54 protein-coding genes and 1 tRNA gene (2 of these 55 cut by a window edge) are annotated in these 56,531 nt (G+C 66.5%); 38 read left to right on the top strand and 17 right to left on the bottom strand.

The window, feature by feature from the left end:
• A protein-coding gene (gene thrS / locus ACODSD_RS10275; protein ID WP_488877316.1) for a threonine--tRNA ligase crosses the window boundary here: on the bottom strand, positions 1-236 show its 5' portion. Its footprint begins 1,666 nt before the window's first position; the window shows 236 of its 1,902 coding nt (coding positions 1-236); its start codon is at positions 234-236; its stop codon lies beyond the left edge, outside the window.
• A gap of 175 nt (positions 237-411) precedes the next feature.
• A tRNA-Val gene (locus ACODSD_RS10280) sits at positions 412-488 on the bottom strand.
• Between the two features lie 160 nt (positions 489-648).
• Here ACODSD_RS10280 and tgt point away from each other — a divergent pair.
• From tgt to ACODSD_RS10320, 8 genes are all read left to right on the top strand, one after another.
• A complete protein-coding gene (gene tgt, locus ACODSD_RS10285; RefSeq protein ID WP_107800248.1) occupies positions 649-1,764 on the top strand; it encodes a tRNA guanosine(34) transglycosylase Tgt in 1,116 nt (371 codons plus the stop codon).
• 131 nt (positions 1,765-1,895) lie between these two features.
• Positions 1,896-2,222: a preprotein translocase subunit YajC gene (yajC, locus tag ACODSD_RS10290; protein ID WP_043633815.1), complete on the top strand. Its 327-nt coding sequence runs from the start codon at positions 1,896-1,898 to the stop codon at positions 2,220-2,222.
• 68 nt (positions 2,223-2,290) lie between these two features.
• Entirely contained in the window at positions 2,291-4,138 is a 1,848-nt protein-coding gene (gene secD, locus ACODSD_RS10295; protein ID WP_107800249.1) for a protein translocase subunit SecD, read from the top strand.
• 9 nt (positions 4,139-4,147) lie between these two features.
• Positions 4,148-5,083: a protein translocase subunit SecF gene (gene secF, locus ACODSD_RS10300; protein ID WP_107800250.1), complete on the top strand. Its 936-nt coding sequence runs from the start codon at positions 4,148-4,150 to the stop codon at positions 5,081-5,083.
• A gap of 107 nt (positions 5,084-5,190) precedes the next feature.
• Positions 5,191-5,835, top strand: a complete 645-nt coding sequence (locus tag ACODSD_RS10305; protein ID WP_107800251.1) for a DedA family protein — start codon at positions 5,191-5,193, stop codon at positions 5,833-5,835.
• Between the two features lie 70 nt (positions 5,836-5,905).
• A complete protein-coding gene (gene mutL / locus ACODSD_RS10310) occupies positions 5,906-7,807 on the top strand; it encodes a DNA mismatch repair endonuclease MutL (RefSeq protein ID WP_488877317.1) in 1,902 nt (633 codons plus the stop codon).
• 3 nt (positions 7,808-7,810) lie between these two features.
• Entirely contained in the window at positions 7,811-8,632 is an 822-nt protein-coding gene (locus tag ACODSD_RS10315; RefSeq protein ID WP_488877318.1) for an MBL fold metallo-hydrolase, read from the top strand.
• Between the two features lie 365 nt (positions 8,633-8,997).
• Positions 8,998-11,379, top strand: a complete 2,382-nt coding sequence (locus ACODSD_RS10320) for a chitinase C-terminal domain-containing protein (protein WP_488877319.1) — start codon at positions 8,998-9,000, stop codon at positions 11,377-11,379.
• An 8-nt stretch (positions 11,380-11,387) separates the two neighbouring features.
• Here ACODSD_RS10320 and ACODSD_RS10325 read toward each other — a convergent pair whose 3' ends face one another.
• On the bottom strand, positions 11,388-11,693 hold the full coding sequence (locus ACODSD_RS10325) for a hypothetical protein (RefSeq protein ID WP_146176695.1): 306 nt from the start codon (positions 11,691-11,693) through the stop codon (positions 11,388-11,390).
• 17 nt (positions 11,694-11,710) lie between these two features.
• Between ACODSD_RS10325 and sgrR the strand changes: the two genes are divergently transcribed.
• From sgrR to ACODSD_RS10345, 4 genes are all read left to right on the top strand, one after another.
• Positions 11,711-13,393 (top strand): HTH-type transcriptional regulator SgrR, encoded by a 1,683-nt coding sequence (gene sgrR / locus ACODSD_RS10330; RefSeq protein ID WP_488877320.1) that lies wholly within the window; start codon positions 11,711-11,713, stop codon positions 13,391-13,393.
• 108 nt (positions 13,394-13,501) lie between these two features.
• Positions 13,502-14,047: a MarR family winged helix-turn-helix transcriptional regulator gene (locus tag ACODSD_RS10335; protein ID WP_107800256.1), complete on the top strand. Its 546-nt coding sequence runs from the start codon at positions 13,502-13,504 to the stop codon at positions 14,045-14,047.
• Entirely contained in the window at positions 14,044-15,258 is a 1,215-nt protein-coding gene (locus ACODSD_RS10340) for a cyanate transporter (protein ID WP_253314119.1), read from the top strand. The genes ACODSD_RS10335 and ACODSD_RS10340 overlap by 4 nt, the downstream gene beginning before the upstream one ends.
• Before the next feature lie 34 nt (positions 15,259-15,292).
• Positions 15,293-15,709, top strand: coding sequence for a RidA family protein (locus tag ACODSD_RS10345; RefSeq protein ID WP_235089431.1), 417 nt, complete (start codon positions 15,293-15,295; stop codon positions 15,707-15,709).
• A 69-nt stretch (positions 15,710-15,778) separates the two neighbouring features.
• Here ACODSD_RS10345 and ACODSD_RS10350 read toward each other — a convergent pair whose 3' ends face one another.
• The 7 genes from ACODSD_RS10350 to ACODSD_RS10380 all read right to left on the bottom strand — a co-directional run bounded on the left by ACODSD_RS10350 (position 15,779) and on the right by ACODSD_RS10380 (position 21,259).
• Positions 15,779-16,975: a flagella assembly protein FlgT middle domain-containing protein gene (locus ACODSD_RS10350; RefSeq protein ID WP_488877321.1), complete on the bottom strand. Its 1,197-nt coding sequence runs from the start codon at positions 16,973-16,975 to the stop codon at positions 15,779-15,781.
• 74 nt (positions 16,976-17,049) lie between these two features.
• Positions 17,050-17,691 carry an LPP20 family lipoprotein gene (locus tag ACODSD_RS10355; RefSeq protein ID WP_227107597.1) on the bottom strand — a complete coding sequence of 214 codons (642 nt, stop codon included), beginning with the start codon at positions 17,689-17,691 and terminating at the stop codon, positions 17,050-17,052.
• A 109-nt stretch (positions 17,692-17,800) separates the two neighbouring features.
• Positions 17,801-18,718, bottom strand: coding sequence for a GlxA family transcriptional regulator (locus tag ACODSD_RS10360; RefSeq protein WP_474456067.1), 918 nt, complete (start codon positions 18,716-18,718; stop codon positions 17,801-17,803).
• Positions 18,708-19,616 (bottom strand): EamA family transporter, encoded by a 909-nt coding sequence (locus ACODSD_RS10365; protein WP_488877322.1) that lies wholly within the window; start codon positions 19,614-19,616, stop codon positions 18,708-18,710. The genes ACODSD_RS10360 and ACODSD_RS10365 overlap by 11 nt, the downstream gene beginning before the upstream one ends.
• Entirely contained in the window at positions 19,603-19,821 is a 219-nt protein-coding gene (locus ACODSD_RS10370) for a DUF1737 domain-containing protein (RefSeq protein WP_449727709.1), read from the bottom strand. The genes ACODSD_RS10365 and ACODSD_RS10370 overlap by 14 nt, the downstream gene beginning before the upstream one ends.
• A 108-nt stretch (positions 19,822-19,929) precedes the next feature.
• A complete protein-coding gene (locus tag ACODSD_RS10375; RefSeq protein WP_107800263.1) occupies positions 19,930-20,481 on the bottom strand; it encodes an isochorismatase family protein in 552 nt (183 codons plus the stop codon).
• A 70-nt stretch (positions 20,482-20,551) separates the two neighbouring features.
• Positions 20,552-21,259, bottom strand: a complete 708-nt coding sequence (locus ACODSD_RS10380; protein ID WP_107800264.1) for a LysE family translocator — start codon at positions 21,257-21,259, stop codon at positions 20,552-20,554.
• A 230-nt stretch (positions 21,260-21,489) separates the two neighbouring features.
• On the opposite strand from ACODSD_RS10380, the gene ACODSD_RS10385 reads away from it, so the two are divergent.
• From ACODSD_RS10385 to ACODSD_RS10440, 12 genes are all read left to right on the top strand, one after another.
• Positions 21,490-22,938: an aminotransferase-like domain-containing protein gene (locus tag ACODSD_RS10385; protein ID WP_107800265.1), complete on the top strand. Its 1,449-nt coding sequence runs from the start codon at positions 21,490-21,492 to the stop codon at positions 22,936-22,938.
• 202 nt (positions 22,939-23,140) lie between these two features.
• On the top strand, positions 23,141-26,419 hold the full coding sequence (locus tag ACODSD_RS10390; protein ID WP_488877323.1) for a sensor domain-containing protein: 3,279 nt from the start codon (positions 23,141-23,143) through the stop codon (positions 26,417-26,419).
• A 413-nt stretch (positions 26,420-26,832) separates the two neighbouring features.
• Positions 26,833-27,102, top strand: coding sequence for a translation initiation factor IF-1 (infA, locus tag ACODSD_RS10395; RefSeq protein ID WP_019104365.1), 270 nt, complete (start codon positions 26,833-26,835; stop codon positions 27,100-27,102).
• 9 nt (positions 27,103-27,111) lie between these two features.
• Positions 27,112-27,333, top strand: a complete 222-nt coding sequence (locus tag ACODSD_RS10400) for a hypothetical protein (RefSeq protein WP_048409173.1) — start codon at positions 27,112-27,114, stop codon at positions 27,331-27,333.
• Between the two features lie 439 nt (positions 27,334-27,772).
• On the top strand, positions 27,773-29,095 hold the full coding sequence (locus ACODSD_RS10405; protein ID WP_488877324.1) for a glycoside hydrolase family 19 protein: 1,323 nt from the start codon (positions 27,773-27,775) through the stop codon (positions 29,093-29,095).
• 330 nt (positions 29,096-29,425) lie between these two features.
• On the top strand, positions 29,426-30,016 hold the full coding sequence (locus ACODSD_RS10410; protein WP_488877325.1) for an ANTAR domain-containing response regulator: 591 nt from the start codon (positions 29,426-29,428) through the stop codon (positions 30,014-30,016).
• A gap of 16 nt (positions 30,017-30,032) precedes the next feature.
• Entirely contained in the window at positions 30,033-31,130 is a 1,098-nt protein-coding gene (locus tag ACODSD_RS10415) for a CmpA/NrtA family ABC transporter substrate-binding protein (protein ID WP_227107586.1), read from the top strand.
• Positions 31,131-31,432: 302 nt separating this feature from the next.
• Positions 31,433-32,635 carry an MFS transporter gene (locus tag ACODSD_RS10420; RefSeq protein WP_488877326.1) on the top strand — a complete coding sequence of 401 codons (1,203 nt, stop codon included), beginning with the start codon at positions 31,433-31,435 and terminating at the stop codon, positions 32,633-32,635.
• A 19-nt stretch (positions 32,636-32,654) separates the two neighbouring features.
• A complete protein-coding gene (gene nirB, locus ACODSD_RS10425; protein ID WP_488877327.1) occupies positions 32,655-35,087 on the top strand; it encodes a nitrite reductase large subunit NirB in 2,433 nt (810 codons plus the stop codon).
• Positions 35,088-35,094: 7 nt separating this feature from the next.
• On the top strand, positions 35,095-35,424 hold the full coding sequence (gene nirD / locus ACODSD_RS10430) for a nitrite reductase small subunit NirD (RefSeq protein ID WP_048409167.1): 330 nt from the start codon (positions 35,095-35,097) through the stop codon (positions 35,422-35,424).
• A gap of 16 nt (positions 35,425-35,440) precedes the next feature.
• Positions 35,441-38,134, top strand: a complete 2,694-nt coding sequence (locus ACODSD_RS10435) for a nitrate reductase (RefSeq protein WP_488877328.1) — start codon at positions 35,441-35,443, stop codon at positions 38,132-38,134.
• Between the two features lie 84 nt (positions 38,135-38,218).
• Complete coding sequence (locus tag ACODSD_RS10440) at positions 38,219-38,986, top strand: type 2 periplasmic-binding domain-containing protein (protein WP_227107578.1); 768 nt, start codon at positions 38,219-38,221, stop codon at positions 38,984-38,986.
• Between the two features lie 136 nt (positions 38,987-39,122).
• Here ACODSD_RS10440 and ACODSD_RS10445 read toward each other — a convergent pair whose 3' ends face one another.
• A complete protein-coding gene (locus tag ACODSD_RS10445) occupies positions 39,123-39,911 on the bottom strand; it encodes a DinB family protein (RefSeq protein ID WP_107800274.1) in 789 nt (262 codons plus the stop codon).
• 220 nt (positions 39,912-40,131) lie between these two features.
• Between ACODSD_RS10445 and ACODSD_RS10450 the strand changes: the two genes are divergently transcribed.
• The gene (locus ACODSD_RS10450; protein ID WP_305883544.1) at positions 40,132-41,241 is read left to right on the top strand and encodes a methyl-accepting chemotaxis protein; all 1,110 of its coding nucleotides are present in this window, start codon (positions 40,132-40,134) and stop codon (positions 41,239-41,241) included.
• Complete coding sequence (locus tag ACODSD_RS10455) at positions 41,234-41,698, top strand: GNAT family N-acetyltransferase (protein ID WP_488877329.1); 465 nt, start codon at positions 41,234-41,236, stop codon at positions 41,696-41,698. Before ACODSD_RS10450 ends, ACODSD_RS10455 begins: the two co-directional genes overlap by 8 nt.
• Before the next feature lie 10 nt (positions 41,699-41,708).
• Here ACODSD_RS10455 and ACODSD_RS10460 read toward each other — a convergent pair whose 3' ends face one another.
• The gene (locus ACODSD_RS10460) at positions 41,709-42,149 is read right to left on the bottom strand and encodes an anti-virulence regulator CigR family protein (RefSeq protein ID WP_227107573.1); all 441 of its coding nucleotides are present in this window, start codon (positions 42,147-42,149) and stop codon (positions 41,709-41,711) included.
• Positions 42,150-42,291: 142 nt separating this feature from the next.
• On the opposite strand from ACODSD_RS10460, the gene ACODSD_RS10465 reads away from it, so the two are divergent.
• From ACODSD_RS10465 to ACODSD_RS10495, 7 genes are all read left to right on the top strand, one after another.
• Positions 42,292-43,221, top strand: coding sequence for a chromate resistance protein ChrB domain-containing protein (locus ACODSD_RS10465; RefSeq protein ID WP_488877330.1), 930 nt, complete (start codon positions 42,292-42,294; stop codon positions 43,219-43,221).
• 2 nt (positions 43,222-43,223) lie between these two features.
• On the top strand, positions 43,224-44,570 hold the full coding sequence (gene chrA, locus ACODSD_RS10470; RefSeq protein WP_488877331.1) for a chromate efflux transporter: 1,347 nt from the start codon (positions 43,224-43,226) through the stop codon (positions 44,568-44,570).
• A 31-nt stretch (positions 44,571-44,601) separates the two neighbouring features.
• Positions 44,602-45,792: an MFS transporter gene (locus ACODSD_RS10475; protein ID WP_488877332.1), complete on the top strand. Its 1,191-nt coding sequence runs from the start codon at positions 44,602-44,604 to the stop codon at positions 45,790-45,792.
• Positions 45,793-45,877: 85 nt separating this feature from the next.
• Positions 45,878-46,441 carry a putative glycolipid-binding domain-containing protein gene (locus ACODSD_RS10480; RefSeq protein WP_107800280.1) on the top strand — a complete coding sequence of 188 codons (564 nt, stop codon included), beginning with the start codon at positions 45,878-45,880 and terminating at the stop codon, positions 46,439-46,441.
• A 1-nt stretch (position 46,442) separates the two neighbouring features.
• Positions 46,443-46,952 (top strand): GNAT family N-acetyltransferase, encoded by a 510-nt coding sequence (locus ACODSD_RS10485; RefSeq protein WP_488877333.1) that lies wholly within the window; start codon positions 46,443-46,445, stop codon positions 46,950-46,952.
• Positions 46,953-47,031: 79 nt separating this feature from the next.
• Positions 47,032-47,943: an AraC family transcriptional regulator gene (locus ACODSD_RS10490; protein ID WP_488877334.1), complete on the top strand. Its 912-nt coding sequence runs from the start codon at positions 47,032-47,034 to the stop codon at positions 47,941-47,943.
• A 91-nt stretch (positions 47,944-48,034) separates the two neighbouring features.
• Positions 48,035-48,577: a hypothetical protein gene (locus ACODSD_RS10495; RefSeq protein ID WP_158274321.1), complete on the top strand. Its 543-nt coding sequence runs from the start codon at positions 48,035-48,037 to the stop codon at positions 48,575-48,577.
• 52 nt (positions 48,578-48,629) lie between these two features.
• Here the strand turns inward: ACODSD_RS10495 and ACODSD_RS10500 are convergent, their stop codons facing one another.
• From ACODSD_RS10500 to ACODSD_RS10510, 3 genes are read right to left on the bottom strand one after another with little or no spacing between them, the layout of a single operon-like run.
• Positions 48,630-49,376, bottom strand: coding sequence for a metallophosphoesterase (locus ACODSD_RS10500; RefSeq protein ID WP_488877335.1), 747 nt, complete (start codon positions 49,374-49,376; stop codon positions 48,630-48,632).
• Positions 49,373-50,092, bottom strand: a complete 720-nt coding sequence (locus ACODSD_RS10505; RefSeq protein ID WP_199225913.1) for a VUT family protein — start codon at positions 50,090-50,092, stop codon at positions 49,373-49,375. The genes ACODSD_RS10500 and ACODSD_RS10505 overlap by 4 nt, the downstream gene beginning before the upstream one ends.
• A 4-nt stretch (positions 50,093-50,096) precedes the next feature.
• Positions 50,097-50,756: a helix-turn-helix domain-containing protein gene (locus ACODSD_RS10510; protein WP_107800285.1), complete on the bottom strand. Its 660-nt coding sequence runs from the start codon at positions 50,754-50,756 to the stop codon at positions 50,097-50,099.
• Between the two features lie 314 nt (positions 50,757-51,070).
• Between ACODSD_RS10510 and ACODSD_RS10515 the strand changes: the two genes are divergently transcribed.
• The 3 genes from ACODSD_RS10515 (at position 51,071) to ACODSD_RS10525 (ending at position 52,574) form a co-directional block, all read left to right on the top strand.
• The gene (locus ACODSD_RS10515; protein ID WP_107800286.1) at positions 51,071-51,289 is read left to right on the top strand and encodes a hypothetical protein; all 219 of its coding nucleotides are present in this window, start codon (positions 51,071-51,073) and stop codon (positions 51,287-51,289) included.
• A gap of 155 nt (positions 51,290-51,444) precedes the next feature.
• Positions 51,445-51,807 (top strand): 5-carboxymethyl-2-hydroxymuconate Delta-isomerase, encoded by a 363-nt coding sequence (locus tag ACODSD_RS10520; RefSeq protein ID WP_235089461.1) that lies wholly within the window; start codon positions 51,445-51,447, stop codon positions 51,805-51,807.
• Positions 51,808-51,821: 14 nt separating this feature from the next.
• Positions 51,822-52,574 carry a hypothetical protein gene (locus tag ACODSD_RS10525; RefSeq protein ID WP_486636849.1) on the top strand — a complete coding sequence of 251 codons (753 nt, stop codon included), beginning with the start codon at positions 51,822-51,824 and terminating at the stop codon, positions 52,572-52,574.
• A 62-nt stretch (positions 52,575-52,636) separates the two neighbouring features.
• On the opposite strand, the gene ACODSD_RS10530 is transcribed toward ACODSD_RS10525, so the two are convergent.
• Entirely contained in the window at positions 52,637-53,368 is a 732-nt protein-coding gene (locus ACODSD_RS10530) for an aspartate/glutamate racemase family protein (RefSeq protein WP_488877336.1), read from the bottom strand.
• A gap of 26 nt (positions 53,369-53,394) precedes the next feature.
• Positions 53,395-54,180: a GntR family transcriptional regulator gene (locus tag ACODSD_RS10535; RefSeq protein WP_488877337.1), complete on the bottom strand. Its 786-nt coding sequence runs from the start codon at positions 54,178-54,180 to the stop codon at positions 53,395-53,397.
• Positions 54,181-54,442: 262 nt separating this feature from the next.
• Between ACODSD_RS10535 and ACODSD_RS10540 the strand changes: the two genes are divergently transcribed.
• The gene (locus ACODSD_RS10540) at positions 54,443-55,900 is read left to right on the top strand and encodes an NCS1 family nucleobase:cation symporter-1 (RefSeq protein WP_235089462.1); all 1,458 of its coding nucleotides are present in this window, start codon (positions 54,443-54,445) and stop codon (positions 55,898-55,900) included.
• A gap of 346 nt (positions 55,901-56,246) precedes the next feature.
• Positions 56,247-56,531: the start of a DUF3422 family protein gene (locus ACODSD_RS10545; RefSeq protein WP_253314101.1), read on the top strand. 1,050 nt of this gene lie beyond the right edge of the window; 285 of the gene's 1,335 nt are visible here — the first part of the coding sequence; the start codon lies at positions 56,247-56,249; its stop codon lies off the right edge, out of view.

Here is a 56,531-nt window from a genome sequence, read left to right on the forward strand (position 1 = left end):
AGCAAGTGGGCGGTGGAGTGGCGGATGATGGACAGGCCGTCCGCGTCCTTGTCGGTGATGATGGCCAGGTCGGCATTGCGGTCGATGGCGTAAGAGGTGTCCACCAGCGCGCCGTCCACGCGGCCGGCGAGCGCCGCGCGAGCCAAGCCTGCGCCGATGGATGCGGCCACTTCATGAACCGTTACCGGTTTATCGAACGAACGGATCGAGCCGTCCGGCAAGCGAATGTCTGGCATGTCAACTCCAACAAGGCGAGAGAGAAATTTTTAGAAAGCTTAGGATAAAAAAAAAGTGCGGCCTGAGCCGCACTTTTTTTGCATGGAACAACCCGCAAGGCTCAGCTAGCGTGAGTATGTCGGGTTGTGGTAGTTCGCAAGTTGGACACTTGTAACGCTCCATGCGTTTGAATTTTGGTAGGCACGATTGGACTCGAACCAACGACCCCCACCATGTCAAGGTGGTGCTCTAACCAGCTGAGCTACGTGCCTGTCGTCGAGCTGCGAATACTAAACAAGCCCGCTACGCTTGGCAAGCGTTTTTTTCATCCGCCGCGAGGAAGAAACCGCGACAAAACCCCAGCGGGCGCGGCTTACGGTATACTAGCCGGCTGATTTTGCTAAACAAACATACCAGAGCAATCCCCGAATCATGCTGAAGTTTACCGTACATAAAACCTCCGGCGGCGCGCGGCGCGGCACGCTGGAGCTGAACCACGGCACCGTGGAGACGCCGGTGTTCCAGCCGGTGGGCACTTACGGCTCGGTCAAGGCGATGAGCCCGGTCGAGCTGAACGACATCGGCGCCCAGATCATTCTGGGCAACACTTTCCACCTGTGGCTGCGCCCGGGCCTGGAGATCGTCGAACAGTTCGGCGGCCTGCACGAGTTCATCGGCTGGGACAAACCCATCCTCACCGATTCCGGCGGCTTCCAGGTGTTCAGCCTGTCCGATATGCGCAAGCTGACCGAGGAAGGCTGCACCTTCCAAAGCCCGATCAACGGCGACAAGCTGTTCCTGAGCCCGGAAATCTCGATGAAGATCCAGACCGTGCTCAACTCCGACATCGTGATGCAGCTGGACGAGTGCACGCCGGGCCAGGTGGATCACGCCACCGCGCAGAAGTCGCTGCAGATGAGTTTGCGCTGGGCCGAGCGTTCGCGCCGCGCCTTCGACGATCTGAAAAACCCCAATGCGCTGTTCGGCATCGTCCAGGGCAACCTTTATACCGATTTGCGCCAGGAATCGCTGGAAGGCCTGATGCAGGTCGGCTTCGACGGCATCGCCATCGGCGGCCTGTCGGTGGGCGAGCCCAAGCCTGAGATGTACCGGATGCTGACCGAGTTGAAGGACATGCTGCCGGCTGAGAAGCCGCATTATCTGATGGGCGTGGGCACGCCGGAGGATTTGGTGCACGGCGTGGCCAACGGCGTGGACATGTTCGATTGCGTGATGCCGACGCGCAACGCGCGCAACGGCTGGATCTTCACCCAGTGGGGCGACGTCAAGATCAAGAACGCGCGCTATAAGGACGACAAGAAGCCGCTGGACGAGGAATGCGAGTGCTACGCCTGCCGCAACTTCAGCCGCGCTTACCTGCATCATCTGCACCGCGTCGGCGAGATTCTGGGCGCCCGCCTCAACACCATACACAATCTGCATTATTACCAGGAGCTGATGCGCCAGATGCGCCGCGCCATCGAGGAAGACCGTTTCGAGGACTTCCGCCTGGAGTTCGCCGCCAAGCGCGCCCGCGGCGTCAACTGAGGAACCACCTGCGCGATCGGCCTGTCACAGGCCTGACCGTCGCAAGCATTGGAAAAAGCGGACCAGCATGGCTACAATGGTCCGTTTATTTCGACCAGCCATAACAATACATAATCTAAGGGAGTAGTTTGATGTCCTTTATCAGCCCCGCCTTCGCCAACACCGGCGCCGCAGTAGGAGGTTTCGACCTGATGGGCTTCCTGCCCATGATCGCCATCTTCGTGCTGTTCTGGTTCCTGATGGTGCGCCCGCAGCAGAAGCGCATGAAAGAGCATCAGAAGATGCTGTCGGAAATCCAGAAGGGCGATGAAGTCGCCACCCAGGGCGGCATCGTCGGCCGCGTGGCCAAGATCGGCGAACAGTTCCTGACTCTGGAAATCGCCAACGGCGTGGAAATCACCGTTCAGCGCGGCTCGGTTTCCGCCAAGCTGGAAAAAGGCACGCTGAAGTCGCTGTAAGGATTCAGCCGACGGCCACCGCAGCGCGCTGCCGGTGGCCGGTTCATTTTCTTTTCCCGAACTAAAACATGAACCGCTACCCTCTTTGGAAATACCTCGTCATTGCGGTGGCCCTGATCCTTTCCGCGATCTACACGCTGCCCAATTTCTACGGCGAGACTCCCGCGGTCCAGGTCTCCAGCTCGCGCCAATCCATTCCGGTGGACACCGCCGTGATGACGCGCGTGGAAGAGGCGCTGAAAGCGCAGAACATCTCTCCCGACGGCCTGTTCCTCGACGGAACCAGCCTGCGAGTCCGCTTCAAGGACGCCGACACCCAGCTCAAGGCGCGCGACGCCATCCAGCACGCGCTGGGCGACAACTACATCATCGCGCTTAATCTGCTGTCCGCCTCCCCCGCCTGGCTGACCAGCCTGAAGGCGCATCCGATGTTCCTCGGCCTCGACCTGCGCGGCGGCGTGCACTTCCTGCTGGAAGTGGACATGAAGGCCGCCATCGACAAGACGATGGAACGCTACGCCGGCGACTTGCGCCGCGAGCTGAAGAACAAGAAAGTCCGCTACGGCGCGATCAAGCGCAACGGCAATACGCTGGAAGTGCAGCTGCGCGACGCCGATACGCTCAAGGCCACTCAAGACGTGGTCTACCGCAGCCTGCCCTCGCTCACCGTCAAGAGCGACGACGGCAACTACCGGCTGACGCTGACCCTGAAGCCGGAAGAGATCACCAAGATCCAGGGCGACGCGGTCAAACAGAACATCACCACCCTGCATAACCGCGTCAATGAGCTGGGCACCTCCGAGCCCATCATTCAGCAGAACGGCCCCAACCGCATCGTGGTGCAGCTGCCCGGCATCCAGGACACCGCCCGCGCCAAGGACATCATCGGCCGCACCGCCACGCTGGAAGTGCGCATGGTGGAAGACGACCCGAGCAAGATGGCCGACGCGATGGCCGGCAACGTGCCGGCCGGCTACGAGCTGCTGGACGAAGCCTCTTCCCGCGGCGTGCAGAAGATTCTGGTGCGCAAGGACGTTGAACTGACCGGCGACAATATCAACGACGCCCAGGCCGGCTTCGACGAAAACGGCGCGCCCGCCGTCCACATCAATCTGGACTCCGCCGGTGCCTCCATCTTCCGTCAGGTGACCGCCGAGAACATCGGCCGCCGCATGGCGATGGTGCTGGTGGAAAAAGGCCGCGCCGAAGTGGTGACCGCCCCGGTGATCCGCTCCGAAATCGGCGGCGGCCGCGTACAGATCTCCGGCAGCATGAACCCGGCCGAAGCCAATGACACCGCCCTGCTCTTGCGCGCCGGTTCGCTGGCCGCGCCGATGAACATCGTCGAAGAACGCACCGTAGGCCCGAGCCTGGGTCAGGAAAACATCGAGAAAGGCTTCCACGCCACGCTGTGGGGCTTTGCCGCCATCGCCACCTTCATGGTCCTGTACTACGGCATGTTCGGCGTGTTCTCCGCGCTGTCGCTGGCGATCAACGTCTTCCTGCTGCTGGCGCTCTTGTCCATGATCCAGGCCACGCTGACCCTGCCCGGCATCGCCGCCATCGCGCTGGCGCTGGGCATGGCCATCGACGCCAACGTGCTGATCAACGAGCGCATCCGCGAGGAGCTGCGCAACGGCGTGCCGCCGCATTCGGCGATCCAGGCCGGTTACACCCACGCCTGGCACACCATTCTGGACTCCAACGTCACCACGCTGATCGCCGGCCTCGCGCTGCTGATCTTCGGCTCCGGCGCGGTGCGCGGCTTCGCCGTGGTGCACAGCCTGGGCATCCTGACCTCGATGTTCTCCGCGGTGGTGATTTCCCGCGGCCTGGTCAACCTGTGGTACGGCCGCCGCCGCAAACTGACCACGCTGGCCATCGGCCAGGTGTGGAAACCGGAAAACAAAGGATAAGGACCGGATATGGAGCTTTTCCGCATCAAACGGGACATCCCGTTCATGAGCTACGGCCGGCTCACCACGACCATCTCGCTGGTGACCTTCATCCTGGCCATCTTCTTCCTGGCCACCCGCGGCCTGAACTACAGCGTGGAATTCACCGGCGGCACCGTGCTGGAAGTGCAGTACCAGCAGTCCGCCGACCTGGGCGCCATCCGCGACAAGGTGGACGAGCTCAAGCTGGGCGAATCCACGGTGCAGAGCCTGGGCAGCAGCCGCGACGTGATGATACGCCTGCCCAACAAGCCGGGCGTCACCTCCGCCCAGTTGTCGGAAAAAGTGATGGCCATGCTCAAGGCCGGCGATCCTCAAGTGCAACTGCGCAAAGTGGACTTCGTCGGCCCCAGCGTGGGCGAGGAACTGGTGACCCACGGTCTGACCGCCACCATCCTGGTGTGCGTGGGCATCATGATCTACCTGGCCATCCGCTTTGAATGGCGTTTCGCTATCGCGGCCATCATCGCCAACATGCACGACGTGGTGATCATCCTGGGCTGCTTCGCCTTCTTCCGCTGGGAGTTTTCGCTGACCGTGCTGGCCGGCATCCTGGCGGTGCTGGGCTACTCGGTCAACGAATCGGTGGTGGTGTTCGACCGGATTCGCGAGAACTTCCGCAAGCCGGGCATGAAGGGCCACAGCGTGGCCGAAGTCATCGACAACGCCATCACCGCCACGATGAGCCGCACCATCATCACCCACTTCTCCACCGAGATGATGGTGGTGTCCATGCTGCTGTTCGGCGGCCCGGCGCTGCACGGCTTCGCAATGGCGCTGACCATCGGCATCGTGTTCGGCATTTACTCCTCGGTGCTGGTCGCCAGCCCGATCGCCCTGTGGCTGGGCGTGAAGCGCGAACATATGATCAAGCCGGTGAAACCAAAAGAAGAAGCGGTCGTCTGACCACTTCCCTCATGAGCCTCATTTAAAAAGGTTCTGATTGCTGGCCGGCTTGTCCGGCCAGTTGTACTTTCAACCCGAGCAGCACCCTTACCGAGCGCAACGACATCATGGAAGCCATCACTTTTCTGATCGACTTCATCCTGCACATCGACACTCATCTGTCCCAGCTGGTGGCCGCCTACGGCCCCTGGATCTACGCCATTCTGTTTCTGATCGTATTCTGCGAAACCGGACTGGTGGTCACCCCCTTCCTGCCCGGCGACTCGCTGCTCTTCGTCGCCGGCGCGCTGGCGGCCATGGGCCAGATGAACCCGCACTTGCTGGTGCTGCTCCTGATCGTCGCCGCCATCCTCGGCGACGCAACCAATTACGCCATCGGCCGCAACGTCGGCATGAAGCTGTTCGACAAGTTTCCGCGCATCCTGAAGCCGCAATACCTGGACCGCACCCACGCCTTCTACGAACGCCATGGCGGCAAAACCATCATCTTCGCCCGCTTCGTGCCCATCGTGCGCACCTTCGCGCCCTTCGTCGCCGGCATCGGCAAGATGCACTACCCGCAGTTCCTGCGCTACAACGTGGTGGGCGCCATCGCCTGGGTGGTCGGCTTCACTTACGCCGGCTATTTCTTCGGCAACCTGCCCTTCGTGCGCAAGAACCTGGAATTGCTGATCTTCGGCATCATCCTGGTCTCCTTCCTGCCGGGGTTGATTGAAATCTGGCGCCACAAGCGCGCGGCCGCCCGCGGCTGATCCGTAGTAGAATCGACAAGGCCGCCGTAGCGCGGCCTTTTTGCTTTGACATCACGCCCCAATGCCGCCCATGAAACGCATCCAACGCCTGCCCGACCACCTCGTCAACCAGATCGCCGCCGGCGAAGTGGTGGAACGCCCCGCCTCCGCGCTCAAGGAAATACTGGAAAACAGCCTGGACGCCGGCGCGTCCAAGATCACGGTGGACCTGGCCCAGGGCGGCATCAAGCTGCTGCGCGTCACCGACAACGGCGGCGGCATCGCGGCGGAAGACCTGGCGCTGGCGCTGGATCGCCACGCCACCAGCAAGATCGCCTCGCTGGACGATCTGGAAAACGTCGCCACCCTGGGTTTCCGCGGCGAGGGCCTCGCCAGCATCGCCTCGGTGTCGCGGCTGACCCTGGTCAGCCGGCCGCCGGACGCCGAACACGCCCACCAGCTCATCGCCATCGACGGCGCGCTGCACCCGGTGGAGCCGGCCGCCCACTCGCCCGGCACCAGCGTGGAAGTGGTGGACATCTATTTCAACACCCCGGCGCGGCGCAAATTCCTGAAAAGCGAGAACACCGAATACGCGCACTGCGAGGCCGTTTTCGAGCGCATCGCGCTGGCCCACCCCCATGTGGAGTTCATGCTGCGCCACAATGGCAAGGTGATCTGGCGCCTGCCGGCGCAAAGCCTGGCCGAACGCGTGGCCGCGATGCTGGGCAAGGATTTCGTCGCCGCCGCCATCGAGATCGACACCGCCGCCGGCCCGCTGACGCTCAGCGGCTTCGTCGCCTCCCCCACTTACTCCAAGGCCAGCCGCGACGCCCAGTACTTCTACGTCAACGGCCGCTTCGTCCGCGACAAGACCGCGCTGCACGCGCTGCGCCAGGCCTACCGCGACGTCCTGCACCACGATCGCCATCCGGCCTATGCGCTGTTCCTGACCATGGAGCCGTCCGGCGTCGACGTCAATGTGCACCCGACCAAGATCGAAGTGCGCTTCCGCGAATCGCAGGCCATCCACCAATTCCTGTTCCACAGCGTGCACAAGGCTTTGGCCAGCACCACCGCCGGCGCCGCGCCTACCGTTCAGATCGCCGGCGCCGACTCGGCGGCCGAGCCCGCGCTGGCCCAGGGCGAATCCGCGCCCTTGTTCGACAAGCCGTTCAATCGGCCCGCCGCGCCCTCCTCCGGCCCGGCCGGGGGACAGCCCGCCTTCCGCTACCAGCAGCAGGCGATGCCGCTGCACGTGGCCAGGGAAGCCACCGGCATCTACGACAAGCTGTTCGGCGGCCTGCGCGAGGAAGAACGCGCCCAGCCCGCCGCGCCGGCGCCAGCGCCGGTGGAATACAGCCTGCCGCCGCAGCGCGTGGCCGCGCTGCCGCAAAGCGCGGACGGCGTTCCGCCGCTGGGCTTCGCGCTGGCGCAGCTGCACGGCGTCTACATCCTCAGCCAGTGCGAAGACGGGCTGATCCTGGTGGACATGCACGCCGCCCACGAACGCATCGTCTACGAACAGCTGAAAACCGCGCTGGAGGCCGACACCATCCCGATGCAGCCCTTGCTGCTGCCGGTGTCCTTCGCCGCCGATCGCATGGAGGTGGCCACCGCCCACGAGCACGGCGAGGAGATGAAGCGGCTGGGCATGGAACTGGCGCCGCTGTCCCCCACCCAGATCGCCGTGCGCGGTGTGCCGGTGTGGCTGAAGGACGGCAATCCGGTGGACCTGGCGCGCGCGGTGCTGAAGGATGTGCGCGAGTTCGGCCTCAGCCAGGTGCTGACCGAGCGCCGCAACGAGCTCCTGGCCACCATGGCCTGCCACGGCGCGGTGCGCGCCAACCGCCAGCTGACGCTGCCGGAAATGAACGCCTTGCTGCGCGATATGGAAGCCACCGAACGCTCCGGCCAATGCAACCACGGCCGCCCCACCTGGACCCGGTTGTCCATGCGCGAGCTGGACAAGCTGTTCATGCGCGGTCAATAAGCGATGCGCGTCACCGTACTGGCGGAAAACCACAGCCTGCGGCCGGACTTGATCGCCGAGCCCGGCCTCGCGCTGCTGATCGAGGACGGCCCGCACCGCATCCTGTTCGACACCGGCCGCAGCGACGCGCTGCTGCGCAACGCCAGTCAGCTGGGCGTCGATCTCGCCGCGCTCAGCCAGGTGGTGTTGTCGCACGGCCATTACGACCACAGCGGCGGCCTGCCTGCGCTCAGCCGGCTCTTGCGCCAGCGCGCGGCGGCGCCGCTGCCGCTGCTGGCCCATCCCGAGGCCTTCCGAGCGCGCGAAGCGCGGCTGGGGCCGATCACGCTGCGCAAGCTGGGCTCGCCGCTCGCCGAAGCCGATCTGCAAGCCAGCTTCGAGCTGCAATTGCACGCCCGGCCCCACGCCTTCGCCGACCGCTACGTCTTCCTCGGCCAGATTCCACGACGGCGCCACGCCGAAGGCCGCGGCACCCTGGGCCGCCTCGTCGACGCGAGCGGCCACCGGCCGGACCCGGTGGCCGACGATTCGGCCCTGGTCTACCGCGGCGAGCAAGGCCTGATCGTCTTCAGCGGCTGCGCCCATTCCGGCATCCGCCACATCGTCGACTACGCGCGCGAAGTTTGCGCCGAGCCGCGCGTCCACGCGGTGATAGGCGGTTTCCACCTGCGCAGCGCGACGCCGTGGCGCGTCTGGCGGACCCGCCGCTACTTCCAGCAATTGGCGCCGGAGGGCCTGTACGCCTGTCACTGCACCGGCTACGCCCGTCACGCGCTGGCGCGCCAGCACGCCATCGCCGCCGGCAGTCAACTGAGCTTCGACTAAACCGGTTTCGACAGTTCCTGCCGCGGAAAAACGACAGTTCGCTCTTTCCGCCATTATTCACGGTCGGCGTGCCGCATTGCAGCATTCCGACCGCCGCTCCGTCTCCTTCTCCCGCCTCCAAACCGCATAAACGCCGCCGCTGCGGGCTTTGACCGCCCCGCCGCGCTCAGCGTGTCCGTCTTCGTCCGGGCCCTAGCAAAAAACGGCGCGAATACACCTGAAAAAAAGAACAGGTGTGTGCTTAGTCCTTCCCTGCACATGCTTAGGTCCAATACCACTTACATACAACTTTAATACAACTTAAATACAAGTCGGCGCGCCGCGCCGGCCTTTCGCCCCGCCTTTTTCCAAGAAGGAGATGGACTGTGAGCAAAGCCTTACTGCTGCTGAAAACCGGCCTGGCCGGCACCGCCGTGGCCGGCGCCGCGCTGCTGGCCGCCCAGCATGCCCCCACCGCCGCCAAGGCGCCGGCATCCGCCGCCCGCGACGGCCTGATCAAAACCGCGGCCGCCAGCTGCGCCGACCCGGCCTGGAGCGCCGGCTCGATCTACACCGGCGGCCAGCGCGTCAGCTACCAGGGCCAGACCTGGGAGGCCAAATGGTGGACCCAGGGCAATACGCCTTCCGCCAGCGACGCCAGTCCATGGAAATTGATCGGCCAGTGCGACGGCGGCGGCGGCAACCCGACCGAACCGCCGCTGGTGCAAGTGCCGCCGCCCACCGGCAACGCGCTGTGCCGGCCGGAAGGGCTGGCGCGCACCGACGGCGTGGACGTGCCGTATTGCGCGGCCTACCAGAAAGGCGGCGCCGAGCAGTTGGCCAACGGCAGCCGCAAGCGGCTGATCGGCTACTTCACCAGCTGGCGCACCGGCAAGAACGGCCAGCCGGCCTACCTCGCCAGCGACATCCCCTGGGGCAAGCTCACCCACATCAACTACGCCTTCGCCCACGTGGACGGCAACAACCGGCTGTCGGTAGGCGAAAACAATCCCGGCAACCCGGCCACCGACATGAGCTGGCCGGGCGTGCCCGGCGCGGAAATGGACGCCAGCCTGCCCTATAAAGGCCACTTCAACCTGCTGACCCAGTACAAGCGCAAATACCCGGGCGTCAAAACCCTGGTCTCGGTGGGCGGCTGGGCCGAGACCGGCGGCTATTTCGGCGCGGACGGCAAGCGCGTCAACAGCGGCGGCTTCTACAGCATGACCATCAACGCCGACGGCAGCGTCAACCAGGCCGGCATCGACGCCTTCGCCGACTCCGCCGTCGCCTTCCTGCGCAAATACGGCTTCGACGGCGTGGACATCGACTTCGAATACCCGACCTCGATGAACGACGCCGGCAATCCGCTGGACTGGAGCGTCGCCAACGCCCGCCGCGGTTCGCTAAACAAGGGCTTCAACGCGCTGACGCGGACATTGCGCGAAAGGCTGGACCGCGCCGCCTCCCAGGACGGCCGCTACTACCAGCTCACCGCCGCGGTGCCGGCCTCCGGCTATCTGCTGCGCGGCATGGAAGCCTTCCAGAGCCTGCGCAACTTCGACTTCGTCAACGTGATGTCCTATGACCTGCACGGCGCCTGGAACGAGTTCGTCGGCCCCAACGCCGCGCTCTACGACGACGGCAAGGACGCCGAACTGGCGCGCTGGAGCGTGTACACCACCGCGCAATACGGCGGCATCGGCTATCTGAACACCGACTGGTCCTACCACTACTACCGCGGCGGCCTGCCGGCGGCGCGCGTCAATATCGGCGTGCCCTACTACACCCGCGGCTGGAAAAACGTCAACGGCGGCAGCAACGGCCTGTGGGGCACTTCGGTGGGCGGCAACTGCCCGACCGGCCTGAAAACCTGCGGCGACGGCGCGGTGGGCATAGACAATCTGTGGCACGACCTGGACGAACAAGGCCGTGAAGTGGGCGCCGGCTCCAACCCAATGTGGCACGCCAAGAACCTGGAGAAAAACCAGGGCGGCAGCTATCTGTCCGCCTACCTGGACCCGAGCAAGCCGGAAAACCAGCTCAGCGGCAGCTATCAGCGTTTCTACAACGACACCCTGAGCGCGCCGTGGCTGTGGAACGCCGGCAAGAAAGTGTTCCTGTCCACCGAGGATGAGCAGTCCATCGCCAAGAAAGCCGCCTGGGTCGACGCCAACAACGTCGGCGGCGTGATGTTCTGGGAACTGGCCGGCGACTACGACTGGAAACAGGAGCGCAACGGCGGCAAGGGCGAGTACTTCATCGGCACCACGCTGACCAGCCTGCTGTACAACGCTTTCAGCAAACCGGCCGCCGTCAGCGTCAAGCCCGCCGCCGCCGCACCGGCCGCCACCGCCGCCATCGACGTCGGCTTCTCGCTGGACGGCTACGCGCTGGGCGACAGCAATTATCCGATCAACCCCAAGCTGACCATCACCAACAGTTCCGGCAGCACCCTGCCCGGCGGCACCGAGTTCCAGTTCGACGTGCCCACCTCGGCGCCGTCCAACTTCGCCGACCAGTCCGGCTTCGGACTCAAGGTGATCAGCGTCGGCCATAGCGGCAACAATATCGGCGGCCTGAAGGGCGACGCCCATCGCGTCTCGGTCAAGCTGCCGTCGTGGCAGTCGCTGGCGCCGGGCCAGAGCGTCAGCCTGGCCGTGGTCTACTATCTGCCAATCTCCGGCCCGCGCAACTTCAGCGTGACCTTGGGCGGCAAGACTTACGCCATCCGCGAGGAGGCGCCCTACCTGCCTTACCTACGCTGAGATCCGCTTCAATGTCTGGCGCTGGCTCGCCAGACTTTGAACGGGTTCTGAATTCCCTCGTTCTCCTCAGTACCTTCCAAGCCGGGTTCGCCCGGCTTTTTTTCTGCGCCGCCGTCCGCCGGCGGCCGCCATTGCATCAACTCGTTCAAACGCTCCAGCGCCGCCTGCGGCGTCAAGCCGAACACCGGCTTTTTGCCGTCGAGAAAACGCTGGTAAAACAAGAAGGTCGGATCGGTTTTCATCGCTGTGGACTCCCGCTGTGGATGCGAGTATTGTCGGCGCAATATGAGGCAATAAAAATTGCTGACTTTCAATCAGGAAACTTCCTCTTATGTCCGCGCGGCTCGCCCAGCAATACCAGAAGCTCCATCATCACTTCGCCGGCCAGACCGAGGCCGTCTCGCTGCAACAGCTGGCCGACCTGCTGTTTTGCACGCGTCGCCACATGCGCAGCCTGCTGCAACAGATGCAGGCGCAAGGCTGGATAGCGTGGCAGGCGCAAGCCGGGCGCGGCATGCGCTCGCAACTGCGCTTTCTGCAAGCCCCGGAGCAATTACAGCGGGAGCGCGCCGCGCAATTGCTGGAACAGGGCCGGGTGGAGCAGGCGGTGGACTTGCTGGGTGACGACCGCGGCGAGCTGGCGCCCTTGCTGTTGGCGCGGCTGGGCAAACGCTGGAGCCAGGACCGCCAGGTATTGGGCGTGCCTTATTACCGGCCCTTGCCCAACCTCTACCCCGGCACGCCCTTGCGCCGTTCCGAGCGGCATCTGGTCGGCCAGATCTTCAACGGACTGAGCCGGATAAATGAGGAAAAAGGGGAAGTGGAAGGCGATCTCGCCCATCACTGGAGCCAGCAGGGCCCGCTGGAATGGCACTTCCACCTGCGACCGGCGGTGCGCTGGCACGACGGCCGCGAGCTGAGCGTCGCCGATGTCCAGGCCTCGCTGCTGCGCTTGCGCACGCAGCCGCTGTTCTCCCATCTGCAAGCCGTGCGGCCCTTGTCGCCGCGCAGCCTGGCGCTGGAATTGAGCGAGCCCGACCAATGGCTGCCCTGGCTGCTGGCCGACAGCGCCGCGCTGATCCTGCCGGCCGACCACGCCGCCCGCGCCGACTTCGCCTCGCGCCCGGTGGGCACCGGCCCTTACCGCGTCGCCGCCAACACCCGCCACCGGCTGTGCTTGCAGGCCTTCGACGATTACTTCGGCTACCGCGCGCTGCTGGACCAGGTGGACATCTGGATGATGCCGGAACTGGGCGAACAACTGGAGCACGGCAACGGCCAGGTCTGCGGCCTGGAAGTGCGCATCAATCCGCGCGAGCCCAGCGTGCAGACCGAAATGGCGCTGGAGTCCGGCGTCTACTTCCTGCTCGCCGACGGCCGCTCCCCGCGTCTGCACGACGCCGCGCTGCGCGACTGGCTGGCCCAGGCCCTGGCGCCGCTGGCCGTGATCCATGAAACCGCGCCGGCGGTGCGTCAGTACTGGGCGCCGGCCGCCGGCCTGCTGCCCAATTGGCACCACGCCCAGCCGGCCTTGAACCTGAAGCCGCCGGACGGTCTGAGCGCGCTGCGTCTGGCGTATTACGAGCAGCATCCGGAGTACCAATTGATCGCCGCCGCGATGGCGCGCTGCCTGCGGCCCCACGGCGTGACGCTGGAATGCCTCGCCCTGCCCTACGCCGACTGGGAGCAGGGCCGGGCCGACGCCGATGTGTGGCTGGGCTCGGTCAACTTCGCCACCCGGCCGGAATACTCGGTGGCCGCCTGGGTGCTGGGCACCCCGCTGCTGCGCTGCTGCCTGGAGCCGGCGCTGCCGCTGGCGCAGTGGCATCAGAGCTGGCGCCAGGGCCTGTTCCGCGCCCAGGATCTGTCCGCCGCCGTGGTCCAGCAACGCTGGATGCTGCCGCTGTTTCACAACTGGCTGCGGCTGCAAGGGCCGGCCCAGATGCAGGGCGTGCGCCTCAACAGCCTGGGCTGGTTTGATTTCAAGTCCGCCTGGCTGCAAGCGGACGGCTGAAGCGGTTCAAACGCGGGGTCGCCTGATGCCGCGCGAATAATTTCACATAAAGATACTTTAAGTAAAATATCTTCCCAGGAATACATATCCATGACATAATCGCCCCCCATGGACAAGATAGACACCATCATCTCCCAGTGGCGGCGCGAGCGGCCCGATCTGGACAGCGCCAGCATCGGCGTCATCGGCCGGCTGGCGCGGCTGGTCACCCACGTGGAGCGCGCGCTGGCCGACAACTTCGCCCGCTTCGGACTCAAGGACGGCGAGTTCGACGTGCTGGCCACGCTGCGCCGCGCCGGCGCGCCCTACCAGCTATCGCCCACCATGCTCTACACCACGCTGCTGCTGACCTCGGGCGCGGTCAGCAAGCGCCTGGACCGGCTGGAAAGCGCCGGCTGGGTGGAGCGCCTGCCCGACCCCAAGGACCGCCGCGGCATGCTGATCCGTCTGAGCCCGGCCGGACTGGAGCTGATTGAGCGCGCGATGAGCGCCCACATCGCCACCCAGGACACCGCGCTGGCCGCGCTGGCCGCGCCGCAACGCGAACAACTGGCCGCGCTGCTGAGCCAGTGGCTGCAAAGCTTCCCCGGAGAAGCGCAAGCCGAAGCGACGCCCCAAGCTCGCCCCCTCCCCACCGAAAGCAAAACTTCATGAAGCAAGACACCTCCGTTCAGCGCCCGCTGTGGCTGGCGCTGTCCATCATCCTGGTGGGCCTAAACCTGCGCCCCGCCCTCGCCGCCATCGGCCCGCTGCTGGACCAGCTGCGCCACGCCACCGGCATGAGTTTTAGCGACGCCTCGCTGTTGACCACGCTGCCGGTGGCCACCATGGGCGCCGGCGCCTTTCTGGGCAGCTGGCTGGAACGCCGCGCCGGCGCGCGGCTGGGCGTGGTCATCGCCCTGCTGCTGATTTTCTTGTCCAGCGCGCTGCGCTGGCTGCCGGCGAGCTTCGGCGCGCTGCTGGCCACCGCGCTGATGGCCGGCATCGGCATCGCGCTGGCCCAGGCCCTGATTCCCGGCTTCATCAAGCAGTATTTCCCGCACAAGGTCTCGGCGCTGATGGGCTTCTACATCACCGCCATCATGGGCGGAGCCTCCCTGGCCGCCGCCGGCGCGCCGTGGCTGGCCGCGCATAGCGCGCATTGGCAAAACGGCCTGGCCGCCTGGGCCGCTCTGGCGGCGCTGGCGCTGCCCTGCTGGCTGCTGAGCGCGCCGCGCCGCGCTCCCGGCGGCGGCTCCGCCGCGCGCGCTCCGCAATTCAGCCGGATTCCGCGCGCCTGGCTGCTGGCCTTTTATTTCGGCATCGGCACCGCGGTCTACGCCAGCTCGCTGGCCTGGCTGCCGGCCTTGTTCGTGCAGCTGGGCTGGAGCCAGCAGCAAGGCGGCCTGATGCTCAGCTTCATGACCGGCATGGAAGTGGTGTCCGGCCTGACCATCCCGCTGTTGTCGGCGCGCAGTCATGATATGCGCGGCTGGCTGACCCTGGTGTTGCTGGCGGTGCTGGCCGGCTTGCTGGGCATGGTGCTGGCGCCGCACGGCGGCCTGCTGCTGCTGTGGGTGGCGCTGCTGGGCCTGGGCGTGGGCGGCCTGTTCCCGCTGACCATGATTCTGACGCTGCACCACTACGAGGACGCGCGCAACGCCGGCCAGTTGTCGGCCTTCGTGCAGGGCATAGGCTATCTGATCGCCGCGGTGGCGCCCTTCGCCGCCGGCTGGATCCGCGACGCCACTTCCAGCTTCAATCTGGCCTGGCTGTGCCTGGCGCTACTGATCGCCAGCCTGCTGGTGCTGACCCGCCGCTTCGCGCCCCAGGGCTACGCCGAAGCGATGCAAAACCCGGCCGTCGTCGCCGCGCAGCCCCGTTGATCCCGGGACGGCGGCACACCACAGGAGAAAGTCGATGAGCACAACCGTTCCCTTCCGCCTGAGCAATCCCGCCGGTCTGTACGACCCGGCGCCCAACGGCTATTCCCATCTGGCCATCGTCGACGCCGGCAGCCGCATGCTGCTGGTGGCCGGTCAGGGCGGTGAAAACGCCGCCGGCGAACTGGCCGACGGTTTCGAGGCGCAAGTGCGCCAGGCCTTGGTCAATCTGCGCACCGCCTTGGCCGCCGGCGGCGCCGATCTCGCCCATGTCGCCAAGCTGACGGTGCTGATCGTCGATCACAGCGAGGCGCGGCTGCGCGCCTTCGGCGCGGAACTGGCCGCCGCCTGGGGCGCGCTGCCCGCGCCGGCCTGCACGCTGATCCCGGTGCCACGGCTGGCGCTGGACGGCATGCTGTTCGAAATCGAGGCCACCGCCTTCCTGCCCGCTTGACTCTCCGACGCAAATCCGACGCAAAAAAGCCCGCCGTGAAGGCGGGCTTTTTTTCATTGGCGGCCGCGCTCAGCGCCGCGGCATGAAGCGCACGTAATCGCCTTCTTCCACCTTGCCCGGCGCCTGCACCGCGCCGACGGCGAAATTGGGCTGCACCTGGCTGATGACGACGTCGCCGGCCAGGGTTTCCGGCACGCCCAGCTCGCGCCCGGAGATCAGATCGCGCACCGGCTGCGCGCTCTTGCGCTGATAGACCAGGAATTTATCGCCGACGGCGACGCCGTCCAGCGAGCCGGCGTTGATGTAGACCTGGCGCGGGCCGGCCAATTTGACGATGCGGGCGGAGAACGGAATGCAGGAAATCACCTCGCCTATCCTGCTCACCGCCTGATCCAGCGCCCGGTTCACCGCCTGGCCGTAATCGCTCTGCCAGAACGCCGCCGAGGCGAAGGGCCGCGGCGGATTCGGCGTCACTTCGCCCTTGGCCAGCTCCGACACCCGCTCGCGGGCCAGCAAGGCGCCGGTCAGCGCGTCGTACACCCAGACTTCGGCGTCGAACTGGCGCTCGGTGGGCACGTATTTGACCCCGCCGCCGAACAGGCCGGCGAACGGCCCGTTGTAGAACGTCCCCTGCTGACTGGTGTTGTTGGACTCGTACAGCGATTTGCGCAGCCCCTTGGCGGTGGCGCCGGTGGCCAGCACCCGCCCCGCCACCACGAACTGGGCATCCTCGGACTGGCCGATGCGGCGGGCGATCTCCGCGCCGGCGGCCGGTTCGGCCACGCGCGCATCCGCCAGCACCGACACCGTGTTGGCGTCCAACAGGCTGTACATGCGGTTGGCGCCCAGCCGCCGCGACAGCTCGGTGGGCAGGCCGGTGGCCAGCTCCGGCATGTCGGACGCCTCCGCCGGGCGGTCCACCTGGAAATACGTGGTGACGATCTTGCGGCGCAGGCTGCGGCCCGGCGGCATCGCGCAGGCGGCCTCCTTGCCGCGCGCGGCGCCGGACGGCTTGGCGGTGTCCACCTCCACCAGCACATGGTAGAGCTTGCCCTGCTGGAACTCCTTCACCACCTTGACCGCGCCCTGCGCCGGCGCCAGCGGCGTCAGCGTGCCGGACTCGCTGCTCCTGCCGTAATCCAGCCCCTGCGAAGCCTCCACCCGCGCGCCCTGGCGCAGCGCCACCATCTTGAGCGCGTCCTGCAGCGCCTGCTCGCGCGCGGCGGCGACGCCGTTGTCCAACGAGGCCACGCCCTCGGCGCGCATGATCTCGGCGCCTGCCGGACAAACAAAAGCCGCCGCAAACGCGGCGGCCAGCAGGGTACGGAAACGAAACCGCATCATTGAGCCATGTAGTAGTTGCTGTTGTAACGCGCCGCGCCGCAATTGCCCTCGGCGCACTGCAGGCCGGACGTGGCGTTTTCCTGCGAAGCCTTCATCACGCTGCCGGTCTTGTCCAGCGCCTGGCGGAACTGCTTGTAGAAGTCCTGATCCAGCGTGATCTCGGCCACCGCCTCGCTGGTGCCGTCCGGCTTCATGCTGTTGGACACGATGTTGACCCCGCGCAGATAGGCGTCCACATAAGTGCGGAAGCTATCGCTGTTGGCGATCATGTTCGACACCGAGCTGTTGCCCACCAGCTTCATGCCCTGCACCTGTTCCGCGATGGCGCGGAAAGCGTCCAGCCGGGCGGCGCGCAAGGCCAGCAGCTTGCGCTGCGACGGCGTCAGGCTGGAGGTGTACGGCGCCGCGCCGCTGCCCACCACCCGCACCACAATGGGCTGATAGGGATTCACTTCCTTGACCACCACCTTGGGCGCTTCGGTTTCAATGCCAGGACCGACGAAACCGACGCCGCTCGGCGTCATCCCCGCGGCGGCGCGCGGCGCCTCGGCGGCCAGCGGCGGACGCTCGGCGGTGGCGCAGGCGGACAAGCCCAGCAAGACGGACAGGAAGCAGGCAACACTGGGAATCGTTTTCATGGCAAATACCGTTGGATATTGCTCGAATTATGAAGCGATCTAAGCGAACGTCAACCGCAACATCGGCATTCCTATGCAAAACTTGAATAAAAACAAAATCCCGCCCGCATCAATGGCCGCCGGCGTCGGCCCGGTTCAATTGCCGCGCCGAGGAAAATCCGGCCGCCAGCGCGGCCTTCTCCTTGGACAGGCCGGCGCCGCGCCACTGGCTGGCCAGCGCCAGGCGCAGCCCGGTGTGATAGTCGTGCACCGACACGCCGGCGTGCTCGCGGAACAAGCGCGACAAATGCCTGGCGCTGACGTGCACCTGGCCGGCCAAGTCCTCCACCCGCCAGCCGCGCGCCGGATCGGCGGCGATCAGGTCCTGCGCCTTGTGCACCGCCGGGTGCAAATGGTTGCGGTGCGTCAGCCACGGCGACAACTCCGGATCCCCGGCGGAACGGCGGAAATACACCACCATGTGGCGCGCCACGTCCCGCGCCAGCGCCGGGCCGGCCAGCTGCGCGATCAGTTGCAGCGCCAAGTCCACCCCGGCGGTGATGCCGGCGCTGCTGCTGATGGGCCCGTCCTGCACGAAGACGCGGTTCTGCTGCACCCTGGCCTGCGGCGCCAGTTGCTGCAAACGCTGCAGCAGGGTGTGGTGAGTGGTGCACTGGCGGCCGTCCAGCAGGCCGGCTTCCGCCGCCAGCAGGCTGCCTGAGCAAATGCTGGCCACGCGCTGGCGGCCGGGGTCCACCCGACGGCGCAGCCAGCGCACGATCTCGCGCGCCTCCGGCCGCGCATAGGCCTCGATCGAATGCGCGGCGCCGCTGATCACCACCAGCGCCTCGTCCGGCAGCGCTTCCGGCAAGGGCGCCGCGCCTTCAAGGCTCAGGCCCAGCGAGGTGGGCACGCCGGCCGCCGGCGCGATGTAATGCGGCCGGAACGGCGCGCCCAGTTGCGCGGCGATGCGAAAAGCGTCGGCCGGGCCGGCCAGATCCACCAGCAGCAGATTGGGCGGCAGTACGAAAAAGATATCAAGCGCCACGCGTCGCCGCTCCCGCGCGCCGGCGCGCCAGCCAGCGCGCGCCGAACACGTTCACCGCCAGCCCGGCCAGCAACAACAGGCTGCCGGCCGCCTGCAGCGCGTTCAGGCGCTCGCCCAGCAGCAGGCCCGAGGCCAGCACGCCCACCACCGGCACCAGCAGGGAAAACGGCGCCACCTTGCCAGCCGGATGGCGCGACAGCAGCCGGCTCCACAAACCATAGCCGAACAAAGTGGCGACAAAAGCCAGGTAGGCCACCGCGAACAGCGCCTGCGGCGTGAAATGCGCCAAGGCGGCGGCGATGCGCTCGCCCCCTTCCAGCCACCAGGACAGCAGGAAGAACGGAATCGGCGGCACCAGGCTGGACCACACCACCAGGCCCAGCGGCTGCACGCTGTAGCCGGCGCGGCCCATCTGCCTCACCACCACATTGGACAATGCCCAGCTGAAGGCGGCGGCGATGGTCAGACCCAGGCCCACCGCCGTCATGCTGCCGCCCTTGCTCAGGCCTATCAGCGCCAGGCCGCCCAGGGCCAGCAGCAGGCCGGCCATCTGGCTGGCCTGCCAGCGCTCGCGCAACCACAGCCCGGCCAGGATCAGGGTGAAGAAAGCCTGCGATTGCAGCACCACCGAGGCGAGGCCGGCCGGCATGCCCAGCTTGATCGCGGTGAACAGGCAGGCGAACTGGCCGACGCCCACGCTGAGGCCGTAGGCCAGCAGATAGCGCCACGGCAGCGCCGGCCGGCGGATGAAGAACAAGGCCGGCACCGCGGCCAGACAGAAGCGCAGGCCGCCCAGCAGCAAGGGCGGCACATCGGACACGCCCCATTTGATCACCACGAAGTTGACGCCCCACACCAGCACGATGGCCAGCGCCTGCAAGAGATCACTCCACGGCATCGCCGCCTCCCTGGGCTTGCGCGCCCGGCCACAGCACCGCCTGGGCGACGATGACGCGCTCGCCGTTGAAGGTGGCCGCCGGCGAGCCGTACAGCCGGTAGCCCAGGGCCAGCGCCTCGCTGACGCGGCGGCAGAAGCCGGCGTCGTCCGGGCCGGTCAGCAGACGGTAGACCGGCATGTCGTCGGGCGGAAGGGTGGGCTGCATGCAATTCTCCCATGGCTGCGCGGCGGGCCGCGCCCGCCGCATTCATTTTGGATATCGCTTTACGGTAACATCAGATAGTCGAGATGGCGATGATCAAATACCCGCCGTTCAGCGCGCCAGCTTGGCCAGCGCCTGCTCCACACTGACGACGTCGGCGAAACGGCCGGCCAGCACCAGCTCGGTCTTGGCGCGAATCTCCGCCGCGCTGAACACCTGGCCGCTATGCGGATGGCTCATGTCGAAAGTCAGCGTGGCCTCGGTGACGAAATCCACCTCGTAGCCCAAGTCCGAGGCCACCCGGGTGGTGGTTTCGCAGCATTGCTCGGTGCGGATGCCGGACACGATCAAGCGCTGGATACCGTGGCGGATGAGCCAGGGCTGCAGGCCGGAATCGGTCAGGGCGTTGTGCACGTGCTTGACGAAGGTGGCGGCCGGCCGGTGGCGCAGCCACTCCAGCGGCCGCACCAGGCCGGACTCGGCGGAAAAGGCGGCGTCGCCGTCTTCGTGCAGGATGTTGATCACCGGCGCGCCCAGTCTCTCGGCGCCGGCGATCAATTGCTGCAGCTTGTCCTGAAAGGCCGGAATCTCGTCTTCCTTCCAATACGGACGGTGGCGGAACGACTCTTGCGCGTCAATCACCAGCAAGGCGGTTTTCTTCATGGCGGTTTCTCCCTCGCGTCCGGGCCGGACGCTGTTGAACACAGCCCGAATGCTACGGACTCTCCCGCCTTTATTTAACGCTGATTACGGACAAGCCGCTGTCAAAAACGGACATCGTGCCCACCGCTCGCGGCGCCGCCGGCGCGGCCGCGACCTCGGCCGCCCGCGCCGGGCCCTGCGGCTGGAATTCGTCGTACAACAGCCACAGCGCGGTGGCCGCCATCAACACGCCCATGCTCAGATTGAAACCCAGCAAGGCGCGCGGGCTGGCCAGCCAGGCGCGCAAGCGCTCGCCGGCCCAGGCCCAGACGCCGATGCAGGGCAGGTTGACCACGGCGAACACCGCCGCCAGCATGGCGGCGCCCAGCCAGCGCTGCCCGTCCGCCGCCGGCATGAACAGGATGGCGGCGTTGATAACCATCACCCAGGCCTTGGGATTCAGCCATTGAAACAGCGCCGCGCCGACAAAGCCCAGCGGGCGCGCCGCCGCGCCCGCCTCCGGCTGGCCGGCGCGGGCGATCTTCCAGGACAGCCACAATAGATAAGCGCAGCCCAGCAGGGCCAGCGGCAGCCGCGCGGCCTGGATGCCGTCCAGCAGCAGCGACAGCAGGCTGCCCACCAGGAACACCTGGAAAGCGCAGCCCAGGCTGATGCCCAGCATGTGCGGGATGGTGCGGCGAAAGCCGAAATTGACGCCGGACGCGGTCAGCATCAGGTTATTGGGGCCGGGGGTGATGGACATCACCGCCACGTAGGACAGTAGGGCGAATTCGGGCATGACGGGCTTCACTTTCTTGCTCCGCGCCGGCCGGCGGCGCGGTATGACGATGCATGGGGCCGACGCGGCCCCGCTTTCCCAATCCATGCTACGCAGCGCCTCGCCGCGCCGACAGCCGCAGCTGTCACCTTTCGCGGTGGTGACAGCGCGGCGTTTCCTCAAACTGTCACCATCGCCTATCATGGGCACTGTGTCTGTCTACCACCGCCCAAGCGCGGCAAGCTGTGCTCATGGAACCCATTGTCGCCCCCCAAGCCCCCACGCTGTATCAGCAACTGGCCGACGATCTGTCGCTGGCCATCAAGCGCGGCACACTGCCGCCCGGCGCCAAATTGCCGTCGGTGCGGCGCACCTCGCAAAGCCGCCAGCTCAGCCTGAACACCGTGGTGGCCGCTTACCGGGTGCTGGAAGACCGCGGCCTGATCGAGGCCCGGCCGCAATCCGGCTACTACGTGCGGGCGCGGCTGCCGTCGCCGGCGCGGCCGGCGGCCACCCTCAGCAGCCCGGCGGCGCCCACCCGCCCGCAGGTGCTGGGCCTGATCGACACCGTGCTGGAAGCGCAGCAGAACGAGGACTACATCGACCTGGCGCTGGCCTGTCCGCACGGCGGCGACTTCTACCCCGGCGGCAAGCTGGGCCGGCTGATGGGACAGATACTGCGCCGCCAGCCCGGCATGATCAGCCGCTACGCGCTGCCGCCGGGCTCCTTGCGGCTGCGCACCCAGATCGCGCGCCGCGGCCTGGAACTGGGCATGACCCTGCAAGCTCAGGACATCGTGCTCACCCACGGTTGCATGGAAGCGCTGCAATTGGCGCTGCGCGCGGTGACCCGGCCCGGCGACACCGTGGGCCTGGAATCGCCCACCTATTTCAACCTGCTGCCCTTGATCGCCAGCCTGGGCCTGAAAACGGTGGAGATCCCCACCGACCCGCAAACCGGCCTGTCCATCGACGCGGTGGAGCTCTTGCTGGCGGAAAAGCGCATCAACGCGCTGGTGGCGATGCCCAATGTGCACAATCCGCTGGGCGCGACCATGCCGCTGGAGGCCAAGAAACGGCTGGCGCGGCTGATCACCCGTCACCAAGTGCCGTTGATCGAGGACGCGCTGTACGCCGAGCTGCAGTTCGGCGACACCCTGTCGCCTGCGGTCAAGGCCTTCGACGACGAAGGCTGGGTCATCGTCTGCTCCAGCTACACCAAGACCCTGGCGCCCGATTTCCGCATCGGCTGGATGGAGGGCGGACGCTTCGGCCACGCGCTGCGCCAGCTCAAATTCGCCTCCTCCGTGGCGGAGCCGGCGGTGCTGGCGGAAACCCTGGGCGCCTTTCTGGAGTCCGGCGGCTACGACCATCATCTGCGCGCGCTGAAGCGGCGCTACGCCGCCCACGTGGAAAAAGTCCGCGGCATGATCGCGCGCCACTTCCCGGCCGGCACCCACGCCACCGCGCCTTCCGGCGGTTTCCTGATCTGGGTGGAACTGCCCGAGGACATCGACGCGGTGGCGCTGTTCCACGCCGCCATCGCGGAAAAGATCAGCATCATGCCCGGCCCGCTGTACTCCCCCAGCGGCCGCTATCCCAACGCGCTGCGGCTGTCCTGCTGCTATCCGCTGGATGACCGCTATCTGGCGGCGCTGGCGCGCGTCGGCGAACTGGCCGGCCTGCTCCGGCGTTCATAAACCCCCGCCGGCAACGCCCGCCGGCGGCGGATCCCGCGCAAGCCCGCGCCCCGCCGCGCGCGAAGACATGTTCAAGACGCGCCGGCGTTTTTATGAACCACTCATATAGCTATTAAGTGGTTGGCCTTTTTGAAATCCATGCCTAACAATGAAGCAAGACCTGACCGCGTCCGCAGCGGGCGCGAGCGCAGAAAGAGACTTCATGCCGACGATCAAGAAACCAGCCGCCGCCGATAGCGGGCCCGCCGCCGGCAAACACCAACGCCGTCTGCGCGACTTGCTGAACCGCTACGACGCCGCCTTCGCCGCCGGCGCGTCGCTGGACAGCCTGTTGCGCCAGCTGGAGCAAGTGCGCGATTACGCGCTGCGCCACGCCATAGGCGAAGCGCAGATGCTGTCCGCGCTGGCCGCCCAGCCCGCGCTGCCGCAGGACAGCGCCGCCGGACGACAGGCGCGGCAGATGCTCACCGACATGACCCACAGCCTGGGGCGGCAGCTGCTGCAACCGGCGCTGAGCGCCGCCGCCAAACCCCAGCCGCCGCCGGCCCAGGCCATGCTGGAGCAATTGGACGACGGCGTGCTGCTGCTGGAGCCCAGCGGCCAGCAAGTGCTGTACGCCAACGCCGCGCTGATGGAATTGCTGGGCCTCGCCGAGCCGCCCGCCTATCCCCTCGCGCTCTCGGCGCTGGCGCCCGACAGCGGGCTGGCCGAAGCGCTGCGGCCGCTGCTGGCCCTGCCCAAGGACAAACCCAGCCAGATCGCCGCCACCCCGCTGCGCCGGCCGGACGGCGACGCCGGCCATGCCGACATCCGCGCGCGGCCGCTGCGGGCCGAAGGCCAGGACTGCCTGCTGCTGACCTTCCACGACGCCACCGACCGGCTCACCTCCGAGCAACTGCTGACCCGCCATCTGGACATCCTCGCGCAACTGGCCGGCCTGTCCGCCGAACTGGCCAGCCAACCGGCCGAACCGCTGTGGGCGCGCATGAGCGGCCTGCTGGAGCGCGTGGGACGATTCCTGGGCGCCGACCGCTGCCTGCTGGCCCTGCTCGACGCCGAAGGCAAGCAAGTGCGCATCGCCCGAGAATGGCGAAACGAGGCGCGGGCGGCCGGACCGCCGGCCGAGGCCCCGGCCATCCCCCGCTCCAAACTCTGCTGGCTGGAACAACAGCTGGGCCAGCAACGCACCTTGCAACTGAACGACAGCGCCGACGCGCCGGAAGCCGCCGCCGCGCTGCGCCAATTGCTGGGCGACAACGGCCAGAGCGCGCTGCTGGCCACGCTGCGGCCTCGCCAATGCTGGCGCGGCGTGCTGGCGGTCAGCGCGCCGACGCCGCATAGCTGGCTGTGGATAGAGCAACACATGCTGCAATCGGTGGCGGACATGCTGTCCAATTTCCTGGAGCGCAGCCAATACCACAGCGACGCTCAACGCCGTCAGAGCGAGGCGCTGGCCCAGGCGCGGATAGGCCATTGGGAATGGCGGCGCGGCGACGCCGTCCCGCATTGGTCGGAAGAGCTGTACCAATTGTGGCGGCTGGACCCGGCCCGGCCCCCTCCGCCGCTGGCGCGCTTGCCCGCCTTGCTGCCGCCCGCCGACTGGCCGCCGCTGCGCCGCTGCCTGCGCCAAGTGCTGCGCCGGCGCGAAACCGCGCAGCTTGACCACCGCATCCTGCTGCCGGACGGCGGCGACCGCCACGTGCGCCATCACATCTCGCTGGAACAGGACGGCCGCGGCCGCGTCGTCCGCCTGAGCGGCACCTTGCAGGACATCAGCGAATTCAAGCGCCGCGAACAGACCCTGCAGCAGGCCGCCGCCGTTTACGAACACACTTTGGAAGGGGTGATGATCGCCGACGCCGATCTGCGCATCCTCGACGTCAACCCGGCCTTCAGCGCGCTCACCGGCTACGCCCGCGCCGACCTCTTGGGCCAGAGCCCGCGCCTATTGCATTCCGGGCGCCACGACGCCGGCTTCTACCGCCGGCTGTGGCAGACCGTGGCGGAACACGGCCGCTGGCAAGGCGAAATCTGGAACCGGCACAAGGACGGCAGCGTGGCGCCGGCCTGGCTCACCGTCACCGCGGTGCGCGACGCCGACGGCGCGGTGCGCAACTACGTCGGCGTGTTCTCCGACATCGCCCAGATCAAGAAATCCGCCGCCGAAATGGCGCAGCTGGCGCATTACGACTCGCTGACCACCCTGCCCAACCGGCTGCTGTTCCTGTCGCGGCTGGAACACGCGATCCAGACCGCCAAACGCGAACGCCGCCGCGTGGCGGTCTTGTTCATCGATCTGGACAACTTCAAGCAGATCAACGACACCCGCGGCCACGGCGCCGGCGACCGCCTCTTGGTGGAAGTGGCCGCCCGGCTCAAGGACTGCCTGCGCGCCAACGACACCGTGGCCCGCATCGGCGGCGACGAATTCCTGATCCTGCTGGAGAACCAGAAAGCCGACAATCCGGTGATCGACATCGCCAACAAGATCGTCAAAGCCTGCGCCCGGCCGTTCCGCCTGGAAGAACAGGAGGTGGAAGTGGGCTGCAGCGTGGGCATCAGCATCTACCCGCGCGACGGCCAGGACGCGGAAACGCTGATGCGCAACGCCGACGCCGCCATGTACCAGGCCAAGAACGACGGCAAGGGCGCCTTCCGCTTTTACACCGAGGAGCTGACCCAGCGCGCGCGGCTGCGGGTGGAACAGGAACGCGAGCTGCGCCTGGCGCTGGAGCGGCGCGAGCTATTCCTGGTGTTCCAGCCCAAATATCATCTGCAAAGCGGCGCCCTGATCGGCGCCGAGGCCTTGCTGCGCTGGCAGCACCCGAGCCGGGGCCTGATCGGGCCGGACACCTTCATTCCGCTGGCCGAGGAAACCGGCCTGATCATCCCGATCGGCAGCTGGCTGATCCGCCACGCCTGCGGCATTCTGCGCCGCTGGAAGGACGCCGGCCTGTCGCCGGGCGTGCTCAGCCTCAATATCGCCGGCGCGCAAATCCAGCGCGCTCCCATTCTGCAAACCCTGAAGCAGGCGCTGCGCGACTGCCGGGTTCCGCCGCAGCAGATCGAACTGGAAATCACCGAGCGCTTCGTAATGAGCAATCCGGACGCGCATCTGTCGGTGCTGCGAGAGCTGCGCCAACTGGGCGTCGGCCTGTCCATCGACGATTTCGGCACCGGCTATTCCTCGCTCAGCTATCTGCGCCAATTGCCGGTGCAAACGCTGAAAATCGACCAATCGCTGGTGCGCGGCCTGCCGGACCGCGAGCACGAAACCAGCATCAGCCTGGCCATCATCTCGCTGGCCAAAACCCTGCACCTGGGCCTGGTGGCCGAAGGCGTGGAAAACGAAGCCCAGCGCCGCTTCCTGCTGGACGCCGGTTGCGAGCACGGCCAAGGTTTTCTCTATGCCCGGCCGATGCCGGAAAACGAATTCGCCGAACTGGTCAAGAAAGGCGGCGCGGCCCCGCTCCGCCTCTAAACTAAATGAACCGGTTTACGATCCGCCGCGCTTAGACGGGATAGCGGGACAAGGGCGCTGAAACCCGCTTGCCAATGCGATTTTCAACACAACGGCGACGGCGGCGGATAAATCCATCTCCCTGATTTTTTTGTGAAAACCGCCTCATCGCCGCGTCTGATTCGGCCATTGCCGGATAAATTCTTGTATTTTTCTGACAAATCAGTGCGTTAGATATATAATACCGTTCGCCTCAGATTTTCTGATCGTTCCGGCAGCTGCCTGTCGGACGCTCCGCCTTGCCTGAGGGCTGCCTGTGAAGCCAGCCCCTCCCTAGCTTGGTTACCGAATAGACGCGCCAATAGCACCCGCTCGCGGCAGTCCATGTGACTGCCGCTGTGGCTGTTGGCCTACCGTATTAGAAAGGAATCGTAATGTCCAAAGAAGACATGATCGAACTGGAAGGTGTTGTCATTGAAATGTTGCCCGAGTCCCGCTTCCGCGTGCGTCTGGACAACAACGTCGAAATCCTGGCCTATGGCTCGGGCAAGATGAAGATGCACCGTATTCGCGTTCTGGTAGGCGACCGCGTCACTGTAGAGATGTCGCCCTACGACTTGACCAAGGGCCGCATCAATTTCCGTCATCCGACGGCGCCGGCCGGCGGCGGCACGCCTCGCCCCCATCACAACCGACGCCGTTGATCTGCCGGCATGACCCGCTATCGCGGTCATGCCCTGGAGCAACATTTGCGAGTCAATGAACTCAAACCCGGCGATTACATCGCCGAACAACACGATAGCGCCGCAATCACATTTACCGTGATTGCGGTCAATGCAGTAGGACGTCACTGTCACGTCACTTTTTCGTCGGAACTGGGCCTGGATTCCGCCAGCTACCCGCACGACGCCTGGATCAACGCCTCTCGTCCCTGAGACGGCCGCACGGTCCGATTGACGCTCAACGCCGCACTCGTCCGGGATCTCACCCCGGCGCCCGCCGCGGCCGCTTCCGCCTTCTTCGCCCCTTCCGGCTTAGCCGCGCGCCGGCCGCATGGCCGCGTCAATCCCATTCTCCTTCAAAAAGTCGTTTGACATATCAAAAATTGGTTCCATAGTGGTATCTATGCCGTGCGTCGCGCGCGGCAGAAAACCATCTAGGGCAACCTCGAAAACCGCCGCGATCCGTTCAAGAGCAAGACGCGTCCTCTGACATCAGAACGCAAGCCCCGAGACTGCGCGCAAGGCAAAGCCAGAAGCCTGTGACTGAGCGAGGCCATCGGACCGCGCAGCGGGTGTGTCGAGGCCCCCATAAACGGCTGCGATGATTTCGCGCGGCGTCCCCCGCGCCGGCAGCCCGACAACAGGAGCCAACATGCGCAAACCCTTCACCGCCCTGCTGCTGAGCCTGGCCTGCCAGTCCGTTTTGGCCGCGCCCTGGAACGCCGGCGCCGTCTATCAGGCCGGACAGCAAGTCCAATGGCAAGGCCAGGATTGGCAGGCCAAATGGCGCACCCGCGCCGAAACGCCGGCCGCCAACCCCAGAGGCAGCTGGGCGCAGGCGGCGGCCCAGGCCACGGCTTTGGCCGAACCGGGCCAGCCTCAGCCGCCCACGCTGCAGCAAGCGCTGCAATACGAGGCCGCCCTGACCGACACCCCCTTCTTCCGCAACGTCAAAGCCTCGATCCGCACCCTGCCCAACGCCCAGGTGGAACAAGTGACCCCCGGCCGCGCCGCCAACCCGCTGAACGTGCGCCGGGTGGAGCGCCTGCTGCCTGCCACCAAGTGGGAGTATTACTTCTCCCGCCGCGACGCCAGCTACAGCTACCAGCGCTTCTTGCAGGCCATCGCCAAGTTCCCCGCCATCTGCGACGACTACGGCGACGGCCGCGACGGCGACGCCATCTGCCGCCACAGCCTGGCCACCATGTTCGCCCACTTCGCTCAGGAAACCGGCGACCACAACCGCAGCGACACGGTGCCGGAATGGCGGCAAGGCCTGAAATACCTGCGCGAAATGGGCTGCGCCGAAACCGGCCCCGGCTGCGGCTACAACACCGAATGCGCCGATCCGGTGTTCAACAAGGTGTGGACCTGCGGCAAAAACGCCGACGGCAGCTGGAAAAAGTACTTCGGCCGCGGCGCCAAGCAGCTGTCCTACAACTACAACTACGGCCCCTTCTCCCAAGCCATGCACGACGGCGACCAATCCGTGCTGCTGAAGAACCCGGACCTGGTGGCCTCCACTTGGCTCAACCTGAGCTCGGCCACCTTCTTCTTCGTCTTCCCGCAGCCGCCCAAGCCGTCGATGCTGCATGTGCTGGACGGCACTTGGATGCCCAACGCCGCGGACAAGGCCGCCGGCGCCGGCAACAACTTCGCCACCACCATCCAGATCATCAACGCCGAGTGCGGCGGCGGCACCGAGCGCCAGGCGGCGCAGAACCGCATCGATTACTACCGCCAGTTCGCCAAGGACCTGGGCTGGGACTACGGCAACGAGCAGCTGTCCTGCGCCAATATGCAGCGCTTCAGCGCCGCCAGCTCCGCCGCCTACAACATCTATTGGGAAAAGGACTGGAAATGGGGCAATGACTACAAATGCCAGCTGGTGAACTACCAGACCCCGTACAGCGCGCTGCAAGCCGGCAACTACCAGCGCTGCGTCGAGGACAACTGGAACGTCAAACTCAAATGAAATCGGCCGGCTCCGCTCGCGCGGGGCCGGCCTCGCCAACGACTGTTGTTCACCCGTGTTTCACCTCCTGTCCATTGGCCTTGTCTCCGCTCCACGATAAGAGCGGCTAACAAACCCCTGATGCTGCGTTGCGCCGACTTGTCGTACTCAAGTACTGCCTGCGTCGGCACGCCTTGCCTCAGCCGTAAAACTGATTTTTGTTAGCCACTCTAAGACATCGCGGCTAAACGCCGCGTCAATCCGGCCGCATCCTCGCTAAAAATCGCGTCAAGAATTCCCTTGGGCACGGCGCTTGCTTCAGCCAAGCCGTCCCTTCTCCCCGGTGCCGCAATGTCTACGCCTCCGCCGCTGCGCCTGCTGCTGGTCAACGACCACGCCAAAACCATCGCCTCGCTGCGCCAGGCGCTGGCGCGCGCCGGCTACGCCGTCGTCGCCGAAGTGGACGGCGCCGCCGCGCTGCTGCAGGCGGTGGAGCGGCTGCGGCCGGACGTGGTGATCGTGGACACCGAATCCCCGTCGCGCGACACCCTGGAACAACTGGCGCTGCTGGGCGAGATCGCGCCGCACCCGGTGGTGATGTTCGCCGACCAGGGCGACCTGCCCACCATAGAAGCCGCGGTCCACGCCGGCGTGGCGGCCTATGTGGTGGACCAGGCCGACGCGGCGCGGCTGGCGCCCATCATCGACCTGGCCCGCGCCCGCTTCGCCGAGGACGCCCGGCTGCGACAGCGGCTGGCGGTGGCGGAACAGCAACTGGCCGAACGCAAGCTGATCGAGCGCGCCAAGGGCATTCTGATGGACAAGCGCCGGCTCAGCGAAAACGACGCCTACCAAGCGCTGCGCCGGCAGGCGATGCGCGAGGGCCTGCGCGTCGCCGATCTCGCCCGACAACTGATCCAGGCCGCCGAACTGCTAGGCTGAGCCGCGAGGAAATCCCATGACCGTCCCCCACCGCCTGCGCCTGGGCTATCTGCCGCTGACCGACAGCGCGCCGCTGATCGTCGCGCGCCAGCTCGGCCTGGACCGCCGCCACGGCCTGGAACTGGAATTGCTGCGCCAGCCTTCGTGGAGCGCGGTGCGCGACAAGCTGCTGGACGGCCGCCTGCACGCCGCCGCGGCGCTGTACGGTCTGGCCTACGGCATGCAGCTGGGCCTCGCCGGCCCGCAAGCGGACATGGCGCTGCTGATGACGCTGAACCAGAACGGCCAGGCCATCACCCTCAGCCACCCGTTGGCCGACGCTCTGGCCGCGGCGCCGCAGCAGGCCTTGCCGCGCCGCGTCCGCCAAGGCGGCGCGCCGCTGACGCTGGCCCACACCTTTCCCGCCGGCACCCACGCGTTGTGGCTCAATTACTGGCTGGCGGCGCAAGGCCTGGACCCGCTGCGCGACGCGCGCCTGGTGGTGATTCCGCCGCCGCAGATGGGCGCGGCGCTGGAAGCCGGCCAGCTGGACGGTTTTTGCGCCGGCGAGCCCTGGCACCAGCAGGCGGCGGCGCGCCAGGCCGGCCGCATCGCCGTCGCCAGCGGCGAGATCTGGCCCGGCCACCCGGAAAAAGCCCTGCTCTGCCGCCGTGGTTTCGCGCAAGAAGAACCGGCCGCCGCCGCCGCGCTGATCATGGCGCTGCTGGAAGCCTGCCGCTGGCTGGAGCACGGCGAAAACCGCCGCCAGGCGGCGCGCTGGCTGGCGCGGCCGGAGCATATCGCCCTGCCGGAAACGCTGATCGCCGCCACCCTGCCCTCGGCCGCCGCCGGCGCGTCGGCGCTGCGCTTCTTCGACCAGGGCCGGGTCAACTATCCCTATCCGTCCGACGGCGTCTGGTTCATCGACCAGTTCCGGCGCTGGGGCTGGCTGCGCGGCGACGAGGACGCGCAGGCCGTGGCCGCCGCGGTGAGCCAGAGCCGGCTTTACCGGCAGGCGGCGGACGCGCTGGGCCTGCCCGCGCCGGCCCGGCCGCAGCGCCGCAGCCGGCTGTGCGACGGCGTGGAGTGGGACGGGCGGCCGCGCTACCCGGCGACGGAGCGTCTGCTTGATTAAGCCCCGCATGTTGCAACGCACAAACTCAGTGCGCGGCCGGCTATTTTCGCACCAGCGCGGTGCGGCTTCCCGCCGCGAATCCACGCGAAACCCGGATTTCCGGCTCGCGGAGGCTGGCACGGCGTTTGCATAAGTCAAGCCGGGCCTGGCACAAAGACGTGCCCCGCCCACCCCAAATGCTTGTCCGGCCAATGGCGGCCGGGACGGCAACGGACAACGGCGTCCGCTCCTGCTATCACCGAGGAGCGAACGCCGTTTTTATTTTGGCCGGCCCCCGGCCGCTCGCGGCACAGGAGTTTCGCATGGACCATTCTTTCTGGCACACCGGGCACAAGCCCACCTTGCTGTCCGCCTTTCTCTACTTCGACCTCAGCTTCATGGTCTGGTATCTGCTGGGCCCGCTGCAGGTGCCCATCGCCGCCGCGCTGGACCTGGACACCCAAGAACGCGCGCTGATGGTGGCCACTCCCATCCTGGCCGGCGCGCTGCTGCGGCTGGCCGTCGGCATGCTGGCGGACCGCATCGGCGCCAAGCGCACCGGGCTGATCGCCCAGATCGTCGTCATCGCCGCCTTGCTCGCCGCCTGGCGCGTCGGCCTCTCCAGCCTGGGCGGCGCGCTGCTGCTGGGCCTGTTCCTCGGCGTGGCCGGCGCCTCCTTCGCCGTGGCGCTGCCGCTAGCCTCGCGCTGGTATCCGCCGGCGCATCAGGGCACGGCGCTGGGCATCGCCGGCGCCGGCAACTCCGGCACCGTGCTGGCGGCGCTGTTCGCGCCGGCGCTGGCGCTGCAGTTCGGCTGGCAGAACGTGTTCGGCCTCGCCTGTCTGCCGCTGCTGCTGGCGCTGCTGCTGTTCGCCCGGCTGGCCAAGGACGCGCCGGGCGCGCCGCCGCCCAAGCGCTGGGCCGATTATCTGGCGGTGCTGGCTCAGCGCGACGCCTGGTGGCTGATGCTGTTCTACGCCATCACCTTCGGCGGTTTCGCCGGCTTCGCCAGCGCGCTGCCCGGCTATTTCCACGACCAGTTCGGCTTCGACGCCAAGACCGCCGGGCTCTATACCGCCGCCTGCGTGTTCGCCGGCTCGATGATGCGGCCGCTGGGCGGCGTGCTGGCGGACCGCGTCGGCGGCACCCGCTCGCTGCTGGCCGTCTACCTGGCGGTGGCGGCGCTGCTGTTCGCCGCCGGACTGGAAGCGGGCGGCGCCGGCGGCGCGCTGCTGCTGTTCGTGCTGGCCATGCTCTGCCTCGGCGCCGGCAACGGCGCGGTGTTCCAGCTGGTGCCGCAGCGCTTCGGCGGCGAGATCGGCGCGGTCACCGGCCTGATCGGCATGGCCGGCGGCGTCGGCGGCTTCCTGCTGGCGGCCGGCCTGGGCGTGATCAAGCAGGCCAGCGGCGGCTACGCCATCGGACTGTGGCTGTACGCCGCGCTGGCCTTGGCCGGCTGGGCCGGCCTGGCCGGGCTGCGCCAGCGCTGGCGCGCCGGCTGGTCTCTCGCCAGCGCCCGGCTCTGAACCCGCGAGGACATCCATCATGACCAAACCCAAACTCGTGGTGGTCGGCAACGGCATGGCCGGCATCCGCACCGTGGAAGAGCTGCTGACGCTGGCGCCGGACCTGTACGACATCACCGTGTTCGGCGCCGAGCCGCACCCCAATTACAACCGCATCCAGCTGTCGCCGGTGCTGGCCGGCGAACAGACCTTCGACGACATCGTGCTCAATCCGCGCGCCTGGTACGCCGAACGCGGCATCAGCCTTTACACCGGCAAGACCGTGGTGGAACTGGACCGCGCGCGCCGCCTGGTGCGCGCCGACGACGGCAGCGTCGCCTCTTACGACAGGCTGCTGCTCGCCACCGGCTCGCTGCCGGTGATGCTGCCGCTGCCGGGCCGCGATCTCGCCGGCGTCATCGGCTACCGCGACATCCGCGACACCGAAGCCATGCTGGCGGCCAGCGCCGGCGGCGGCCGGGCGGTGGTGATAGGCGGCGGCCTGCTCGGCCTGGAAGCCGCCTACGGCCTGAAGCAGCGCGGCATGGACGTCACCGTGGTCCACCTGGCGGACTGGCTGCTGGAAAGACAACTGGACCCCGCTGCCGCCCAGTTGCTGCAGGCCTCGCTGGAAGCGCGCGGCCTGCGCTTCCTGCTGGGCCGCCAGACCGCCGCGCTGCTGGACGACGGCCATGGCGCGGTGGCGGCGGCGCGGCTCGCCGACGGCGAAACCCTGGAGGCCAAGCTGGTGGTGATGGCGGTGGGCATACGCCCCAATATCGCGCTGGCCGCCGGCGCCGGCCTGCACTGCGAGCGCGGCGTGGTGGTCAGCGACGCGCTGCAGACCTTCGACCCGCGCATCTACGCGGTGGGCGAATGCGTCAGCCACCGCGGCGTCTGCTACGGACTGGTGGCGCCGCTGTTCGAACAGGCCAAGGTCTGCGCCAACCATCTGGCCCAACTGGGCAGCAGCCGCTACCAGGGCTCGGTGATGGCCACCAAGCTCAAGGTCACCGGCATCGATCTGTTCTCCGCCGGCGACTTCATCGGCGGCGGCGATTGCGAAGAGATCGTGCTGTCCGACCCGGCCGGCGGCCTGTACAAGAAACTGGTGCTGCGCGAGGACAAGCTGATCGGCGTCTGCCTGTACGGCGACACCGCCGACGGCGCCTGGTACTTCAAGCTGCTGCGCGAACAGCGCGCGATAGGCGATCTGCGCGAGCGGCTGATCTTCGGCGAAACCGCCATCGGCGACGTCGGCGTCCAAGGCCAGAGCCGCGCCGCCGGCATGCGGGACGGCGACGAAGTCTGCGGCTGCAACGGCGTCAGCAAGGGCGCCATCGTCAAAGCGATCAAGGAAAACGGCCTGTTCACCCTGGACGAGGTCAAGCAATGCACCAAGGCCGGCAGCTCCTGCGGCTCCTGCAGCGGCCTGGTGGAACAGATCCTGATGAACACCGTGGGCTCCAGCTTCCAGGAAGCGCCCAAGACCAAGGCCGTCTGCGGCTGCACCGATCACAGCCACGCCGAGGTGCGCAAGGCCATCCGCGACCACCGCCTGCTGGACCACGCCGCGGTCTACCACTTCCTGGAATGGCGCACCCCCAACGGCTGCGCCAGCTGCCGCCCGGCGATCAACTACTACCTGCTGTCCACCTGGCCGCGCGAGGCGGTGGACGATCCGCAAAGCCGCTTCGTCAACGAGCGGGTGCACGCCAATATCCAGAAGGACGGCACCTTCTCGGTGATCCCGCAGATGAAGGGCGGCGTCACCAACGCCGCCGAGCTGCGCCGCATCGCCGACGTGGCCGACAAATACCGGGTGCCCATGCTCAAGGTCACCGGCGGCCAGCGCATCGACCTGCTGGGCATCCGCAAGGAAGACCTGATCGATGTCTGGAGAGACCTGGGCATGCAATCCGGCCACGCCTACGGCAAATCCATCCGCACCGTGAAAACCTGCGTCGGCAGCGAATTCTGCCGCTTCGGCACCCAGAACAGCACCCAGATGGGCATAGACCTGGAAACCATGCTGGCCAATATGTGGGCGCCGCACAAGGTCAAGCTGGCGGTGTCCGGCTGCCCGCGCAACTGCGCCGAAGCCGGCATCAAGGACGTGGGCGTGATCGCGGTGGACTCCGGCTGGGAGCTGTACGTGGGCGGCAACGGCGGCATCAAGACCGAGGTGGCGCAATTCCTGTGCAAGGTGAAGACCGCCGAGGAAGTGAAGGAATACAGCGGCGCCTTCCTGCAGCTCTACCGCGAGGAAGGCTATTACCTGGACCGCACCGTCCGCTACATCGCCCGCGTCGGCCTGGATTACGTCAAAGCGCGGGTGGTGGACGACGCCGCCAACCGCCAGGCCTTGTACCAGCGGCTGCTGTTCGCGCTGGAAGGCTTGCCCGACCCCTGGGCCGCCCGCATCGCCGGCGCGCAGCGCCAGGAATACATCCCCTTGAAAGTCATCGCCTGAGGCCGCCATGGAACCCACCCCGCCCCCCTCCTCCCGCTGGCTGCGCATCTGCGCGCTGGACGACATCCCGCTGCTGGGCAGCCGCGTGCTGGCGCGCGACGACGGCGACATCGCCCTGTTCCGGCCGCAGCCGCAGCAAGTGTTCGCGCTCTTGGACCGCTGCCCGCACAAGGGCGGCCCGCTGAGCCAGGGCCTGGTGCACGGCGCGGCGGTCACCTGCCCGCTGCACGGCTGGACCCTCAATCTGGACGACGGCGAAGCCCAGGCGCCTGACCGCGGCTGCGCGCGACGCTTCCCGGTCAGCCTGCGGGACGGCGACGTCTACCTGCAACTGTGAACCCGGGGACCGCGCCATGACCACCACCCCCTCCACCTGCTGTTACTGCGGCGTCGGCTGCGGCGTGCTGATCCACAGCGACGGCGCGCGCGTCACCGGCGTGGAAGGCGATCCGGCCCACCCGGCCAACCACGGCCGGCTGTGCACCAAGGGCCTGGCGCTGGCGGACAGCTGCGCCAGCCTGTCCGGCCGCGCGCTGCACCCCGAACTGCGGCTGACCCGCGACGCCGCGCGCCGGCGCGTGGACTGGGACAGCGCGCTGGACACCGTGGCCGAGCGGCTGGCCGGCGTCATCCGCCGCCACGGGCCGGACGCGGTGGCGGTCTACGCCTCCGGCCAGCTGCTGACCGAGGACTACTATCTGTTCAACAAGCTGACCAAGGGCCTGATCGGCAGCAACAATATCGACACCAACTCCCGGCTGTGCATGTCCAGCGCCGTCAGCGGCTACAAGCTGGCGCTGGGCGCCGACGGCCCGCCCACCTGCTACCAGGACCTGGACCTGGCCGATTGCGTGCTGCTGGCCGGCAGCAATACGGCCTACGCCCACCCGGTGCTGTTCCGCCGGCTGGAGGCGGCCAAGGCGGCGCGGCCGGACCGCAAATGGATCGTGGTGGACCCGCGCCGCACCGACACCGCGGCGCTGGCGGACCTGCATCTGCAGATCCAGCCCGGCAGCGACGTGGCGCTGTTCAACGGCATGCTGCACCACCTGATCTGGGAAGGGCTGATAGACGAGAGCTACATCGCCGCCCACACCGAGGGCTTCGACGCGCTCAAGCGCCTGCTGCGCGACTATTCGCCGCGCCAGGCCGCCGGCCTGTGCGGCATCGCCGAAGCCGATCTGACCACCGCCGCCGAATGGTTCGGCCGCAGCCCGGCCAGCCTGTCGCTGTACTGCATGGGCTTGAACCAGTCCAGCCACGGCACCGCCAAAAACCTGGCGCTGATCAATCTGCACCTGGCCGCCGGCCAGATCGGCCGCCCCGGCGCCGGCCCCTTCTCGCTAACCGGCCAGCCCAACGCCATGGGCGGCCGCGAAGTGGGCGGCATGGCCACCATGCTGGCCGCCCACCGCGATATCGCCAACCCGCAACACCGCGCCGAAGTGGCCGCCCACTGGGGCGTGCCGCCGGAGCGGCTCTCCGACCGCCCCGGCCTGCCGGCCATCGCGCTGTTCGACGCGCTCAAGGCCGGCCGGGTCAAGGCGGTGTGGATAGTCTGCACCAATCCCGCCCACTCCTTGCCGGACCTGGAGCAAGCGCGCCAGGCGCTGGCCCAGGCCGAATTCGTCATCGTCCAGGACGCCTACGCCGACACCGACACCGCCGCCTGCGCCGACGCGCTGCTGCCCGCCGCCAGCTGGGGCGAAAAAGAAGGCACGGTCACCAACTCCGAACGCCGCATCAGCCGGGTGCGCGCCGCCGTGCCGCCGCCGGGCGAGGCGCGCGCCGACGGCTGGATCGCCGCCGAAGTGGGCCGCCGGCTGGAACGGCTGCTCTACCCGGACGCGCCCAGCCTGTTCGAACACAGCGAACCGGCGGCGGTGTTCGCCGAACACGCGGCGCTGACCGCCGGCCGCGATCTGGACCTCAGCGGCCTCAGCCACGCGCGGCTGGAGCGGGACGGCCCGCAGCAATGGCCGTTCCCGGCCGGCGCGGCCGCCGGCCAGGCTCGGCGTTACGAGGACGGCCGCTTTGCCACCGCCAACGGCCTCGCGCTGTTCCACGCCACGCCCTACCGGCCGCCGGCGGACGCGGTCAACGCCCATTACCCCTTCCGCCTGCTCACCGGCCGGCTGCGCGACCAATGGCACGGCATGAGCCGCAGCGGCCGGGTGGCGCGGCTGTTCTCCCACGCGCCGGAACCGACGCTGGACATGCACCCGGCCGACGCCGCCCACCGCGGCCTCCAGGCCGGCGAACTGGTCAGGGTGGAAAGCCGGCGCGGCGGTCTGGTGCTGCCGCTGGCGCTTTGCGAGGAACTGCCGGGCGGCAGCGTGTTCGCCGCCATGCACTGGAGCGGCCAGCATCTGGACAGCGGCGGCGTCAACCAGGCCTGCTCGCCGGCGGTGGACCCGCAATCGTTCCAGCCCGAACTCAAGCACGCCGCGGTGCGGGTGGAACGCGCCGAACTGCCGTGGCGGGTGCGCGCCGCCAGCCGCCACCCGGACCTGCCGGCGCTGCGCGCGCGGCTGCAGCCCTTGCTGGCCGGCTGCGGCTACGCCGCGCTCAGCCTGCGCCCGCCGGACATCCTGGTGCTGAACGCCGCCCACGCCCAGCCGCGGCCGGACTGGCTGGCCGAGCTGACTTGGCTGCTGGACCTGGACGGCGGCCCGCAGCTGCAAACCTTCAGCGACGCGCGCCGCGGCCTGGAACAACGCATCGCCTGGCGCGACGACGCGCCCTGGGCCTACGTCTTCGCCGGCGGCCAGGACGACGGCGCGCGGCTGCTGGCCGCGATGCAAAGCGGCCGGCCCTGGCCCGGCAGCCGGCTCAGCGCGCTGGTTCCCGGCGCCGCGGCCGCGCCCGCCGCCGCGCGCATCGTCTGCAACTGCCTGCAAGTGGACGCCGAGCGCATCCAGGCGGCCATCGCCGACGGCGCGGATCTGGCCGGACTCAAGACGCGGCTGGGTTGCGGCGGCGTTTGCGGCTCCTGTCTGCCGGAGCTGAAACGCATGCTGGCGCGACAGGCGGAACGGGAATATTGAAACCCCGGCGCGGAACTCTATGCTAAGGGAGTCCGGCGCTGTTACCCTCTGCGCAGGCGATAGCGATGGATGCGTGGATTGGGCTTGAAACAGATAGGACTGCTGATCGCGGCGCTGGCCGCGCAGCCGGCGGCGGCGGCGACGCTGGACATGGTTTACGGCGCGGTGGCCTCGGACCCGTATATGAGCGGCGAAGGCGATCAAATGCCGCCCCACCCCGGCGCGGTGGTGGAAATGGCGCAGGCGGCGGCCAAGGGCTGCCGGATCGCGCTTAAGCTGTCGCGGCTGCCGGGCAAGCGCCTGCTCACCGAGATGCAGCACGATCAGCACGACGCCGCCTTCATGTTCTCCCACAACAAAGAACGCGAAGCCTATTTCGATTACCCGATGCAGGGCGAGGAACCCGACCCGCGCTACCGGCTGACCACGCTGGCCTACTCCTTGTACGCGCTGAAAAACGCGCCGCCGGCCTGGAACGGCAAGAACCTGCCGGCGCTGGGCGCCATCGGCGTCAACGCCGGCTGGTCCATCGCCGACGATCTGCGCGCCAAGGGCGCCCAGGTGGAGGCCGCCAAAGACACCGAGATGAACTTCCGCAAACTGCTGGCCCGCCACATCGCCGCCTACGCCACGCAGAACCACATCGGCGACCGCTATCTGGAAGACCACCCGCAAGCCGGCATCGTCCGCCTGCAGCCGCCGCTGTCGCGCAAGGACTACTATCTGGTGTTGGGCAAGCGCTGGCACCGGGACAATCCGGCCCTGGCGCGCTGCCTGTGGCAGCAGATAGGCAAACTGCGCGAAACCCTGCTGCCCGCGCTGCTGCGCCGCCCCTGGTACCAACAACCCTGAGAGGGCGTTTACCATCTCGCGAGCCAAGGCGAGACCAGGCCTTGCGGCGGAAGCAGCGGAGTATACAAGGGCCGTTCTCAACGCCGTATCGCCGACGCGCAGCAGATCGTCAACCGACTCTGAGCCGGGCCGGCGCTCAAACCGGCTCGCCGCCCAACTCCGCCGTCAGCTCCTCCACCTCCAGCAAATGGGCGCGGTCGTGCTGCAGCATGTCCTCGGCCAAATCCTCCAGACTCATCCGCCGCTCGCCGCCAAACAGGCATAGCCGCCCGCGCTGGGCCGCTTCGGCGCCGGCCAGCGCTGTCAGCAAATGCCGCCGTCCGGCCAGGAAATCGTCCAGGGCCGCTGAGCCGTCCTGCTCCAGATAAGCCAGTTCGCGCGACATTTCAGTGCCGTCTACCGACGGAATATCCGGCATGTCCTCGGTCAATACCCTTGCCACCCTTTGGCAGAAAATCCGGTCCAGATCGCGCAGATGGCAGGCATGCTCCACCGCGGCAAAATCGATGCCGTCCGGCCGCCGCCGCCAGTCCGCGGCCGGAATCACGCGCAGCGCCGCCGCCAACTGGGCCGGCATCGCCCGCAGCGCCTCCAGCCGCTGCTCCCAGTCCAACTGTTGCGGCCGAGGCGTCCACACCACCCCATAAGTGAAATAACCGCCCGGTACCCGGCCGCGCGGCCGCAACACCTCGTGATAATGGCGACGCATCACCTCCGCCACCATCGCGCCGCAAAACTGGCGCGCGCTGGCGTCCGCCTCCACTTCCGGAAACAGCTGGCGCACATCGTGGACGATGGCCGCAATCGCCGGCACTTCGGCGCGCGACAAGGCCGCGTATTCCACATAACGCTGCGGCGTGTCGATCAAAGCCTCCAACTGGCGGCCCAACGCCTGTTCGCGAAAGACATCAAAACGGGAGTGCATAAGGGCCTCTTATATAACGTATCAAAATGATACCTTAGTAAACGGCGCAACAAGCGTCAAGTCTGATTTTTGTCATAATTAATCAAACTTAAACAAGACAAATGATTGCAGATTCATGACGGCATTCGGATAATGCTAAACGTTTATTTAAAATCACCCGGCGACATGCAAGCGCAAGCCACGCTTGCCTGTGCCGGTCCGGCTTCAAGAGGAGAATGGAATGTGGTTCCGGAACAAGGACAAGGCCGCGCGCGAGCAGGCGGAGCGCTTGCAACTCAGCCAGGAGGCGGAGCGAATGCGCCAGGAGCTGCAACACACCCGCAGCCGCGCCGATGAAGCCGAACGCCAGCTGGCCGCCAGTCAGGCCAAAGTTCAGGAACTGAACGGACTGATCGCCAACCTCTCCGCCTTCGCCCAATCGATGACCGACACCCAGCAGTCGCTGGCCACCCTCTCCAGCGTGATGAGCCGGGAAAAAGACCGCGCCGTCGCCGCTCAGGGCATTTCGCTGCGCAGCCGCCAGTCCATAGACCAGATCGCCGCCGATCTGTCCAAACTGGCCGGCGCCTCGCAGGGCGCGGCGGAAAAAGTGGGGGAACTGGACGCCCGCGCCCAGGAGGTGGGCGGCATCGTGCAATTGATCCGCGACATCGCCGACCAGACCAATCTCTTGGCCCTGAACGCCGCCATCGAAGCGGCGCGCGCCGGCGAGCAAGGCCGCGGCTTCGCCGTGGTGGCCGACGAAGTGCGCAAGCTGGCCGAACGCACCGCCACCGCCACCGCCGACATCGCCAAGCTGGTGGAGCAGATCCGCGGCGACAGCGCCGGCAGCCGCAGCCAGATGGAGCAATTGGCGGAACAAGCCGCCGGTTTCAGCCAGGACGGCGAAGCCGCCGCCGGCACCATGAAACAATTGCTGGACATGTCCACCAGCATGGAGGGCAGCATCGCCGCCTCCGCGCTGCGCGGTTTCTGCGAACTGGCCAAGATGGACCACCTGATCTACAAATTCCGCGTCTACCAGGTGATGTTCGGCCTGTCGGACGAGGACATCGGCCACTTCGGCTCGCATCAGCACTGCCGCTTCGGCAAGTGGTATTACGAAGGCGAGGGCCGCGCCGGCTTCTCCCACCTGCCCGGCTTCCGCGAAATCGAAGCGCCGCACGCCAAGGTGCACACCGCGGCGCTGGACGCCTTGCGCGCCCACGCCGACGGCGACAGCCGGGCCGCGGTGGAACATGTCGCGATGATGGAAGCCGCCAGCCTGCAAGTGCTGGCCGGCCTCGAACACATGGCCGGCGCTGGCGAGACGGAAGCGCGCCATGGCTGAGGCCGTCTTCTCCATCCGCCCGCTGCAAGCCGACGATCACGCCGGCTGGCTGCCCTTATGGCGCGACTACAACGCCTTCTACGGCCGCGTCGGCGTCAGCGCCCTGCCCGAGGAGGTGGACCGGGAAACCTGGCGCCGCCTGCTCGCGCCGGAGGAACCGGTGCGCGGGCTGGCCGCGGTCGCCGACGGCGTGCTGCTGGGCATCGCCCACCTGCTCTACCACCGCAGCACCATCCAGATCCAGGACAGCGCCTATCTGCAGGATCTATACGTTGCGCCGGCGGCGCGGGGCGGCGGCGTCGCCCGCGCGCTGCTGCTAGCCGCCGCGGAACGGGCGCGCGACGACGGCGCCGCCATGCTCTACTGGCGCACCGCCGGCGACAACCTCGTCGCGCGCCGCCTGTACGACCAGGTGGCGGAGCTGGCGGACGCGGTGATCTACCGCCAAATCTTGTAAGCCGGCCGGATCAGCGCAGCACGTCCAGCAAGATATCCGCGATCAAACCGCTGGCCGCCACCAGCACCAGGTCCGCGCCCACCGCCCGCCACTCGTAACCGGGGTGGCGCGGCAGCTGGCTCAGCAAGGGCGCCGGCAAGACCTGCTTGGCGATGCCGGGCGGCAGCGGCTTGCCGCGCGCCAGGCGCTTGCGCATGCCCGGCGGCAAGGATTTATAGCCGGTCACCCCGGAATCCAGCGCCAGGCGCCGCGCGGCGGCGACGCTGATGCCCGCCGCCACCAAATCCCGGTCCGACCGCTCCGGCGACGCCTCCCTGTCCTTGTCTTTATCCTTGTGCTTGCCCTGCCCCTGGCCATGACCCTGGCCCTTGCCTTCCGGCGGATTGGCCAGCGCCGGCGCCGCCAGCGCCGCCGCCAACAAGCACACAGACCATTGCTTCCATCGCTTCATCTTCGTCTCCCGTCTCTGTTGAGCCCGATTTAGATTATCGACCACGCGCCGGCCAAGCTTGAGTCCAACTTTATCTCGCGCCCGACAAAATATATTGATCGCTACATAATTGTAGAATACGCTACAAAAAAAGGAGCGCATCATGGACTGGCTGCTGCTGATCACTTCTTTGCCCACCGAAAACGCCACCGCGCGCATGCGCGCCTGGCGCGCCTTGAAAGCCTGCGGCTCCGCCGCGCTGCGCGACGGCGCCTACCTGTTGCCCGGCAGCAACGCCCGGCTGCAACAATTGGAGGCCATCGCCTCCGACATCCAACAACACGGCGGCGTCGCGCGGCTGCTGGCCTGCCGGCCGCTGGACGGCAGCGATTTTCCGCCGCTGTTCCAGCGCGACGCCGACTATCAGCAGCTGCGGCAGGACATCCAGGAACAACTGAGCGGGCTGGACCCCGACAACGCCGCCGAGCGGCTGAAACAATGGCGGCGGCTGAGCAAGGCCCTGGCCGGCGTCGCCGCCATCGATTTCTTCCCCGGCGCCGGCCAACAACAGGCGCAGGCCGCGCTGCAACAGCTGGAAACCGCCATCCAGCTGCAATTGTCGCCGGGCGAGCCCCATAGCCGGGACATGCAGATTCCGCGCCGCGCCGTGGCCGAGCACCAAGGCCGGACCTGGGCCACCCGCCGCCGCCCCTGGGTGGACCGGCTGGCCTCGGCCTGGCTGATCCGCCGCTTCATCGACCCGCAGGCGCGCATCCTGTGGCTGGCCGCGCCCGGCGACTGCCCGCCGGAGGCGCTGGGCTTCGATTTCGACGGCGCCGCCTTCACCCATGTCGGCGACAAGGTCAGCTTCGAGGTGCTGCTGGCCAGCTTCGGTCTGGACGCGCCCCCGCTGCGAAGGCTGGCCGAGCTGGTCCATTATCTGGACGTGGGCGGCGCGGCGCCGCCGGAAGCCAGCGGCGTGGAAACCGTGCTGGCCGGCTTGCGCGCCGCGCTGAGCGACGACGACCAATTGCTGAGCGCCGCCGCCCATATCTGGGACGGGCTCTACCAACAGTTCGCCAAGGAGAGCTGATCATGCCGCCCAGCCCCCGCAACGCCGCGCCCGCCCCCGTCGGCTTCCGGCAAGCGCTCCGTTTCTGGCTCAAGCTGGGCCTGATCAGCTTCGGCGGCCCGGCCGGCCAGATCGCCATCATGCACCAGGAGCTGGTGGAGCGCCGGCGCTGGATTTCCGAACGCCGCTTCCTGCACGCCCTGAATTACTGCATGCTGCTGCCCGGGCCGGAAGCGCAGCAACTGGCCACCTATATCGGCTGGCTGCTGCACCGCGGCTGGGGCGGCGTCGCCGCCGGCGCGCTGTTCGTGCTGCCGTCCTTCTTCCTGCTGGTGCTGCTGTCCTGGGTCTACATCGCCTACGGCCACCTGGCCTGGATCGCCGGCCTGTTCTACGGCATCAAGCCCGCGGTGGTCGCCATCGTGGCCCAGGCGGCCTGGCGCATCGGCACGCGCACGCTGAAACGGCCCTGGCTGTGGGGCGTGGCGCTGGCCTCGCTGTGCGCCATCGCGCTATGGCAAACCCCCTTCCCGCTGATCGTGCTGGCGGCGGCCTTGATCGGCGCGCTGGCCGGCCGGCTGCGGCCGCGCTGGTTCCAGGCCGGCGGCCACGGCGGCGCGGACGCGCATTACGGCCCGGCGCTGATCGACGATCACACCCCGCCGCCGGCGCACGCCCGCTTCTCCTGGCTACGGCTGGGCCGTGCGGCGCTGGCCGGCCTGCTGCTGTGGTCCTTGCCGATGGCGCTGCTGACAGCCGCCTACGGCTGGCACGGCGGCTTCACCCAGATGGGCTGGTTCTTCACCAAGGCCGCGCTGCTGACCTTCGGCGGCGCCTACGCGGTGCTGCCCTATGTCTACCAGGGCGCGGTGGCGCATTACGGCTGGCTGAGCGCCGGCCAGATGCTGGACGGCCTGGCGCTGGGCGAAACCACGCCGGGGCCGCTGATCATGGTGGTGGCCTTCGTCGGCTTCGTCGGCGGCTACGCCAAGGCCTTGCTGGGCCCGGAACACCTGTTCCTGGCCGGCGCGCTGGCCGCGGCGCTGGTCACCTGGTTCACCTTCCTGCCCTCCTTCGTCTTCATCCTGGCCGGCGGCCCGCTGATCGAACACAGCCATGGCGAGATCCGCCTGACCGCGCCGCTGACCGCCGTCACCGCCGCCGTGGTCGGGGTGATCGCCAACCTCGCCCTGTTCTTCGGCTGGCATGTGCTGTGGCCGCAAGGCTGGCGCGGCGGCGTGGACGGAGCCGCCGCCGCCATCGCCGCGCTGGCGGCCTGGGCGCTGCTGAAAAAACAAGTCAAGGCGATGCCGGTGATAGCCGGCGCGGCGCTGGCCGGCCTGCTGCTCAGCCTGTGGCGCCTGCCGTGAACGCATTCCCCCATCGAGAAAGGCCTCCCGCATGCAGCCCCGCATCCCCGCCACCATCTGGGCCCTGGGCCTGGTCAGCCTGTGCATGGACATGTCCTCCGAGATCATCCACGCGCTGCTGCCGGTCTTCCTGGTCTCCACCCTGGGCGTCAGCGCGCTGACCCTGGGCGTCATCGAAGGCCTGGCCCAGGCCACCGCGCTGATCCTGCGCGTGTTCTCCGGCGCCATCAGCGACTACTGGGGCCGCCGCAAAGGCCTGCTCTTGCTGGGCTACGGCCTGGCGGCGCTGAGCAAGCCGCTGTTCCCGCTGGCTCACAGCGCCGAAACCGTGCTGGCCGCGCGGCTGATGGACCGCGTGGGCAAGGGCATACGCGGCGCGCCGCGCGACGCGCTGGTGGCTGAAGTCGCGCCGCCGGCCATCCGCGGCGCCTGTTTCGGCCTGCGCCAGTCCATGGACACCGTCGGCGCCTTCGCCGGCCCGCTGCTGGGCATCGCGCTGATGTTCTGGCTGGCGGACGACATCCAGCAAGTGCTGTGGTGGGCCTGCCTGCCGGCCTTGCTGGCGGTGCTGCTGCTGGCGGCCGGCGTGCGCGAGCCGGACGGCGGCGAACGCAAACCCTTCCGCTCGCCGCTGCGCCTGGCGCTGCTGCGCCGCTTTTCCAGCCGCTACTGGTGGATCGTCGCCATCGGCGCGCTGTTCACCCTGGCCCGCTTCAGCGAGGCCTTCCTGGTGCTGCTGGCGCAGCGCCACGGCCTGCCGCTGAGCTGGCTGCCGCTGGTGATGGTGGTGATGAGCCTGGTCTTCGCGCTCACCGCCTACCCGGTGGGCGTGCTGGCCGACCGCTGCAGCAAGAGCGCGCTGCTGGCGACAGGCCTGCTGATCCTGATCCTGGCCGACGTCACGCTGGCGCTGTCCGGCTCCGTCGCCGTCACGCTGGCCGGCATCGCCCTGTGGGGGCTGCACCTGGGCTTCACCCAGGGCCTGCTGGCCACGCTGGTGGCGGAGGAAACGCCGGCCGACATGAAGGGCACCGCCTTCGGCCTGTTCAATCTGGTCAGCGGCCTGTGCCTGCTGCTGGCCAGCGTGCTGGCCGGCTGGATGTGGGACCGCCACGGCAGCGCCAGCACCTTCGTCGCCGGCGGCGCCTTGGCCGCGCTGGCGCTGGCGGCCACCTTGCTGTGGCATAGCCGGGAACGGCGGCTGGCCGGCCAGGCCGCATAAACACCGGATCGGGCAATGCCCGCCATGGACAAGCAACAGGACAATGCGGTGAAATACGCCATCATAAAAACAGCAAGGCCGCCGCATGTCCCACACCTTCGTCTCCTCCATCGTCTGGCAACGGCTGGACGCCTCCGGCCACGACTACGCGGCGCTTGAACAGAGCGAGCAAGGCCCGCGCCTCAAGGGCTGCGCCGTCTTCGTCGAAGACGGCGTCAACTGCCTGCTGCATTACCAGGTGGACTGCGCGCCGGACTGGAGCACCCGTCGCGTCGAGGTGAACGGCTACCGCGGCGCGGAAGCCATCGCCCTGCGGCTGGAAACCGACGCCGAAGGCCGCTGGCGGCTCAACGGCGCGGAACAGCCGCAAGTGCAAGGCTGCGTCGACATCGACCTGGCCTTCACCCCGGCCACCAATCTGCTGCCCATCCGCCGCGGCCGGCTTGAGATCGGCGCGGCGCTGGAACTGAACGCCGCCTGGCTGCAATTCCCGGCGCTGACCCTGGCGCCGCTGCCGCAGCGCTACACCCGCCTGTCCGAGATCGGCTACCGCTACGAATCGCGGCAAGGCGCGTTCCAGGCCGAACTCAGCCTCACCCCGGACGGCCTGCCGCGCGACTACCAGGGCCTGTGGCGGGAGGCGCGCTGACATGAACGCCCCGCGCATCCGTCCGGCCGCGCCGGCAGACTTTGCCCGGCTGGCCGAAATCGAACGCGCCGCCGCCGCCCGCTTCGACCCGCAAGACCTGCCGCCGGCCCTGGCCGGCGACACGCTGCCCCGCGACGAACTGGCCGCCGCCTGCGCAGCCGGCCTCCTGTGGGCGGCGGCCGACGCCGACGGCGTCCACGGCTTCCTGTTGGCGCGCCGCCACGACGACAGCCTGCACCTGCAGGAAATGGACGTCTGCCCCAAGCATCAGGGCCGGGGCCTGGGCTCGGCGCTGATCGCGCACGCGGAAACCGCCGCGCGCCGGCTGGGCCTGCGCCGGCTGACGCTGACCACCTTCGAACACCTGGCCTGGAACGCGCCCTACTACCACAAACGCGGTTTCCTGACCCTAAACCCCGCCGACAGCCCGCCCTTCCTGCTGGCCCTGTTGCGCGCCGAGGCCGAGCACGGCCTCAGGCGGCGCGTGGCGATGCAGAAACCGCTGCTTTAAGGTGTCCGACAACACCGCAAGATCGGTCAGGCGCGCGGCGGCGCGGCCGCGCTAGACTGGCGGCGCCAAGGAGGAAAGCATGCAGCACGACATCGCCAGCCCGCGCCTGGACAAGGCGCTGGCCTATATCGACGCCCATCTGGACGCCGACCTGAGCCTGGAACGGCTCAGCCGGGTGACCGCCTGCTCGCGCTTCCATTTCCACCGCCTGTTCCGCGCCCGCTTCGGCCTCAGCCTGCACCAATACGTGCGGCTTTGCCGGCTGCGCCGCGCCGGAGAGCGGCTGGCCTTCCGCCGCTGCGCCGTGCTGGACATCGCGCTGGACAGCGGCTACCGCAGCCCGGAAGCCTTTGCCCGCGCTTTCCGGCAGGCGACGGGCCAGACGCCGTCCGCCTTTAGGCGGCGGCCGCGCTGGCGGCCTTGGCATCAGCACTTCCACGCCCTATCCCAACTGAGGAGCCGTTCCATGCCATCCCGCCAAATCCCGCTCGCCGTCGACATCGTCGACTTCCCCGCCACCCCGATCGCCCTGCTGGAACACCGCGGCGACCCCGCGCTCTTGGGAGACAGCCTGCGCGACTTCATCGCCTGGCGGCGGGAACACCGCCTGCCGCCCAGCGCCGCCGCCACCTACAACCTGCTGTACGCCGATCCGGACGACTGCGCGCCGGCGGACTACCGCTTCGGCCTCTGCGCCGCTTTCGACGGCGACATCGCCGCCAACCGCCAAGGGGTGCGCGCCGCGCTGATACCCGCCGGACGCTGCGCCCGGCTGCGCCACATCGGCTCCGACGACGCGCTGGCCGCCCTCGCGCGCCGCCTGTACGCGGAATGGCTGCCCGCCAGCGGCGAAACCCCGCGCGATGACCCGCTGTTTCTCCAGCGCGTGCGTTTCTATCCGGACGTGGCGGAAAACGAAGCCGTCTGCGATTTGTTTCTGCCGCTGCAAACGCCTGCGCCGAAAATCGGATCCGCCGCGCCGTTAAAATAATAAGGATCAGGATATTCCAAAAACATTCCCTCAAGCGCCTTTTGTCGGCTTTGGGTAAACTAGAGCGCGTTAAATGCAGGGGTAATGCACGATGCGCGCTCGTTTTCTGACTCGAATAAAAAAATGGATCATCAGCGTATTCAATCCGCCCTACCAATTGGTATTGTGCGACAGAATGCTCAAGAAGAACTCCAAGGAATATCTCTACCTGTTCAAGCTTTACGGCAGCCACGACTTCGTCAAGCTGTCCCACGCGGACATCCTGGCCAGCAATCAGCTCCTGTCCGCCATCCGGCCGCGAGACCTGATAAAAATCGCGCTATTGGAAAACCATAGGAAAGAAGAAGAAAAGCGCTGCAAGGTGGAGGAAGAACTGCGCGGCAATCAATACCGGATTCATCTGCACGGCAATAGCGAAACCTTTTCCGGCGAAAGCATCTGTCGAAACATCGATTATTTCGCCGACCTGCCCCCGCAGGAAGTCTGCAAGATCGCCTACGCCACCGGTTTTCAGAAAGGCCGCGCCGTCTCCGGCCACATCAGCCGCGCGGCGGCGGAAGCCCGCCGCCAGGATACGCCGGCGGCGGACGGCTCGGGCAAGGTGCTGGCGCTCCGGCGGGCCCGGCCGCGCTAAGCGCCTGTTCATAGTCTGCTGCGCGTCGGCGATACCGCGTTGAAAACAGGCGCTAAATCATCACGGTCTGGCTGCGGAAGCCGGCCGCGTCGAACTCCAGCAGCTTGTAGCCGCGCGCGTCCACGGTGTCCAGCGCCGCCGTGCCCTTGCGCCACTGAAAACAGCTGGCCGGACAGACTTCCAGCGCCACGCCGCGCGCCTCCAGCCGGTAATCCCCATGCGCGTGGCCGCACAACAGCACTTGCAAACGCGGCGTCTCCGCCATCAATTCCCAAAACCGCTCCGTGTCCTGCAACATGCAGCTGTCCAATAGCGGCGTACCCACCGCCGCCGGATGATGATGCAACAGCACGGCGCAGCGCTTGCCGGCGGCGTCCGCCCCGGCCAGCCGTTGCCGGAAGGCGGCGGCGGCGCGCTCGTCGATATGGCCGTCGTCCGTGCCCGGCCGCACCGAATCCAGCGCCAACAACAGCCAGTCCTCCGTTTCCAGGCGCTCCAGCGGCCGCATGAAAGGGTAGCGGCCCAGCACCTCGGCCGCCAAGGACGCGGCGTCGTGATTGCCGGCCAGCCAGTACACCGGCAGGCCCGTTCTTTCCAGCCGCTGCGCGAAGCGCTCATAGGAAGCCGCGCTCTCATCCTGAGAAATGTCCCCGGTGACCAGAACGGCGTTCAGCTCCGCCGCATGCCGCCGCTCCAGCTGGCTCAGCACCCGGTCGAACTCGCGATAAGTGTCGTAGCCCATCAACTGCCCGCCGGCCTCGGCGAACAGATGCGTGTCGGATATCTGCGCGGCCCTCATCGTCCTTCCTCCATCGCGTATTTGTTTCTCTTGACGTCTTCGCCGTCCTCCTTGAACACCGCCAGGGGGTTGTAGGACACGTTCCAGTCGAAGTAATCGGTCTTTTCTATCCGCTTCACCACCCCCACCAGGTAATAGCCCACCGGCAGCAAGGCGATGGAAACGAACACCTTGTAAGACCAAGTGGTGGCGATGATGTTGAGCAATTCCTGCCCGCTATAGCGCGACGACAGGCTGATGGGATAGGCCGTGGTCAGCAGCACCGCCTGGGCCAGCATGGACGCGATCACATAGCGGATGAAAAAGAAGCGGCCGGCGAAAAAGACCTTCATCCGCGACACGACAAAGCCATTGCAAAAATAAGAGGCCGGCACCGAGATCCAGGTGCCCACCATCACCCGCCAAAATTCGTTGAACAAGAGGTAGTACTGCTTGGAAATCTCGTTATTATCCGGCTGCAGCAAGGCGAAGCCATTGATGATCAGAACGAAAAAGGTCTGGCACGCCACCAGAATCCACACCGTGCGTCCGCCCAGCTTATAGCCGTACACCTCGGTGGACACCGTGGACAATAGATAGCAAAGCGAAAACACGATGCCGCTGGCGGTGATCTTCAAGCCGTAAATATCCAGCGTCTTGTACACCAGCGAATCGCAGACCACCATGATGGTCACCGACAAACCCACAATCAATCCGTAAACTCTGAACTGTTCCACACCTTCATCCTGCGCTAAAAGTCTTAATCGCCTTGACCGCCACGCCAAGCACCTTGAAATCCCGGCACACCAAAGGCTGCAAATCGTGCATCAAGGAAATGCTTGAAAACAGACAATGCTCGCCGTCGATGAACACCCGCCGGAAACAAGGCTGCTGGCCGGCCATGCTGACCAAGACCACATCGCCGTCCGCCGGGCGCTCCTGCCGGGCCACGATGAAAACGCTGCCCTGGGAAAAACCGGGAAACAGCGAATCATTGTTCAACAACACCGCAAACGCGTCCGCGGCGTCGAAACCGGCGGCATCCACAAAATACCGTTCCGGCTCGATAATCATTCCGTCAAAAAACAGGGTCAGTTCGGTGAATTTGATCAAGGGCACCGCCATGGCCGCGGGGCTGTCGCCGGCCTCGCGCCCCAGATCGCTCTCCACGAAATCGCTGAGCCTGACATCGAAAAACCGGGCCAGCTCCATCAAGGTCAGCAAGGTGGGATTGCCCACGCCGCGCTTGATATTGTTGATCGTCGCCACGCCCAGGCCTATCGCCTCGCTTAATTGCGCGGCGTCGACGCCGGCGCGCCCCATCAGACACGTCAGGTTTTTCGACGCCTTGCTCAACAAAGCGCCATTCTCGGCCTCTTCTTTCCACACCGCCCTGCTCATTCAGCCCTCCATGCAAGTCGAATCCGTTTCGATTCCATTTTTAATTTCACGTCCAAACATGCACGCCCATTTTAAACGCAAGCGCCAAACCCGGCGCAAGCATCAAACGATATTGTTTTTATCAGACTATCTTTTGTAATTCCGTCACTACTCTTTTAAACAAAAAGACAATATAATAATTTTGCAACACTATATCATTCGGGGCAGGCGCAAGATACTCGCGAACCATAAATTTAAAAGAAGAAAAATATTAATAAGAACAATCAACGCGACGCAAAAGCCCGCCACGACGCAATGCAGAGGAAAGCGCTTAAATGAGAATTTCAGAAGATGAATTCGCGCTGGACGTGATTGACGGCGAACCCGCCATCATTACCCAGTCCAGCGTGCTTGGACAGCCGGGCAGCGAATGGGAAGGCTCCCCGGTATTCAAGAAAACCTATTTGCTGGAGCTGATCAGCCGCAGCCTGGAACACGAGATCATCCAGCCCGAAGACATCCAAAGCCTGATCCGGACCGCGAAAAAGCCCTGATCGCCCCGGGCGCGCCGCCGGCCGCGCCCCTGTTCTCCCGTCCGGGGCTTGGGTACACTGAGCCGTTGCAATACAATGGCGTATCGACCGCCGCGCAACCATTCCATCGCCCTCCCGGCGCACACGGAAGGCGGCGCAACACCACAGGCTCACACATGCCCCATCTGACACTGGAGTACAGCGGCAATCTGGCCGGCTTCGCCGCCGCGGACGCGCTGCTGGACATCAACCGCGCGCTGCTGGCCAGCGGCCACTTCGAAGAAGCCGACATCAAGAGCCGCGCCGTGGCGCTGGACGCCTGCCGCATCGGCGTCCACGATCTGCCGCGCGGCTTCGTCCACGCCAAACTGGCCATACTCAGCGGGCGCAGCCCCGAGGAAAAACAGCGTCTGTCCGAACTGAGTCTGCAGGCGCTGGCCGACAGCGCGGCGCTGCCGCCGGGCATGGAAGTGCAATTGTGCGTGGAAATCCAGGAAATAGACCGCGCCAGCTACCGCAAACGCCTCATCGCCCGTTAACGGAGAAACATCCCATGACCGCGCTCAAACTCGCATCCCGCGGCCTGATGGCCGCCGCCCTGCTCGCCGGCCTGGCCGGCGCCGCCCACGCCGCCGACGACATCGACCGCGTCAATCTGGAAGGCACGCTGGGACAGGAACGCATAGGCATGAGCCTGCTGGTGAAGGACGGCAAAACCTTCAGCGGCGGCCACTACTTCTACGGCCGCTATCTGAAGGACATCCCGCTGCGCGGCAAGCTGCAAGGCGAGATCCTGCAACTCAGCGAACCGGGCGGCGGCGTGTTCAAGCTGCGCTTCAAAGGCAACGGCAGCGCCGACGGCCAGCCGCTGAGCTTCGACAACAGCGTGGGCCTGGACGGCGACTGGACGCTGAAGGCCAAGACCCTGCCGGTGGCGCTGACCATGGGCGACATGGCGCCGGCCTCCGAAGGCCGCTGGTATCAGGACGTCACTGAAGAAAGCGACGCCGCCTTCGAAGCCAAAGTCCAAGGCTTCCAGCGCGCCGCTTTGGCCGGCGAAGCCCAGCAGGCCAGCCGCTATGTGCACTTTCCGCTCCGGATCAACCACAAGGGCGGCAGCCGCCAGATCGCCAATGCCCGCCAGCTGCAAAGCGAGTGGAGCGCCATTTTCACTCCCGCCTATCTGGAACAGCTGAAGCAGCCGATGGCGCACAATCTATTCGTGCGCAACGGCCAGGCGATGCTGGGCAGCGGCGTGGCCTGGTTCGACGCCAAGGGCGCGGCGGCGCTGAACCTGCCGGACTGAAACCGACGCGCCCAAAGCAACAGGGCGGCCAAAGCCGCCCTGTTTTCATTGGAGCCCGCGCGCTATTGCGAAAAAGCGGCGAAGCGCCCGGAAAAATGCTTTGGCGGAGGGAATGCCAGGTCGCCCGTCTTGCTGGTCCGCAGACCCAGGGCGACGAGCGACTCCGCCAACGCCACCGCCGCGCCCACTCCTTCCACAACCGGCAGGCCGATCGCATCTCCGATACGGGGAGCCAGATCCGCCATCCCGGCGCACCCCAGCACAATGGCGCCGACGCCATCCTCGTCTCGGGCCCTGCGCGCCTCCTCGACGATGAGCCGGTAAGCGATATCGGGCTCTCGCTCCAGATCCAGCACCGGCACCTCGGCGGCGCGCACCCGCCGGCAAAGATGGGCATAGCCGTAGCTATGCAATAAATGCTCGGCGATCACGCACGTTCGGCCCAATGTGGTGACCACCGAAAAACGCGTGGCGATCAAGGACGCCATCTGAAAAGCGGCCTGCGCGATCCCCACCACCGGAGCGCGCGCCAGTTCCCGCGCCGCGTTCAAGCCGGGGTCGCCAAAACAAGCCAGCACGTAAGCGTCGTAGCCTTGCCGCGCGCCCTCCCTGATCTCCTCGCACACCCCGATCACACTGACCGCCTCGTCGAAATGCGACTCGATCGACACCGGTCCATCCTCTGGTTTCCTGGCCACGATCAAGGTGTCAGGCCTGGCCGCCCGCACCGCCGCCAAACGGATACGCTCGGTCATATCCGCGGTCGTATTAGGATTAATCACGCAAATCTTCATGAGCACGCTCCATGCGCAAACGCCATTTATCGGCCGCTGCGCCGCTTGGCGATACCGTGCAACACCGCCTTCAAATCCGGCCCGCCGGCGCTCTCTTCCTCAAACCGACAGTTGCCCTCCACGGCGTCGAGGTGACGCCGCATCCATTCCACCGCCTCATCCGCCTGTCCGTTCTCCATCAGTTCGAGAATCTGCTGATGATCGGCATGGCGGCATGAACCGGCAATCGGCGCGCCGTAGCGGGCAATGATCAAAGAGCTGCGCACAATCAATTCATGCAGGATATCGGTCAATAATTGATTCCCGGCGATGGACAATAGCCGCAGATGAAAGGCGCCGGACCACGTAATGGCCGCCGACCGGTTCTGCTCGTGCTGGGCCTTGCACTCTTGCCGCAGCGCGTCCGCCAGCGCGGACAGATCTTCCTTGCGCAAATTGGCCATGGCCAGCGGCAAAGCGCCGCACTCGATCAACCTTCTGGCGGCGAAAACATCACGCGACTCCTGCACCGTCGGCTCCGCCACCGAAGCCCCTCTATTCGGACGCAAATCAACCAGCCTCGCAATCGACAAACGCTGCAAGGCCTTGCGCACCCCTGCGCGACTGACGCCAAACGCCTCCGCCAGCGCATCCTCCGGCAATTTAGTGCCCGGCGGCAACTGTGCCTCGTAAATGGCCGTCAGCAAATGCTCGTAGACCAATGCATCCTTGGCGCCGACCTCGTCCAAAGCCGCGTCCCCCTCCTTGCTGCGCTCCGACACCCTCCCCTCCCTTTCCCTGTCCCATCCGCGGCGCAAAACGACGCCGACCATCAAAACAACAAAAATTATTCACAATCTACAATAATATTGTACACAACAAAAAACGCAAAATACAATGCGCCATCAGTGTTCAATAAGAAAAAACCATTAAAATCAGCGGATTGGCATGTGGTTTGCTGCAGAGATGTTTTGTTAGGCCATGGACAGCCATGGAGCCTTGCAAAACCCTAGTAAATCATCCTTTATTTTGTATACGAAAACAAAAAAATCGTAGACAAAAAAGGAGCGACTCACCCCCACCAGGAGTCACCCTATGTCAGAGCAACACCCCGCCCGCTATAGCGACCGGCTATACAACGAAGATCTCGGACCTCTCAAGCAGCAGAACTGGAACTGGTACAACATCTTCGCCTTCTGGATGTCGGACGTGCATAGCGTTGGAGGCTATGTGTTTGCCGGCAGCCTGTTCGCTCTAGGCCTCAATGTCTGGCAGGTTCTGCTCTCCCTGCTGATCGGCATCTGCCTGGTCAACCTATTCTGCAACCTGGTGGCCAAACCCAGCCAGCAAGCCGGCATCCCTTACCCCGTGGTCTGTCGCATGTCTTTCGGCGTATACGGCGCAAACGTGCCCGCCGTCATCCGCGGACTGATCGCCGTGGCATGGTATGGCATCCAGACCTTCCTGGCTTCCAGCGCGCTCAACATCATACTGCTGCGCTTCTTCCCTCAGCTCGCAGTTCTTGCCCACGGCAGTCTGCTGGGCTTGTCCTACCTTGGCTGGCTGGGATTCATGATCATGTGGACGCTGCAGGCCATCGTGTTCTGGCATGGCATGGAGTCCATCCGCAAATTCATCGATTGGGCCGGCCCCGCGGTATACGCCGTCATGCTGCTGCTCGCGGCGTGGGTCGTCTGGCGGGCGGGCCCCGCCAATATCAGCCCCACGCTGAGCGAAACCAGCCATCAGGGCCTCCTCGCCCTGGGCCAGATGGCGATCGCCACCGCCCTGGTGGTCTCCTATTTTTCCGGCCCCATGCTCAACTTTGGCGACTTTTCCCGTTACGGCAAAACGTTCAAAGAGGTCAAACGCGGCAATTTCTGGGGCCTGCCGGTCAACTTCCTGGCCTTTTCCATCGTCACCGTGGTCATCACCTCCGGAACCCTGACCGTATTCGGCCGCATGATTACCGATCCCATCGAAACCGTCAGCAAGATCGACAATACGCTGGCCGCCGTGCTGGGAGGCTTCACTTTCGTCACCGCCACGATCGGCATCAACATCGTGGCCAATTTCGTTTCCGCGGCTTTCGACTTTTCCAATGTCGCCCCCAAGCACATCAGTTGGCGGACCGGCGGTTTCATCGCGGCTTTCGCCTCGATTTTCATCACGCCCTGGAATCTGTTCAACTCCCCTCAGGTCATCCACTATACGCTGGACGTGCTGGCCGCTTTTATCGGTCCCTTGTTCGGCATCCTGATTGCCGATTTCTACCTCATCCGTCATCGCGTCATCCACGTCGACGACCTCTACAGCAATCAGCCCGGAGGCCGTTACTGGTATCAAAACGGCGTCAACCCCAAAGCCCTTTACGCCTTGGCCCCTTCCGTGCTCATTGGCCTGATCATTACCTTCAGCTCATGGGAAACGCTTGCCAACTTCAATTGGTTCATCGGCTGCGGGCTGGGCTTATCGACTTACTACCTGCTGATGAGGCGGCACGGCAAGACGCTTGCCCTGGTCGCGCCGGACGCCGTCGCCAGCCAGCCATAGCAGGCCAGCGCCCGATTCAGAGCCGCGAACAAAACCTCGTGGATAAGCCGAGCCCCAGCGCGCCGACGCAGACGACCTTGTAGCCGCGCAGCTAACACGACGTTTCCGCGAAGCTACAGTCCCGTCGTACGATAAGAAGACGCATCGCAGGATCAGGGGTTTTAGCTGAACAGTGATCAGCCCAAGGCTAGACGGGCAAAACACGGATTTAAAGACCGAGAACAAAACCAAAGGGCGGCCACGGCCGCCCTTTATTCATGGCGAAACAATCCTGCATCAAAATATGCTGCATTGCAGCATAAAACGCTTTATGCTGAAGACTGCCCGCCCGCAACCGGAGCCCGCCATGACCGCCGAACTCTCCGATCCGCCCCGCCTCCGCCTCAACGAACATCCGCAACGCCGGCAACTCAACCGCGAAGCCCACGCCAGGCCGGCGCTGCAGATCGCCTCCGACAACCGCGTCAGCTATCTGGCCTATCTGCACCGTCACATCAGCCGCGAACAGGAAAACTGGTTATGCCGGGAACTGGCGCTGCAACTGGGACAGCCGGCGCCCGACGTCGGGACCGGCCAGTTTCAGCTGGACGCCGCGTTTGGCCGCGTGCGCTGGGAACGGCACGGGGAATTT

Source organism: Chromobacterium sp. FG22, assembly GCF_057809415.1.

Bases quoted from the DNA above. Each gene is read 5' to 3' on its own strand.
- tgt (WP_107800248.1), top strand. From the start codon at position 649: ATGCTGAAGTTTACCGTACATAAAACCTCCGGCGGCGCGCGGCGCGGC.
- yajC (WP_043633815.1), top strand. From the start codon at position 1,896: ATGTCCTTTATCAGCCCCGCCTTCGCCAACACCGGCGCCGCAGTAGGA.
- secD (WP_107800249.1), top strand. From the start codon at position 2,291: ATGAACCGCTACCCTCTTTGGAAATACCTCGTCATTGCGGTGGCCCTG.
- secF (WP_107800250.1), top strand. From the start codon at position 4,148: ATGGAGCTTTTCCGCATCAAACGGGACATCCCGTTCATGAGCTACGGC.
- ACODSD_RS10305 (WP_107800251.1), top strand. From the start codon at position 5,191: ATGGAAGCCATCACTTTTCTGATCGACTTCATCCTGCACATCGACACT.
- mutL (WP_488877317.1), top strand. From the start codon at position 5,906: ATGAAACGCATCCAACGCCTGCCCGACCACCTCGTCAACCAGATCGCC.
- ACODSD_RS10315 (WP_488877318.1), top strand. From the start codon at position 7,811: ATGCGCGTCACCGTACTGGCGGAAAACCACAGCCTGCGGCCGGACTTG.
- sgrR (WP_488877320.1), top strand. From the start codon at position 11,711: ATGTCCGCGCGGCTCGCCCAGCAATACCAGAAGCTCCATCATCACTTC.
- ACODSD_RS10335 (WP_107800256.1), top strand. From the start codon at position 13,502: ATGGACAAGATAGACACCATCATCTCCCAGTGGCGGCGCGAGCGGCCC.
- ACODSD_RS10340 (WP_253314119.1), top strand. From the start codon at position 14,044: ATGAAGCAAGACACCTCCGTTCAGCGCCCGCTGTGGCTGGCGCTGTCC.
- ACODSD_RS10345 (WP_235089431.1), top strand. From the start codon at position 15,293: ATGAGCACAACCGTTCCCTTCCGCCTGAGCAATCCCGCCGGTCTGTAC.
- ACODSD_RS10350 (WP_488877321.1), bottom strand. From the start codon at position 16,975: ATGCGCGCCGAGGGCGTGGCCTCGTTGGACAACGGCGTCGCCGCCGCG.
- ACODSD_RS10355 (WP_227107597.1), bottom strand. From the start codon at position 17,691: ATGAAAACGATTCCCAGTGTTGCCTGCTTCCTGTCCGTCTTGCTGGGC.
- ACODSD_RS10365 (WP_488877322.1), bottom strand. From the start codon at position 19,616: ATGCCGTGGAGTGATCTCTTGCAGGCGCTGGCCATCGTGCTGGTGTGG.
- ACODSD_RS10370 (WP_449727709.1), bottom strand. From the start codon at position 19,821: ATGCAGCCCACCCTTCCGCCCGACGACATGCCGGTCTACCGTCTGCTG.
- ACODSD_RS10375 (WP_107800263.1), bottom strand. From the start codon at position 20,481: ATGAAGAAAACCGCCTTGCTGGTGATTGACGCGCAAGAGTCGTTCCGC.
- ACODSD_RS10380 (WP_107800264.1), bottom strand. From the start codon at position 21,259: ATGCCCGAATTCGCCCTACTGTCCTACGTGGCGGTGATGTCCATCACC.
- ACODSD_RS10385 (WP_107800265.1), top strand. From the start codon at position 21,490: ATGGAACCCATTGTCGCCCCCCAAGCCCCCACGCTGTATCAGCAACTG.
- ACODSD_RS10390 (WP_488877323.1), top strand. From the start codon at position 23,141: ATGCCGACGATCAAGAAACCAGCCGCCGCCGATAGCGGGCCCGCCGCC.
- infA (WP_019104365.1), top strand. From the start codon at position 26,833: ATGTCCAAAGAAGACATGATCGAACTGGAAGGTGTTGTCATTGAAATG.
- ACODSD_RS10400 (WP_048409173.1), top strand. From the start codon at position 27,112: ATGACCCGCTATCGCGGTCATGCCCTGGAGCAACATTTGCGAGTCAAT.
- ACODSD_RS10405 (WP_488877324.1), top strand. From the start codon at position 27,773: ATGCGCAAACCCTTCACCGCCCTGCTGCTGAGCCTGGCCTGCCAGTCC.
- ACODSD_RS10410 (WP_488877325.1), top strand. From the start codon at position 29,426: ATGTCTACGCCTCCGCCGCTGCGCCTGCTGCTGGTCAACGACCACGCC.
- ACODSD_RS10415 (WP_227107586.1), top strand. From the start codon at position 30,033: ATGACCGTCCCCCACCGCCTGCGCCTGGGCTATCTGCCGCTGACCGAC.
- ACODSD_RS10420 (WP_488877326.1), top strand. From the start codon at position 31,433: ATGGACCATTCTTTCTGGCACACCGGGCACAAGCCCACCTTGCTGTCC.
- nirB (WP_488877327.1), top strand. From the start codon at position 32,655: ATGACCAAACCCAAACTCGTGGTGGTCGGCAACGGCATGGCCGGCATC.
- nirD (WP_048409167.1), top strand. From the start codon at position 35,095: ATGGAACCCACCCCGCCCCCCTCCTCCCGCTGGCTGCGCATCTGCGCG.
- ACODSD_RS10435 (WP_488877328.1), top strand. From the start codon at position 35,441: ATGACCACCACCCCCTCCACCTGCTGTTACTGCGGCGTCGGCTGCGGC.
- ACODSD_RS10445 (WP_107800274.1), bottom strand. From the start codon at position 39,911: ATGCACTCCCGTTTTGATGTCTTTCGCGAACAGGCGTTGGGCCGCCAG.
- ACODSD_RS10450 (WP_305883544.1), top strand. From the start codon at position 40,132: ATGTGGTTCCGGAACAAGGACAAGGCCGCGCGCGAGCAGGCGGAGCGC.
- ACODSD_RS10455 (WP_488877329.1), top strand. From the start codon at position 41,234: ATGGCTGAGGCCGTCTTCTCCATCCGCCCGCTGCAAGCCGACGATCAC.
- ACODSD_RS10460 (WP_227107573.1), bottom strand. From the start codon at position 42,149: ATGAAGCGATGGAAGCAATGGTCTGTGTGCTTGTTGGCGGCGGCGCTG.
- ACODSD_RS10465 (WP_488877330.1), top strand. From the start codon at position 42,292: ATGGACTGGCTGCTGCTGATCACTTCTTTGCCCACCGAAAACGCCACC.
- chrA (WP_488877331.1), top strand. From the start codon at position 43,224: ATGCCGCCCAGCCCCCGCAACGCCGCGCCCGCCCCCGTCGGCTTCCGG.
- ACODSD_RS10475 (WP_488877332.1), top strand. From the start codon at position 44,602: ATGCAGCCCCGCATCCCCGCCACCATCTGGGCCCTGGGCCTGGTCAGC.
- ACODSD_RS10480 (WP_107800280.1), top strand. From the start codon at position 45,878: ATGTCCCACACCTTCGTCTCCTCCATCGTCTGGCAACGGCTGGACGCC.
- ACODSD_RS10485 (WP_488877333.1), top strand. From the start codon at position 46,443: ATGAACGCCCCGCGCATCCGTCCGGCCGCGCCGGCAGACTTTGCCCGG.
- ACODSD_RS10490 (WP_488877334.1), top strand. From the start codon at position 47,032: ATGCAGCACGACATCGCCAGCCCGCGCCTGGACAAGGCGCTGGCCTAT.
- ACODSD_RS10495 (WP_158274321.1), top strand. From the start codon at position 48,035: ATGCGCGCTCGTTTTCTGACTCGAATAAAAAAATGGATCATCAGCGTA.
- ACODSD_RS10500 (WP_488877335.1), bottom strand. From the start codon at position 49,376: ATGAGGGCCGCGCAGATATCCGACACGCATCTGTTCGCCGAGGCCGGC.
- ACODSD_RS10510 (WP_107800285.1), bottom strand. From the start codon at position 50,756: ATGAGCAGGGCGGTGTGGAAAGAAGAGGCCGAGAATGGCGCTTTGTTG.
- ACODSD_RS10515 (WP_107800286.1), top strand. From the start codon at position 51,071: ATGAGAATTTCAGAAGATGAATTCGCGCTGGACGTGATTGACGGCGAA.
- ACODSD_RS10520 (WP_235089461.1), top strand. From the start codon at position 51,445: ATGCCCCATCTGACACTGGAGTACAGCGGCAATCTGGCCGGCTTCGCC.
- ACODSD_RS10525 (WP_486636849.1), top strand. From the start codon at position 51,822: ATGACCGCGCTCAAACTCGCATCCCGCGGCCTGATGGCCGCCGCCCTG.
- ACODSD_RS10530 (WP_488877336.1), bottom strand. From the start codon at position 53,368: ATGAAGATTTGCGTGATTAATCCTAATACGACCGCGGATATGACCGAG.
- ACODSD_RS10535 (WP_488877337.1), bottom strand. From the start codon at position 54,180: ATGGTCGGCGTCGTTTTGCGCCGCGGATGGGACAGGGAAAGGGAGGGG.
- ACODSD_RS10540 (WP_235089462.1), top strand. From the start codon at position 54,443: ATGTCAGAGCAACACCCCGCCCGCTATAGCGACCGGCTATACAACGAA.